Source organism: Cellulophaga sp., from assembly GCF_039943695.1.
Lineage (GTDB): Bacteria > Bacteroidota > Bacteroidia > Flavobacteriales > Flavobacteriaceae > Cellulophaga.
In genome coordinates this window covers 1-52157 of the sequence record NZ_JBDVAA010000049.1, presented here as the reverse complement: position 1 = coordinate 52157, position 52157 = coordinate 1, and the positions used below count along the sequence as shown (strand labels likewise).

The 52157-nt window shown below is 33.1% G+C and carries 46 protein-coding genes, 1 tRNA gene and 2 pseudogenes; 23 read left to right on the top strand and 26 right to left on the bottom strand.

The features are described 5' to 3' along the window. From ABJD66_RS03855 to ABJD66_RS03795, 13 genes and pseudogenes are all read left to right on the top strand, one after another. Positions 1-846 (top strand): phage baseplate assembly protein V (locus ABJD66_RS03855; RefSeq protein ID WP_348128425.1); only part of this gene is annotated, 846 nt, incomplete at its 5' end. Positions 847-848: 2 nt separating this feature from the next. Continuing rightward, positions 849-2216: a hypothetical protein gene (locus ABJD66_RS03850; RefSeq protein WP_348128423.1), complete on the top strand. Its 1368-nt coding sequence runs from the start codon at positions 849-851 to the stop codon at positions 2214-2216. Between the two features lie 15 nt (positions 2217-2231). After that, positions 2232-6659 carry an RHS repeat-associated core domain-containing protein gene (locus tag ABJD66_RS03845; RefSeq protein ID WP_348128420.1) on the top strand — a complete coding sequence of 1476 codons (4428 nt, stop codon included), beginning with the start codon at positions 2232-2234 and terminating at the stop codon, positions 6657-6659. Further along, the gene (locus ABJD66_RS03840; protein WP_348128418.1) at positions 6659-7573 is read left to right on the top strand and encodes a hypothetical protein; all 915 of its coding nucleotides are present in this window, start codon (positions 6659-6661) and stop codon (positions 7571-7573) included. The genes ABJD66_RS03845 and ABJD66_RS03840 overlap by 1 nt, the downstream gene beginning before the upstream one ends. Positions 7574-7746: 173 nt before the next feature. Continuing rightward, positions 7747-8037 (top strand): annotated as a pseudogene (locus ABJD66_RS03835) (RHS repeat-associated core domain-containing protein); the annotation flags it as partial. Between the two features lie 54 nt (positions 8038-8091). Next, positions 8092-8337 carry a hypothetical protein gene (locus ABJD66_RS03830; protein WP_348128415.1) on the top strand — a complete coding sequence of 82 codons (246 nt, stop codon included), beginning with the start codon at positions 8092-8094 and terminating at the stop codon, positions 8335-8337. A 19-nt stretch (positions 8338-8356) separates the two neighbouring features. Beyond that, positions 8357-8911 carry a hypothetical protein gene (locus tag ABJD66_RS03825; RefSeq protein WP_100893732.1) on the top strand — a complete coding sequence of 185 codons (555 nt, stop codon included), beginning with the start codon at positions 8357-8359 and terminating at the stop codon, positions 8909-8911. Positions 8912-9177: 266 nt separating this feature from the next. Then, on the top strand, positions 9178-9837 hold the full coding sequence (gene rpe / locus ABJD66_RS03820) for a ribulose-phosphate 3-epimerase (RefSeq protein ID WP_348128412.1): 660 nt from the start codon (positions 9178-9180) through the stop codon (positions 9835-9837). Next, positions 9837-10802 (top strand): YpdA family putative bacillithiol disulfide reductase, encoded by a 966-nt coding sequence (locus ABJD66_RS03815; protein ID WP_348128409.1) that lies wholly within the window; start codon positions 9837-9839, stop codon positions 10800-10802. Before rpe ends, ABJD66_RS03815 begins: the two co-directional genes overlap by 1 nt. 173 nt (positions 10803-10975) lie before the next feature. Beyond that, positions 10976-12967, top strand: coding sequence for an ATP-binding protein (locus ABJD66_RS03810; protein WP_348128406.1), 1992 nt, complete (start codon positions 10976-10978; stop codon positions 12965-12967). After that, on the top strand, positions 12954-13601 hold the full coding sequence (locus tag ABJD66_RS03805) for a response regulator transcription factor (RefSeq protein WP_100893736.1): 648 nt from the start codon (positions 12954-12956) through the stop codon (positions 13599-13601). The genes ABJD66_RS03810 and ABJD66_RS03805 overlap by 14 nt, the downstream gene beginning before the upstream one ends. 106 nt (positions 13602-13707) lie before the next feature. Continuing rightward, complete coding sequence (locus ABJD66_RS03800) at positions 13708-14100, top strand: hypothetical protein (RefSeq protein ID WP_100893737.1); 393 nt, start codon at positions 13708-13710, stop codon at positions 14098-14100. Between the two features lie 362 nt (positions 14101-14462). Further along, positions 14463-15422 carry a glycosyl hydrolase gene (locus ABJD66_RS03795; protein WP_348128401.1) on the top strand — a complete coding sequence of 320 codons (960 nt, stop codon included), beginning with the start codon at positions 14463-14465 and terminating at the stop codon, positions 15420-15422. A 285-nt stretch (positions 15423-15707) separates the two neighbouring features. Here the strand turns inward: ABJD66_RS03795 and ABJD66_RS03790 are convergent. The 15 genes from ABJD66_RS03790 to mraZ all read right to left on the bottom strand — a co-directional run bounded on the left by ABJD66_RS03790 (position 15708) and on the right by mraZ (position 31798). Further along, a tRNA-Arg gene (locus ABJD66_RS03790) sits at positions 15708-15781 on the bottom strand. 18 nt (positions 15782-15799) lie between these two features. Further along, a complete protein-coding gene (locus tag ABJD66_RS03785) occupies positions 15800-16249 on the bottom strand; it encodes a GatB/YqeY domain-containing protein (protein WP_303540822.1) in 450 nt (149 codons plus the stop codon). A 98-nt stretch (positions 16250-16347) separates the two neighbouring features. After that, positions 16348-18324 (bottom strand): cell division protein FtsZ, encoded by a 1977-nt coding sequence (gene ftsZ / locus ABJD66_RS03780; protein WP_348128397.1) that lies wholly within the window; start codon positions 18322-18324, stop codon positions 16348-16350. Positions 18325-18370: 46 nt separating this feature from the next. Continuing rightward, complete coding sequence (gene ftsA / locus ABJD66_RS03775) at positions 18371-19729, bottom strand: cell division protein FtsA (RefSeq protein WP_348128394.1); 1359 nt, start codon at positions 19727-19729, stop codon at positions 18371-18373. 3 nt (positions 19730-19732) lie between these two features. Beyond that, complete coding sequence (locus ABJD66_RS03770) at positions 19733-20452, bottom strand: hypothetical protein (RefSeq protein ID WP_348128392.1); 720 nt, start codon at positions 20450-20452, stop codon at positions 19733-19735. After that, positions 20449-21795 carry a UDP-N-acetylmuramate--L-alanine ligase gene (gene murC / locus ABJD66_RS03765; RefSeq protein WP_348128389.1) on the bottom strand — a complete coding sequence of 449 codons (1347 nt, stop codon included), beginning with the start codon at positions 21793-21795 and terminating at the stop codon, positions 20449-20451. The genes ABJD66_RS03770 and murC overlap by 4 nt, the downstream gene beginning before the upstream one ends. Further along, the gene (gene murG, locus ABJD66_RS03760) at positions 21792-22883 is read right to left on the bottom strand and encodes an undecaprenyldiphospho-muramoylpentapeptide beta-N-acetylglucosaminyltransferase (RefSeq protein ID WP_348128385.1); all 1092 of its coding nucleotides are present in this window, start codon (positions 22881-22883) and stop codon (positions 21792-21794) included. Before murG ends, murC begins: the two co-directional genes overlap by 4 nt. After that, a complete protein-coding gene (locus tag ABJD66_RS03755) occupies positions 22870-24063 on the bottom strand; it encodes an FtsW/RodA/SpoVE family cell cycle protein (RefSeq protein WP_303540813.1) in 1194 nt (397 codons plus the stop codon). Before ABJD66_RS03755 ends, murG begins: the two co-directional genes overlap by 14 nt. A 19-nt stretch (positions 24064-24082) precedes the next feature. Further along, complete coding sequence (gene murD, locus ABJD66_RS03750; RefSeq protein ID WP_100893745.1) at positions 24083-25417, bottom strand: UDP-N-acetylmuramoyl-L-alanine--D-glutamate ligase; 1335 nt, start codon at positions 25415-25417, stop codon at positions 24083-24085. After that, a complete protein-coding gene (mraY, locus tag ABJD66_RS03745) occupies positions 25418-26641 on the bottom strand; it encodes a phospho-N-acetylmuramoyl-pentapeptide-transferase (protein WP_348128381.1) in 1224 nt (407 codons plus the stop codon). Between the two features lie 26 nt (positions 26642-26667). After that, a complete protein-coding gene (locus ABJD66_RS03740; RefSeq protein ID WP_100893747.1) occupies positions 26668-28131 on the bottom strand; it encodes a UDP-N-acetylmuramoyl-L-alanyl-D-glutamate--2,6-diaminopimelate ligase in 1464 nt (487 codons plus the stop codon). Beyond that, entirely contained in the window at positions 28128-30134 is a 2007-nt protein-coding gene (locus ABJD66_RS03735) for a penicillin-binding protein (RefSeq protein ID WP_348128377.1), read from the bottom strand. The genes ABJD66_RS03740 and ABJD66_RS03735 overlap by 4 nt, the downstream gene beginning before the upstream one ends. Beyond that, the gene (locus ABJD66_RS03730; protein ID WP_348128428.1) at positions 30134-30451 is read right to left on the bottom strand and encodes an FtsL-like putative cell division protein; all 318 of its coding nucleotides are present in this window, start codon (positions 30449-30451) and stop codon (positions 30134-30136) included. The genes ABJD66_RS03735 and ABJD66_RS03730 overlap by 1 nt, the downstream gene beginning before the upstream one ends. Further along, positions 30451-31347 carry a 16S rRNA (cytosine(1402)-N(4))-methyltransferase RsmH gene (gene rsmH, locus ABJD66_RS03725; protein ID WP_348128374.1) on the bottom strand — a complete coding sequence of 299 codons (897 nt, stop codon included), beginning with the start codon at positions 31345-31347 and terminating at the stop codon, positions 30451-30453. The genes ABJD66_RS03730 and rsmH overlap by 1 nt, the downstream gene beginning before the upstream one ends. After that, complete coding sequence (mraZ, locus tag ABJD66_RS03720) at positions 31334-31798, bottom strand: division/cell wall cluster transcriptional repressor MraZ (RefSeq protein ID WP_348128372.1); 465 nt, start codon at positions 31796-31798, stop codon at positions 31334-31336. The genes rsmH and mraZ overlap by 14 nt, the downstream gene beginning before the upstream one ends. A gap of 239 nt (positions 31799-32037) precedes the next feature. Between mraZ and ABJD66_RS03715 the strand changes: the two genes are divergently transcribed. Both ABJD66_RS03715 and yihA read left to right on the top strand, forming a co-directional pair. Continuing rightward, complete coding sequence (locus ABJD66_RS03715) at positions 32038-32802, top strand: alpha/beta hydrolase (RefSeq protein WP_100893752.1); 765 nt, start codon at positions 32038-32040, stop codon at positions 32800-32802. Between the two features lie 24 nt (positions 32803-32826). Continuing rightward, positions 32827-33447, top strand: a complete 621-nt coding sequence (gene yihA / locus ABJD66_RS03710; RefSeq protein WP_100893753.1) for a ribosome biogenesis GTP-binding protein YihA/YsxC — start codon at positions 32827-32829, stop codon at positions 33445-33447. A 2-nt stretch (positions 33448-33449) separates the two neighbouring features. Here the strand turns inward: yihA and ABJD66_RS03705 are convergent, their stop codons facing one another. After that, entirely contained in the window at positions 33450-33812 is a 363-nt protein-coding gene (locus ABJD66_RS03705) for a GTPase (protein ID WP_348128368.1), read from the bottom strand. A 124-nt stretch (positions 33813-33936) separates the two neighbouring features. Here ABJD66_RS03705 and ABJD66_RS03700 point away from each other — a divergent pair, with 124 nt between their 5' ends. The 3 genes from ABJD66_RS03700 to ABJD66_RS03690 all read left to right on the top strand — a co-directional run bounded on the left by ABJD66_RS03700 (position 33937) and on the right by ABJD66_RS03690 (position 37315). Further along, the gene (locus tag ABJD66_RS03700; RefSeq protein WP_303540797.1) at positions 33937-34248 is read left to right on the top strand and encodes a hypothetical protein; all 312 of its coding nucleotides are present in this window, start codon (positions 33937-33939) and stop codon (positions 34246-34248) included. Between the two features lie 68 nt (positions 34249-34316). Continuing rightward, positions 34317-36719: a TonB-dependent receptor gene (locus ABJD66_RS03695; RefSeq protein WP_348128365.1), complete on the top strand. Its 2403-nt coding sequence runs from the start codon at positions 34317-34319 to the stop codon at positions 36717-36719. Positions 36720-36739: 20 nt separating this feature from the next. Beyond that, positions 36740-37315, top strand: a complete 576-nt coding sequence (locus ABJD66_RS03690) for a type 1 periplasmic binding fold superfamily protein (RefSeq protein WP_348128362.1) — start codon at positions 36740-36742, stop codon at positions 37313-37315. Between the two features lie 75 nt (positions 37316-37390). Here ABJD66_RS03690 and gldC read toward each other — a convergent pair whose 3' ends face one another. Both gldC and gldB read right to left on the bottom strand, forming a co-directional pair. Next, positions 37391-37729, bottom strand: a complete 339-nt coding sequence (gene gldC / locus ABJD66_RS03685) for a gliding motility protein GldC (protein WP_303540791.1) — start codon at positions 37727-37729, stop codon at positions 37391-37393. Beyond that, entirely contained in the window at positions 37730-38695 is a 966-nt protein-coding gene (gene gldB / locus ABJD66_RS03680; RefSeq protein WP_348128358.1) for a gliding motility lipoprotein GldB, read from the bottom strand. 96 nt (positions 38696-38791) lie between these two features. Here gldB and nadE point away from each other — a divergent pair, with 96 nt between their 5' ends. The 3 genes from nadE to ABJD66_RS03665 all read left to right on the top strand — a co-directional run bounded on the left by nadE (position 38792) and on the right by ABJD66_RS03665 (position 41654). After that, positions 38792-39580, top strand: coding sequence for an NAD(+) synthase (gene nadE / locus ABJD66_RS03675; RefSeq protein ID WP_100893760.1), 789 nt, complete (start codon positions 38792-38794; stop codon positions 39578-39580). Between the two features lie 170 nt (positions 39581-39750). Continuing rightward, positions 39751-40380, top strand: coding sequence for a response regulator transcription factor (locus ABJD66_RS03670; protein ID WP_013621571.1), 630 nt, complete (start codon positions 39751-39753; stop codon positions 40378-40380). Between the two features lie 167 nt (positions 40381-40547). Beyond that, a complete protein-coding gene (locus tag ABJD66_RS03665; protein WP_348128354.1) occupies positions 40548-41654 on the top strand; it encodes an MBL fold metallo-hydrolase in 1107 nt (368 codons plus the stop codon). Between the two features lie 21 nt (positions 41655-41675). Here the strand turns inward: ABJD66_RS03665 and dnaG are convergent, their stop codons facing one another. Continuing rightward, complete coding sequence (dnaG, locus tag ABJD66_RS03660) at positions 41676-43649, bottom strand: DNA primase (protein ID WP_100893761.1); 1974 nt, start codon at positions 43647-43649, stop codon at positions 41676-41678. Between the two features lie 208 nt (positions 43650-43857). Between dnaG and ABJD66_RS03655 the strand changes: the two genes are divergently transcribed. Beyond that, entirely contained in the window at positions 43858-44283 is a 426-nt protein-coding gene (locus ABJD66_RS03655; protein ID WP_100893762.1) for a hypothetical protein, read from the top strand. A 160-nt stretch (positions 44284-44443) separates the two neighbouring features. On the opposite strand, the gene ABJD66_RS03650 is transcribed toward ABJD66_RS03655, so the two are convergent. The 4 genes from ABJD66_RS03650 to ABJD66_RS03635 all read right to left on the bottom strand — a co-directional run bounded on the left by ABJD66_RS03650 (position 44444) and on the right by ABJD66_RS03635 (position 48035). Continuing rightward, positions 44444-45508: a hypothetical protein gene (locus tag ABJD66_RS03650; RefSeq protein WP_100893763.1), complete on the bottom strand. Its 1065-nt coding sequence runs from the start codon at positions 45506-45508 to the stop codon at positions 44444-44446. 100 nt (positions 45509-45608) lie between these two features. Further along, entirely contained in the window at positions 45609-46364 is a 756-nt protein-coding gene (locus tag ABJD66_RS03645) for a hypothetical protein (protein WP_348128350.1), read from the bottom strand. Between the two features lie 12 nt (positions 46365-46376). After that, on the bottom strand, positions 46377-46946 hold the full coding sequence (locus ABJD66_RS03640) for an RNA polymerase sigma factor (protein WP_348128347.1): 570 nt from the start codon (positions 46944-46946) through the stop codon (positions 46377-46379). A gap of 111 nt (positions 46947-47057) precedes the next feature. Beyond that, positions 47058-48035: a polyprenyl synthetase family protein gene (locus tag ABJD66_RS03635; protein WP_100893766.1), complete on the bottom strand. Its 978-nt coding sequence runs from the start codon at positions 48033-48035 to the stop codon at positions 47058-47060. A 203-nt stretch (positions 48036-48238) separates the two neighbouring features. Between ABJD66_RS03635 and ABJD66_RS03630 the strand changes: the two genes are divergently transcribed. Next, entirely contained in the window at positions 48239-48922 is a 684-nt protein-coding gene (locus ABJD66_RS03630) for a Lipl32 family lipoprotein (protein ID WP_100893767.1), read from the top strand. Positions 48923-48985: 63 nt separating this feature from the next. Here the strand turns inward: ABJD66_RS03630 and rlmN are convergent, their stop codons facing one another. The 3 genes and pseudogenes from rlmN to ABJD66_RS03615 all read right to left on the bottom strand — a co-directional run. After that, complete coding sequence (gene rlmN, locus ABJD66_RS03625; RefSeq protein WP_348128343.1) at positions 48986-50029, bottom strand: 23S rRNA (adenine(2503)-C(2))-methyltransferase RlmN; 1044 nt, start codon at positions 50027-50029, stop codon at positions 48986-48988. A 92-nt stretch (positions 50030-50121) separates the two neighbouring features. Then, entirely contained in the window at positions 50122-51171 is a 1050-nt protein-coding gene (gene queA, locus ABJD66_RS03620; RefSeq protein ID WP_100893769.1) for a tRNA preQ1(34) S-adenosylmethionine ribosyltransferase-isomerase QueA, read from the bottom strand. A 202-nt stretch (positions 51172-51373) separates the two neighbouring features. Beyond that, positions 51374-52157 (bottom strand): annotated as a pseudogene (locus ABJD66_RS03615) (3-phosphoshikimate 1-carboxyvinyltransferase); the annotation flags it as partial.

Below are 52157 nucleotides of genomic sequence, written 5' to 3'. Positions count from 1 at the left end.
GCTAGTTATGCCACTAAAAAGCACGGTAAATATATTATTACAGAAATTACACACTACGCTAAAGAAGCTAACTATTACACCAATAGTTTTGTGGCGTTACCTGTAGATATTAAAAGCCTACCTGAACCTAAAGTAACATTGCCAGTTGCGCAAACACAAATGGCAACGGTACTAAGCAACCAAGACCCTAAAAACAAAGGAAGAGTACAAGTAAAAATGAACTGGCAGACCGGAGAAATGAAAACGGCATGGATACGTGTTATGACGCCTGATGCAGGTAGCAGCAGTAACGTAGCTACCAACAGAGGTTTTGTGTTTATACCAGAAGAAGGTGACCAGGTTTTACTTGGTTTTAGATACAACGACCCTAACAGACCTTTTGTACTAGGTAGCCTGTTTAACGGGCAAACAGGAGCCGGAGGTTTAGAACAAAACAAAAGTAAAAGTATAACTACAAGAAGTGGAAATACCATAACTTTTAATGATGATGAAAACCAAGGAAAAATAACTATTTCTGATCCAAGTGGTAGTAGCATTACACTAAACGGAGATGAAACTATTACTATTTCTGCTCCTAAAACAATTACGTTAGATGCTACTAATATTTTCTTAAAAGGAACAGAAATAGAACTAGACGGGACAAATGTTAAAATTGGCGGAAAAGAAAATATCGTTGTAGATGCACCAACAGTAGGTATTACGGGTACAAAAAGCTTGTCATTACTAAGTTCCAAAAATGCAACTATAGATGGCGGTGAAGAAACCAATGTTTTTGGCGCTGCAATTAAAACCAACTCTACTGGGGACACCAACATTACTGGCTCTATGGTAAAAATAAATTCTTAAGCATGAGCGAGAACAAATCTATAGCACACCAATACTATAAGGTACAAGAGTACTGGAAAGAAGCTCTGACGCATAAAGAATGGAAACTAGCCGTTTGGGTAGCTGAATATTCAGATATTGAAATTATAAGTCATTTTTTAGACATAGAAGGTTCTGCGCTAGGAGAAACAGAAGAGGTTATACTTAAATTTAATTCAGTTTACACAGAAGATGAAGAATATGAAAAACATTTATGGTCAGAATTTACAGATTGGTTTAATCTAGATAATGACCCTAAATACGATATGCATAAGGCTTTAATTAAAGATAACTATCTTAAAACGCCTTTTGTTCCAAATACAAAACTTGCACCTACATTTTCTAACCTTCTTTTAGAGATAGAACGCTTTAAAAAAGCGCTAATTGGCATAGACCCATCTTTAATTATTCAGTTTGGTTTAGGAATGCACCAACAAGGCTTTGGAGATTGGATGCATGATATGCTAAAAAAAGATATCCCTAATGCTATTAGATTTGTGGCTATAGATATTGCTAAAGAAAGACATTTAAAATCTTTTAAAAGAAAAACACGATCAAAAGTTTATGAAATTCACCCGCAGTTAAATATGCTTGCGGCTATGAAGAATGAAATGAAAAAAGAGGTTAAAGGTAGCCAACCTCATAGTCCAGATGCTAAATACAAACTAACTGTATTAGAATTAATGGAAGCTTTACCTAAGGAGAAAAAAATGCTTCCGTTAATAGATCGTCTTTTTACAGAAGCTAAACAATTAGGAGAACCCTCAGTACTAGTATCTAGTTATTTAATTGTATCACACGCATACAACACAATTAAAGAACCTAAAAAAGGACTTAAACATATAGAAAAAGCTATTGTATTAACAGACACAATAAAAACATCTTCACAATACTATCCATTATGGAGGTCTAGTATGCTATTTAAGGCTGCTTTTCTGTTAAGCCTTAGTGAAGAAGAAGATGCTTTTGAGGTTTATGAAGAAATAGCGCAAAAGGCAAGTAAAAATTTAGACTATTTTTATATTATGGAAGCGTACAGAATATGTGCTACCATACAAATGAAAAAGAAAAAATATGAAGATGCTTTTGAGTATGCGCTATTAGCACTAAATGGCGGTTGCTATTTAGACTTACAAACGCGCCAAAACTCTACGTTTTTATATGTAGCTAATTTAGCATATAACATTTTAGAATACATATTGGGTGAAAATGAAAAAAGGCCTATTGTAGAAGAACACCTGGAGCTTTGGTTGGGTAAAAATTGGAAAAAACTAATTTCTGCTGAAGAAAACCTAAACCAACATTATGCTCCTCTACCAAAAGAGCAAGAATTAATTTCCATTACAAACTAATTAAAAAATAAAGCAATGGCAAAAACAGTAGGAGGTTTAGCACATGATGTAGTGGCTGATGTTGGAAAAAAAAGTCCAGGAAAAAGTTTTGGAGAATTATTTTCTGAAAAAAAAACACAGTTAGATAGTTTACAGAAAGACCTAGCAGCTGCAATAATGCCTAGTATACCAGGACAACCTGCTGGTAAATTCTCTGACATGGGCATAGGTGTAGATTTTCATTCTACGGTTGTACCACCATCTCCTATGTGCGCTGTTCCTAATGTTTTTATGGTGTATGATATGATAGCCGCAGTTTTTGCTGCCATTAATTCTGTTTTGCCAACACCCACTGAAAAAGAACAAGAAGAGGTTGCTGAAGGCGAAGAGCAACTACCCCAACCCATTACTGTAAGTTCTGTAGCTAGAGCTATTGTAACTATGATGAGGCCTAGTGTTAAAATAAATAACAGATGGGTTGCAAATGCTGGTGTATCTATACAACACTTACCAGGTGTTTTAGCACACGGGCCTGCTCCAATAGTTGCTCCTATGGCACAAGGCGAAATGTTTATGGGTAGTAGTACCGTTATGGCAGATTCTGCCCCTTTCTCCTATCAATATTTACCTGCACTATCTTGTAATGTTGTTGGTATACCTGCACCTTTTAGAGCTAAAAAAGCAAGCAAACCTAAGCTAACATTAATGGCTCCCACAGATAGTATGATAACTGTTATTCCTGCAGGTATGGCTGTTTTAGTTGGTGGACCTCCTACTATAGATTTATTTGCCCTTGCGATAAATTTAGGACTTAAAGGTTTTGGGAAATTATTAAAAAGAGGAAAAAAAGCAATTAAAAAAGTTGATGTAGAAAAAGCTATAAAAAAAGTTGATGTAGAAAAAGCTGCAAAAAAAGTCGATGTAGAAAAGGCTGTAAAAAAAGTTGAAGTAAAGAAATCTTCAAAAACAAAATGTGTAGGAGAACCTGTAGATGTTGTTGCCGGACGTGTAGTTTCAGAAAATGAAGAATTTAGTTTCCCTGGCGCGATCCCTTTTGTATTTACACGTCGTTACTATAGTGACATACAAGCAACATCCGCATTAGGTAAAATGTGGCACCATAATTATGATGTTTACCATAGTGATGTAAACCCAGAAGGAGATATTGTTGTAAGAATTGAAGATGGCCGTTTCATTACATTTCCTGCCTTAGCTGATCATGATACTATGTATCACCCAATAGAAAAATTTACATGGAGTAAAACTAAAAATGGGTATGTTTTAGAGGACGAATATAAACTACAATACCACTTTGGCAGCAACCGTAAACTAGCGTTTATTAAAAATACTATTGGAGATAAAATTAGTGTAAAATACAATGCTAATAACAATATAGATTCTGTGACTGATACCGCAGGACGTGTTTTAAAATTTAGTTACAACAACCCAGAATATATTAACCTTTTAACCACAATAGAACTAGAAACAAAGGAAGGCTTTGTATGGAACCACAATTACAAGTACAATTCAGAAGGCTTACTACATAAAGTTATAGATGTTAATAGTGCAGAAAAAACATTCCGTTATAAAGATGGCTTATTATCTCATTTAACCAACCAGTTAGGCGGTAATTTTTATTGGGAATACCAAGGTAAAGGAGAAAATGCAAAATGTATACACGCTTGGGGAGATGAAGGGCTTTTAGAATACCATTTAGATTATAAAGTAGGAAAAACTATTGTAACCAACTCTTTAGGCAACACTACAGTTTATGAGTATGATGACCGTTTACTCATAACCAAAATAACCGACCCAATGGGCGGGGTAACCATAAACCGCTATAACGAAAACGAAGAAAAAGTACTCACCATAGATCCTATGGGCAATAGCACCAAGTTTAATTATGACCAAAGAGGTAATTTAATAGCCATTACCAATGCTTTTGACAATACCGAACGTTTTGGTTACAATGAGCAAGACTTGCTCGTAAGCCATACCAGCTACCAAGGAAATAGCCTAAGAAGAACCTTTAACAATCTTGGGCTGGTAACACAAATAGATTACCCTAACGGCAGCACTGTAGAACTAGACTACAAAAAAGGTAAACTATACCAAATAACAGATCTAAACAAAAATACCACTACTTTAGAATGGGATAAAAGTCATAATTTAACTACCATACACTTGCCAAACGGCACTGCTACTCATATGACGTATGATAGTCTTGGGCGCGTGCAAAAAACAGTTGCTGCAAACGGGGCTACAACAACGTATGATTATGACAAGGTTGGTAATGTTTTAAAACTAATAGAACCTACCGGTAATGTGCACCAATTTACGTATAACACCGCTGGTAGTGTACTTACTGCCAAAGACCATAAACGCAACGTAAAATTTAGCTACTGGGGCCTAGGGCATTTAAAAAAGCGTACCGAAAATGGTAAAAGTGTTACTTTTTATTATGACACAGAAGAGCAACTTAAAAGCATACGTAATGAGGCTGGTGAGTTGTACCGTTTTAGCCGAGACGGCAATGGTAATATTATAGGCGAATGGGGTTTTGATGGGCTTAGCCGTAAATACCGTAGAGACGCAAATGGCCAAGTAACAACTACCATTAGCCCCTTACATACTACAAATTACAATTACAATGCTTTAGGCCAATTAACTACGGTACATTATAATAACGGCACGTATGAGTTGTTTAGCTATGATAAAGATGGCAACTTAATACTAGCAGAAAACCAAGATAACCAAGTACGCTTGCAATTAGATAAGGTTGGCAATGTATTACAAGAAAGCCAAAACGGACACCTAATTACCAATACCTATAATAACTTTGGGCAACGTACCCAAATGCAAAGTAGCTTAGGTGCGCAACTAAACAACCAATACAACCCACTAGGAGAGCTTACCAATAGCTATGCAGCACAAGACAAAGCAACACCATGGCAAGCTGCTTTTGAGTACAATAGTATGGGCTGGGAAGTAGAGCGTTTGCTTAGCGGTGGCGTAACACAAAAGACAAACTATGACCAGGCTGGCAGAATAAAAGAATTACACGTACACAGCCAAAATTACGAACCTAGCAAACGCCAATACAGTTGGAACCCAAGCAACCAATTAGAGCAGTTAATTGTAAACGGAAAAACCACTACATTTAATTATGATGCACTAGGTAATTTAGCACAAGCAAATTACCAACAAACAGAAACCATTTATAAAGTACCAGACCGCATAGGAAATCTATACAAAACAGCAGACCGCAGTGGGTATACTTATGATAAAGGAGGTAAATTACTAGCAGACCCAGAGTGGAACTATACGTATGATGCCGAAGGCAACCTCATAAAAAAAATAGCAAAAAATAAACAAGCTAAAGGCTTTAATTTAATAGATGATGGTAACAGTCACCTACTTACTTGGGAATATGTTTGGAACGCCAATGGCAGTTTACAAAAAGTAAGTAATAATGAGGGCCTACTTACTACTTTTGAGTACGATGCCTTGGGCAGGCGTACCGCTAAAATAAACCCTCTAGTAAAAAACAGAGATAATATAACACGTTTTTTATGGGATGGCAACGTACCCCTGCATGAGTGGACGTACAACCATAAAGACCGCCCACAACTAGTAGTAAACAGCACAGGTGTATTAACATACAATAACCCAGAACCGTTTAACAATGCTACCACATGGGTATTTAATGAGGGGAGTTTTGTACCCACAGCAAAATTGGTTAATGGCGAGCATTTTTCTATAGTTAGTGACCATTTAGGAACACCTATAGAAGCCTATAACAAAGAAGGTGAAAAAGTATGGGCGTGCGAGTTGGATATTTACGGAAAAGCAATTAAATTTACGGGAGATAAAACGTTCATACCCTTTAGATACCAAGGCCAATATTTTGATGATGACCTAGAGCTGTGTTACAACAGGTTTAGGTATTACTCACCAGAAAGTGGTACGTACATAAGCCAAGACCCAATTAGGTTGGCAAGTGGAGAACCAAACTTTTATGCGTATGTAAGTGATAGTAATAGTTGGGTTGACCCTTTAGGTTTAGTAACCCAAATGGTTGACGGGGTAAAAATGGGTGATTGGGGAGAAAAAGTTGCGTCAAAATATTTATCTAAAAATGGACATCAAGTTTTAGGTTCTGTCCAAAATGCTTCTGGTCACGGTTTCGATTTAATAACTAAAACTTCTGATGGCAACATTAATGTCATTGAAGTAAAAACGAGCAAAAGTAACTGGAGAAGTAAAAGCAATATGTCTGGATGGACAGATAATAATATTCGTAAAATCTCTGGAAATACAAATGGTAGGTGGGCAAATAAGCCCAAATATCAAGATAACTTGATGAGAACCATACGAGATGCGAAAAGTAAGGGGAAATTAAATAATAAACTCCTTCAAATTAATATAGATGAACGTTCCATTAAATTAAAGTGCAAATCATAATGCAAAAACTAATTGATAAAGCTATTAAGCATTATAGATATGACAGAATTCCAAATTCGGATGAATCTAATTCTTTTTTTATTGATGAATATAATTTCTTTGCTAGAAAGGAAAATCTAAAAAAATATATAAATACTGTCTGGTTAAGTTTGTCGGGAATTCCAAACAGCACTCACATCAAAGCAAAAAACCTTTTATTTCAAGGTGATGAGGATTGTTGGAAGTATTTTGAGCGGACTGCGGTATTTTGGACCTATGGACATATTAATGATAAATGGATAGATCATTTAAAAGGTACTTATGAATATGCTTTATATGTTGAACGAGAAGATTTGATTAAACTACTTTTTAAAAAATCATTATCGTATTTAACAGACCAAGAGAATTTATCCAACAAAGAGTTTAAAAAACAAAAAGTGTATCCTAGTACACAATTAGCACATTTCTTAATTGAAAAATGGACAGGAAACAATCCAGTAAAAGACTTGATTTTAAAGTATGGAAGTGGCTATGGTATTTATCAAAAAATTATTGACAATTGGGATGATTTTACTAAAATAGAATCCAATTATTGGGATGAGCTTTGCGAATATCATTTAAATGGAATAGGATTACAACGTGGTGAAAAATGGGAGAATGAAGAATTTTTGACTAGCGGCCTAATCCCAATGGAATTAATAAACCTAATTAAAGTTCGTGAAAAATTAGGATTAGACATACCTGCTATAAATAATGCTTTATTTGACACTAATATGTCTAAAACACCAGTTGTTCCTACAGGTTATGATGAAAATTTAGATATAAAATTTAAACTTATTGATTTAACCGTAAAAACAAATAAGAAATATACTTTTCAAGAAATTGAAAAATATATAAAAGATGAAAGAGGTCGTGACGTGAAAATATTTGAATAAGCTAGCTAGCACAAGTCCCCGCTAACACAAGCATCTTGCTTGTGCCCTACTCCATAAGTTATTATAAAACAAACAGCAAAGCTATCTAGTAAATTAGGTAGCTTTTTGTATTTTTAAACTGTGGTAATTAGTGTAGTTACCAAAAGTTCTTTTGCAGTTTACCCTTTAGATACCAAGGCCAATATTTTGATGATGACCTAGAGCTGTGTTACAACAGGTTTAGGTATTATTCACCAGATAGTGGTACGTACATAAGCCAAGACCCTATTGGGCTGGAAAGTGGTGAACCAAACTTTTATGCGTATGTAAGCGATAGTAATAGTTGGGTTGATGTTTTTGGGTTAGCTGGCGAATATCAATTAGGTGCTTATTCCGACATAACAGGCCCTATACACAAAGGTGATATGTTGTCTGGTCATGAACTCCTTCAAAGTGCTTGGTTAAAACAAAATCATAATATTTGACGTAGTTTTTCCATTGGTAAACAAAACCCATCTATAGCTTTAACAGAACCTAATATGCATAAAAATATTTCTAAGCTTCAACAGAAATATAAATTAGGGGGAACTAATCTAAAAGGACAAAGTGCTTTACAAAACATTAATAGAAATACCGCACTAACAAGAAAAGGTATCTATCAAGGTTTATTACATAGAGGATGGGAACCAACAAATGCAAAGCGATATGCAACTCAACTATCTATGCAACTTAGAGAAAATGCATTAGAATTCGCTAAGAAAAACGGATTCTTAAACACTCATTAAGAAATTAAATCAAATACAAATGAAAGAAAAATTTTCTAAATGCATACCATATGACAAAAATATTAGAGGTAGGATTGGGGGAAATCCACCTATATTAATAGAGGACATAATTCCTGAAAATTATCTTTTTTATGCAACAATAGTACATCCTCGAAAGGAAAATTATATGCTATCAATTTTAATACACAAAGATTTTGATACGCGTATAGAAAAAAATATATATCCAAACATAGAAGTGAAAGTAATTGAACATAATTACTCTGAAGAAGGTTTATTGGAGGAAAAAAGGAATAATGATATATCCATTAATTCAATAACCAACTATTTAGACAAGGCTAATGAAAATGATTTTTTTATAGTAAAAGCTGGCGGAACACCAAATTTTATCCAACATAAAGATTATTATTATAAAGAACTAAATAAAGACGGTTATTTTTACTTATTGCAAATAGATGAAGAAGGATATAGCGATGATTTGTTAATTGATAACTATCCTTTTAACTATGGAGCTTTGTACTTATATGAACAAAATGAAACAAAAAAAATAATAGCTGGGTTTTGGCAATATTCATAATTTAACCGCTAAATTAACCCCGCTAGCGCAAGCATCTTGCTCCTACCGCAAAGCATAAGTTATTATAAAACAAACAACAAAAGCTATCTAGTAAATTAGGTAGCTTTTTGTATTTTAAGTAATTCAACAGTACTATTTTAATAGTTTATAGTACCTTATAAAAACACAAATTTTAAATTACTCTTAAACAAAATATAAAGCCACATTTACACTATATCAATTTACACCAAATGCGTACTTTTGCATAAATATCAATCTAAAACAAAATGAGCAACAATAAAATTGCACCTTCTTTATTAGCAGCAGACTTTGGAAACCTACAGAGAGATGTAGAAATGGTAAACAATAGTGAGGCAGATTGGCACCATATAGACATTATGGACGGCGTTTTTGTTCCTAACATATCTTACGGTATGCCTGTGTTAAAAAGTATAGCACAGCACGCTACAAAAACATTAGATGTACATTTAATGATTGTAGACCCAGATAGGTACATAAAAACCTTTGCAGAATTAGGAGCAAATGTATTATCTGTACATTATGAAGCTTGTACACATTTACATAGAACTTTGCAAGCAATTAAGGCTGAAGGTATGATGGCTGGCGTTGCCTTAAACCCTCATACAAACGTACATTTATTAGAAGATATTATTAATGATATTGACGTTGTTTGCTTAATGAGTGTTAATCCTGGTTTTGGAGGACAATCTTTTATAGAAAACACTTACAATAAGGTAAAAGCATTAAAAGAATTAATTATTAAGAAAAATGCAAAAACCCTTATAGAGATAGATGGCGGTGTTACTTCTAAAAATGCAAAAGCTTTAGTAGACGCAGGTGCAGATGTACTTGTTGCTGGTAGTTTTGTTTTTAAAAGTGATAACCCAACAGCTACAATTAAAAACTTAAAAGAACTTATAGGCTAGTGAATTTATTTGATGTTATAATTATTGGCGGCGGACCTATTGGTATTGCCTGCGGATTAGAAGCTAAAAAAAACGGACTTTCTTATCTTATTTTAGAAAAAGGATGTATTGTAAACTCGTTATACAATTACCCTGCTAAAATGCAATTTTTTTCATCATCCGAAAAACTAGAAATAGACAACATTCCTTTTATCAGTAATGAAGCTAAACCCAAAAAAGAAGAAGCTTTAGAATACTACAGAAGAATTGTAAGTAGCAATGATTTGGACATTAATTTATTTGAAAAAGTAACTAATGTAACCAAAGACTCTACTTATTATATTGTAAAAACCAGTAAGACAACTTACACTGCAAATAACGTAATAATAGCTACTGGTTTTTACGATATACCTAATAAATTAAATATTCCGGGAGAAGACTTACCAAAAGTCACCCATTACTATAACAATCCGCATTATTTCTCTAAACAAAAAGTAGTAGTTGTTGGCGCAAGTAACTCATCCATAGATGCCGCTTTAGAATGCTGGCGTAAAGGTGCAGAAGTAACTTTAATTATTCGTGGCGCAGAAGTTGGTCAACGCGTAAAATATTGGGTACGCCCAGATATTATTAACCGCATAGAAGAAGGTAGTATAAAAGTAATTTATAATGCCAATATTACAGAAATTAAAGAGACCCAACTAACAGTTAAAACTGTTGATGGTGCTATTACCTTACAAAACGACTATGTTTTAGCATTAACTGGCTATAGACCAAATTTTAATTTTCTTACCAAAATGGGCATCACCTTGTCTAACGATGCAAAAAAGATACCAACACACAACAAAGACACAATGGAAACCAATTTAAGTAACGTTTATTTAGCTGGTGTAATTTGTGGTGGTATGGAAACGCACAAATGGTTTATAGAAAATTCTAGAATTCACGCTAAAAAAATAATTAGCACTATACTACAAAAGAAATAATAATTATATTACACCCTGTTTTCAGGGATATACATTTCACTAACTTGCGGGGTTGTAAAAAGCTATATAAAAGCCAACTTTGTAAACAGCGTTTAAATTAGCAAACCAAATCAGGTAACCTGTATACAAACACAACCCAAATTAGCATAATTAATTAAACAATTATTATTTTTTTGACTTTAACCAAACCAACATACAGTACATTTTTTCACAAATTAAAAACAACTCTAATTCTACTTTTAGTAAGTGTTTTTCAATTAGTTAGTGCACAAGAAATAGACAGTACAAAAACTGAAAAAGATGAAACTCCATTTTTTTCTTTTTCTTGGTCTCAAATTCAATTAGACGAAACCCTTAAACCATACTATGATGCTTTAAAAACTGCTGAGTTTGGAGCGCAACGTTTTTCAGTCTTTGATCAACTTATAGAAAAACACGCTTATAAAGCAAATACAGACTCTGTACTACATTACGGAAACCTATATGTACAAGAACTAGGCAATTGGGATAAACCCGAAAAAGAGAAGAAATACCTTTACGCAAAGGCTTATTATTTTATGTCTCTTGGTAGTTCTTTAAACGGATTAATAGACAAATCTATTGAGTGGAACATAAAAGGACTACAAGAAGCAGAAGCCATTAACGATACTGAGTTTTTATATTTACATAAAGTAAGTTTAGCAAAAAACTACATAACTCAAGACAAGACAGACAAAGCCATAGATTTACTAACAGAGTCTATAGACAAATACGGCAAACAACATTCTAAGGTTACCAATAAAGCGCTTATGCAATTAGGTAATGCATATGCAAAAAAACAAGATTACACTAAAGCAGAAGAGTACTACAATTCTTCATTAGAACTAGCAAAACAATTTAAAGATTTAGAAGTTGAGCTAGAAGTAAGACTTCAACTCACTAAATTCCTAGAGATAAAAAAAGATTATCCATACGCATTAAAATATTACGCAGAAATTAGTAATGAAGCAAAAGCTAATGATTACAACGCTATTTATTATGAAGGCGCACTATTAATTGCAAAAGTATACTATAAACAAGGATATTATGATATTGCAAACATAGGACTTACAACAGCCTATGTAAATGCAATTGATCACGAAAATTTAGAGTTTCAAAAACAAATTTTAACTGTACAGGCAAAAAGTTATTACAAACAAGAAGATTATAAAAATGCTTATGCTGTTATGACACAGCTTTTTAGTGTCTTAAACCAGATAAAAGCAAAGCAACAAAGAGAAATTATAAAAGAACTAGAGATACAGTACGAAACATTAAAAAAAGAACAAGCTATATCTGACTTAAAAGAAGATCAAATTAAGCAAGAAGCAGAACTAGACCGTCAAAAAACAATTAAATCTGCATTTTTAATTGGTTTTTTAGTTATTCTTATTCCCGTTATTGCTTTACTCTATACATACTACCAAAAAATACAAGCACAAAGTGAGCTTGCTAAAAAGAACGAAGAAATAAATAACCAAAAGGTTACCACACTTAAACAAGAGCAAGAATTAAAACTTATTAAAGCCTCCATTGAAGGTCAAGATGAAGAGCGTAAACGTATAGCTCAAGAATTGCACGACAGTATTGGCGGTAATTTAGCTGGCATAAAATTACAATTGGCAAGTGTTAAAGAAAAAACCGAAACTTTAAATACAATTACAGGACAATTAGATGAAACCTACCAATTGGTTAGAGACATATCTCACACGCTAATTCCTAAAAAGTTTAGACAAGACGATTTTACGCAGCTTATAAAAGAATACACAAAATCTATCACCAACACAGGCGAACTTAAGGTAGAGTTTCATCCGCACCCAGAAGAAAAAATAAACACCATTAATGAAATGGTAAAAATGGAGTTGTTTAAAATTATTCAAGAATTAATGACAAACACTCTTAAACACGCCAAAGCATCTAATACAGATATACATCTAAATTACTTTGAAGATAGCATTACCTTACTTTTTGAAGACAACGGTAAAGGTTTTAACAAAGAAAATAATGGAGACGGTATTGGGTTTACAAATATTAAAAGTAGAATAGAAAAACTAAACGGTACCTTACACATAGATTCTGCTGTAAACAGAGGAACAGTAATATCTATAGAAATACCAATAAAAAACACAACCAATGACAACTTATAACCTAATTATTGCAGACGATCATAAAATGTTTATAGACGGACTTACGAGTATTTTAGAAGATGCTCCTGAGTTTAATATTACTACAACCGCTAAAAATGGTGCGCAAGTAGTAAAGTACTTAGACATAAATGGTGCTGATGACATTCATTTATTAGTGACAGATTTAACTATGCCAGAAATGAATGGTATAGAATTAAACACTATAGTAAAAGAACGCTTCCCTGGTTTAAAAACACTAGTTGTTAGTATGCATATAGATGGCGGTATGATAGACACACTAATTAGAGGCAATGTAGATGGCTATGTACCCAAAAATGCTGAAAAAGATGAATTATTAGAAGCCATTAGAACAATAATTGGCGGAGAAAAATATTTTTCTACAGAAATAAAAAAAGCTTACACTGATGCAATGTTTGCCAGTAAAAAAGAAAAAGAGGTTTCTTTAACAAATAGAGAAAAAGAGGTTTTAAAACTTATTGCTGAGGAATACACTACACAAGAAATTGCAGACGAATTGTTTTTAAGCAAGCACACAATAGAAAGTTATCGTAAAAATTTAATTTCTAAGTTAAATGTGAAAAATTTAGCTGGCTTAACCAAACACGCAATAAAAATGGGGCTTCTAGACGATTAAACCTACTCTACCCCTGTTTTCAGGGTATTCATTTTCACTAATTCAGGCGTATTCTTAGTCCTGTAATAACTTCATCTTTGTAGTGTATTTAAAAAAGCACTCAATTATGAAAACTAAATTATTTGTATCAGTATTAGCAACAGCAGCATTATTTTTATCTTGTAGTAATGATAAAAAAACTACAGAACAAGGTCTAGCTAACACGCAAATTAAGTCGGACATTATTATTGAAAACACAAAAATAAGAACAGGCATTTCTGCTGCAGATGAAGAACGTTCTTTTATCATGGTAACAGGAAAATCTTTATTAAATGGTACAGCAACTGTAAAAACTACCAATTTAAAAGGCGAAGAAATACATTGTGAATCATTTCCTGCAAAACAATTAATAGATCAAGAATATAAAACAGCAAATTCTACCCTGAAAGAATCTCATATTATGGAAAATGTACAAAACTATTTTGAGGTTAATCACAGTAACGATTTAGCTAAGTCATAATATTACACTACACATCTACTAAAAAGCCATGCTATTTGCGTGGCTTTTGTTATTCTAAAATAAAAAATACTTGTAGATCCCTAAAAGCTCCGCTTTGAAAACAAAGAATCCAAAATTAAAAAAGCAAGTAAACTTAATTTTCTATTGTTTAATTAATAGTTAAGTAGCGACTACTTAATACATTACTATAAACCTCTATTTTTTAAAAAATCAACAGCGAACAACTAAATAAAAAGTTTTTTTGCGATAAATATCCATCGCTTTGTTAATATGTTCTACTAAAAAACTAATATTTAATTTTTTGTTTCAAAATAAAAACATAACTTCACTGTAATCTAAATCCTACTATAAAAACAGAAGTTATGTTAAAAAAACAAAAGAAGTATTTGTATTTATTTGTTCTAATAGCGATTATATCGTGCAGTGTCGATAAAAGTTCAGACATTGAAGAAATCAATAGCACTGCAATAACTAACCAAAAAGTTGAAAAAAAACCATACTTTATTGGAACAAATCCTACACCAAATGGAAAAAAATGGAAAACTGTTTACAAATTAACCGATGAGTTTAGTGATAACAAAATAAACTCAAAAAAATGGTATACAGACCCTAATGCTCATCCTCACTTAAAATGGCCTGGTCGTTTACCAGCTTTATTCCAATCCAAAAGAATAAAAGCAAATAAAGGTAAAATGACTATTGAAGTAGGAAAACTTGGAGAACCAAAAACAATAAGTCCTTATGGAAAACCTTTAACTTATACCTATTATGGAGGTATTTTACGTTCTAAAATAACCTCTACAGTAGGAAACTACTATGAATGTAGAATGAAAATGAGCAAGACAGAAATGGGTGGCGGCTTTTGGCTAATGGGTTATAACAATAATTGTAATAAAAAACATGAAATTGACATTACAGAGTCTGTAGGGGTCCTTACGCCCTTAACCGCAGAATGGGCAAGAAAAGCAAAATGGGATAAAATTTACCATTCTAACGCTATTCGTAGAGAAAATAAATGCCAGAAGGATTCAAAAAGAGCTCAAGGAGCGGTAACGACAACTACTAAAAATCATGAAAGATATTATGTTTATGGTTTTTGGTGGAAAAGTGCTACAGAACTTGTTTTTTTTCTAGATGGAAAAGAACAATACACTTTAACGCCTCCTGTTCCTTTTAATCAACAAATGTATTTACAATTCTCTATAGAGAGTTACGATTGGAATCCTATTCCTGCAGATGGAGGTAAAGTTGCAAGCGCTAATTTAAAAGATAGAACGTGCTACGTAGATTACATACGTACTTTTAAATTAATCAACAAATAACTTTAAGGCTATTAAAAAAAGTATAAGCCAATTGAAAACTAGCTTTTACTAACAAATTTCACGAATAAGGATGAACTGCGCTTTGCTTGTTGATCCCTAAAAGCTCCGCTTTGAAAACAAAGAATCCAAAATTAAAAAAGCAAGTAAACATTTATAAATTTCACGAATAAGGATAAACTGCGCTTTGCTTGTTGATCCCTAAAAGCTCCGCTTTGAAAACAAAGAATCCAAAATTAAAAAAGCAAGTAAACTTGATTTTTTAATTTTGGATTCTTTGCTTATTCGTGACCCCGGAGGGATTCAAACCCCCAACCCTCAGAGCCGAAATCTGATGCGCTATTCAGTTGCGCCACGGGGCCTTATCAGCTTATAAAAAATTAAGCTAATTTATTTTTTACTATAGTAGAAATTGTTTTACCATCTGCTTTACCTGCTAGTTGAGAAGATACCATACCCATTACCTTACCCATATCTTTCATACCATCTGCACCTGTTTTAGCTATTACATCTTCAACAACTTTAGCAATATCATCCTCAGACATTTGTTCAGGCAAAAACTGCCCTATAACCTCTGCCTGTGCTAATTCTGGAGCAGCCAAATCTTCCCTTCCTTGCTCTGTATAAATAGCAGCACTATCTTTACGTTGTTTTACAAGTTTTTGTATAATTTTTATTTCCTCTTCTTCACTCAACTCAGTTTTTGCACCTGACTCTGTTTGTGCCATTAGCAAAACAGATTTTATAGCTCTTAATGACTCTAAAGCAACGCTATCTTTAGCTTTCATAGCTGTTTTCATTGCCGTCATTACATCTTGTTGTAAGCTCATAATTTATAATTTTTAGGAACACGAAGATAAAAAAATAAACCCGAAAACAATTACTGCTTTCGGGTTTATACACTAAATTATATAGTTTAAAAACTACACTAATCTACATTATCATGTAAAAAAGAATTGTTAGAACGTAATTGGATATCTTCTCCGTCTTCACTTAAAGTGGTTCTTGAAATTCTATTTTCTGGGTTACTATCATTTAAATTAACACCTTGGCGTAAATAAGCTGGCTTATTTTCCATATCACTTGCTGTGTTAATGTTGTTTTTAAACTTATGATTAAAGTCTTTTAACTTTCTTCTACGCTCATCTGCTCTGTTTTTTAGCAAATCTTCAATTGGCGTATTCATAGGGTCTACCTCTACTTGTCTTTCTTCTGGCTCAGCAGCCGGTGCAGGTTTAGGCGTTGGAGCCTGAGTTGCTTTTGGAGCTACTGTTTTCTTCTCAAAAGCTAATTCTTGATCAACAATTTTAGGCTCAAATTTTTCAGCTTTAGACTTAGCACCTGTAAGTTCTTTTTCTAGCTCCATATAGTCATCTAAACTATATCTTTTTTCACCTTCTTTATTGTATTCTAATACAGGAACAACTTCTACATGGTCTTTAACGTCCATATCATTTACCTCTTCATCTAAACTAAAGGTAATTGTATGTTCTTGTTCATCTTCTTCTACTTTCTGCTCCTTTTTAGGAATATCAAAACTAAATGCAAACTGATCTTCTTCTTGTACAACCTTTACCTCTTCTGCATCTACAACATCAAAATCTCTAACATCTACTATAACAAAGTCTTCTTCTTTTGGTGCATCAGCAACTACTTCATCATAAAACACATTAAAGTTTTTTATAAAATTTGTTGTTGGTATCAAATCCATTTCTGGCTTTTCTTCCTCAAATAAAGTATGCTTTATTACTTCTGGCTCCGCAGGTGTAACTTCTGTTTTAACAGGACTAGTTTCTGGTTCTACAACATCGTATACAACATTAGCTGCAGCAGGCGTTAAATTATGCGTTGCTTTTTGCTCGTTTTCTAGAGTGTGAATTATTTTTTTAGATTCTGTGTTTACAATATCATCTTGCTGATCTACATTAAAACCCGTAGCAATAACAGTTACCGCAATAGCGTCTCCTAAGTTTTCATCTTCACCAACACCCATAATAATGTTAGCTCCATGACCAGCCTCTGTCTGTATGTGGTCGTTAATTTCCCCTATCTCATCAATAGTAATTTCCTGAGCACCGGAAACTATTAATAACAATACGTTTTTAGCACCAGCAATTTTATTATCATTTAATAATGGTGAATCTAATGCTTTCATAATAGCTTCTTGCGCTCTAGACGAACCAGATGCATTTGCAGAACCCATTATTGCAGTACCACTGTTAGATAGTACTGTTTTAGCGTCACGTAAATCTATGTTTTGTGTGTAGTGATGCGTTATAACTTCTGCAATACCACGTGCAGCTGTTGCTAATACTTCATCTGCCTTAGAGAAACCAGCTTTAAAGCCTAAATTACCGTATACTTCTCTAAGTTTATTATTATTTATAACAATTAATGAGTCTACATTAGCACGAAGCTTTTCTATACCAGTCTGAGCTTGCTGGCATCTCATTTTTCCTTCGAACTGAAAAGGCATTGTTACAATACCCACTGTAAGGATATCCATACCTTTTGCTTGTTTTGCTATTATTGGAGCAGCACCTGTACCGGTACCACCGCCCATACCAGCAGTAATAAACACCATTTTTGTATTGGAATCTAACATATTTTTTATGTCTTCCATACTTTCTATAGCAGCTTGTTCACCAACTTCTGGATTTGCACCTGCGCCCAAACCTTCTGTTAATGTAACCCCTAATCTTATTTTGTTAGGAACCGTACTGTTTTCTAATGCTTGTGAGTCTGTATTACAAACAATAAAATCTACACCATTTATTCCGGCCTGGAACATGTGATTTATTGCGTTACTACCACCGCCACCAACACCAATGACTTTTATTACGTTACTTTGATTTTTAGGCAAATCAAAAGAGATATTACTTTCTAATTCAGTGTTCTTGCTCATACTGTTATTTTACTGAGTTATTTTTTTTCAATTTTCAACTTATGCGTTACTCCGCATTATCTAAAAAGTCTTTCAACTTATCAGACCATTTTTCAAAAATGGATTTTCGTTCTGGTTTCACTTCTTTTTTGGTTGATGTGTCATTTGGTTCTTCAGTTTGGAAACCGTCTTCTTCCTGATTATTTTCTACTGCTATTTCTTTTTCTGCTTGAGCTTCCTCTAATGCTATTTCTTTGTTTTTAGCATTAGTTTCTATAGCATTCATTAATAAACCTACTCCTGTTGCGTATAGCGGACTTGCTATATCTTGAGTAGAATCTCCTGCTAAATGCTCATTAGGGTATCCTATTCTGGTATCCATACCCGTAATATACTCTACCAATTGCTTTAAGTGTTTTAACTGGCTACCACCACCCGTTAAAACAATACCACCAATTAGCTTCTTCTTTTGGTCTTCATGACCGTAATTTTTAATCTCCATATATACCTGCTCTATGATCTCTACAACACGAGCATGTATTATTTTAGAAAGGTTTTTAAGTGTAATTTCTTTAGGCTCTCTACCTCTTAATCCTGGTATAGAAACTATTTCATTATCCTTATTTTCTCCTGGCCAAGCAGATCCAAACTTAATTTTTAATAGTTCGGCTTGCTTTTCTATAATAGAGCAACCTTCTTTTATATCTTCTGTTATAACATTTCCTCCAAAAGGAATTACAGCAGTATGCCTAATAATACCATCTTTAAAAATGGCAACGTCTGTTGTACCGCCTCCTATATCTATTAATGCAATACCAGCTTCTTTTTCTTCTTGACTTAACACTGCGTTTGCAGATGCTAATGGCTCTAATGTAATACTGCCTAAATCTAAACCAGCACTTTTAATACACCTACCCACATTTTTTATAGATGATACTTGACCAACAACTACATGAAAGTTAGCCTCTAGCCTACCACCATACATACCAATTGGCTCCTTAATTTCTGCTTGTCCGTCTACTTTATATTCTTGTGGTAATACATGAATAATTTCTTCTCCAGGAAGCATAATTAATTTGTAAACTTGGTTTACAAGTATATCTACATCATCTTCATTAATAACTTGCTCAGAGTCTGGCCTTGTTATATAATCACTATGCTGCAAACTACGTATGTGCTGACCAGCAATACCAACAACAACAGAGCTAATTTTTAAACCAGAAGTTGCCTCTGCCTCTTCTACAGCTTGCTGTATAGATTTTATAGTTTGCGTAATATTGTTTACTACACCTCTGTGCACACCAAGGCTTTTAGATTTACCAATACCTAAAACTTCAATTTTACCGTATTCGTTTTCCTTACCAATTATGGCTACAATTTTTGTTGTCCCTATGTCTAACCCTACTGAATATTTACCTGGCTCCATAACTTAAATTTTGGTACACACTACTTGATTATTGTACTCTAAACTAACAGCTTTATAATTATTTAAAGCTTTATCTTTTGTTGCTTTACTATAAAAAGCCTTGTAATTATTAAACTTAGCTTTTAAATTTTCTACCTTCCCTAAACTAACCACATAATCCTCTAACCTAAGCTTAAGCTGAAAATCATTGTCCTTTGCAATATGAATACCAATAATGTTTTTCTTTAAAAAATCATCGGCATTAATAAAATTCAAAAAAGCAAAGCAATTTTGAAGACTATCATCTGTAATTTTACCAGTAATAATTGGCACCCTTGCAGAGTGGTTATTAGATAAAGGCATGCGCTTACCCTCGTCATCCAAATAAAAATTTGAATTTCCTTGAATACGCCCTATTGGTTTACGTTGTACAATTTTAGATGTAAGTTCCCCATTTACAGTAAGATAAACTTGAGCACTCTTCACCATTTTATTGGCTTCTAAAACCTTTTCTACTTTATTCAAAACTAGCGCATCTTTTGGCACGTTTGTAAGGCTTCCTAAATTTTGTATTAACAATTTATTAACCATCTGCTGAGTTATAAACAAATTGTCTTCGCCTAAAAACTCAACTGTTGTTTTTTCTATTTTTTTAGATTGATGCCTAACACCCGTAAAAGCGTATACTCCTAGCAATAAGAGCAATAAGAACACCAATTTTATGTAGCTCCAATTTACTTTCATATTACAAAAGCGTTTTTAATTTTATCAATCTCTTGTCCAATATCTCCAGCTCCCATAGCCACTAAAACTTCTGGATTCTGATTTTTTAGCTCATTTATCAATTCTTTTTTAGAACAGATTTTTTTATTCGGATTATTTATTTTACTCAACAACCATTCAGAAGTCACTCCTTCTATTGGCTCTTCTCTTGCTGGATAAATATCTAACAAAATAATACTTTGAAATTGCGATAAACTAGTTGCAAAATCATCTATAAAATCTTTTGTCCTAGAAAATAAGTGTGGCTGAAAAACAGCTACTGTTTTTTTATTAGGATGCATTTCTGACACCGCATTATACACTGCATTTATTTCTGTAGGATGATGCGCATAATCATCTATAAAAACAAAATCTTCATTTTTAATACGGTATGAAAACCTACGCTGCACACCTTTAAAAGTACCCAACGCAGCAGCAACCACATCTGGAGATTTACCAGCTTCTAAGGCCATAGCAAAAGCAACTAATCCGTTTAACAAATTATGTCTTCCTGGTTTGCTAAATTTAACTCCGTTTATAACAGAATCTGGTGTTCTTATATTAAATATATAAGAGCCATTTTTTATTTCTATATCTGTGATACAAAAATCAGAATCATCATCTATACCATACGTAATACCATCTAAAGGCAAACCGTTACACACAAACAATTTTCCGTCTGGTTCTAACCTGTTTACATAAGCAACAAAAGCGTCTTTTAAATCGTCTCCTGTACCATAAATATCTAGGTGATCTGCATCCATAGAGGTAATGCAAGCAACATTTGGAGATAGTTGCAAAAACGACCTATCAAACTCATCTGCTTCAACAACTGAATAATCTGTTCCCTCTAATAAAAAATTGCTATTAAAATCCTCCGATATGCCACCTAAAAAGGCAGTAATTGGAGTTCCTGAATCATATAACAAATGTGCTAAAATACTAGATGTTGTAGTTTTACCGTGTGTACCAGCAACCCCAAAACAGAAAGTATTTTTTGTGATAATACCTAAAACTTCAGACCTTTTTTTAACCGCATAACCATTAGTTACATAATAATTTAACTCTATGTGATTTTTAGGCAAAGCAGGTGTATACACTACCAGCGTATTATTTATATTTTTATAATATTCTGGTATAAGACTTACATTATCCTGATAATGAATTTCTATACCAGACGCAGCAAGTTCTTTGGTTAATGGAGTTTCTGTTTTATCATAACCAGCAACTTCTTTACCAATAAATTTAAAATAGCGAGCCAAGGCAGACATTCCTATACCACCAATACCCAAAAAGTAAACGCTATGTATATCTTTTAAATTCATTTTTTTAATAACTTACTAACTTCTAAAGCAATATTTTTTGTCGCATTTGGCAACGCTTGCTTTTTTATATTTTCTCCTAATTCTATTTGCTTTTCTTTATTGCTAAACAAATCCGTAAAAACAGTTTTAAAACTAGCATCTAACTCTTTTTCTCTTAATAAAATAGCTGCATTTTTATCTGCGTATGCCAATGCATTTTTTGTCTGATGATCCTCTGCAACATTTGGTGACGGAATAAAAATAACCGGCTTACCAACAATACTTAACTCGGACACAGAACCTGCACCAGCTCTAGATATAATAACATCTGCAGCAGCATAAGCAAAATCCATTTTATTTAAAAAATCAAACACTAAAACATTTTCATTCTGACACTCTTTATACTCCTCATAATACAACTTTCCACATTGCCAAATTACTTGAACATCTAAAGACGCAAACAAAGGCAATTGTTCTTTAATAAGTGTATTTACCCTTCTTGCCCCTAAGCTTCCACCCAAAACCAACAATACTGGCTTATCTTTTTTCAATTTAAAAAACTCTAAAGCTTTTTGCTTAGAGACCTTCATCTCTACCAAATCTTTACGAACAGGATTTCCTGTTTTTATAATTTTATCTGCAGAAAAAAAACGATCCATACCATCATAAGCAACGCAAATTTTTTGCACTTTACCAGCCAATAATTTATTGGTAACACCTGCATAAGAGTTTTGCTCTTGCAACACACACGGAATATTTTTACCCGCAGCAACGTGCAATAATGGTCCGCTTGCAAAACCTCCTGTACCAACTACTGCATTAGGTTTAAACTTTTTTATAATTTGCCTAGCCTTAAACAAACTACTAATAACCTTAAACGGAAACAACATATTTTTAAATGTTAGCTTACGCTGAAAACCAGAAATCCAAAGGCCTTCTATTTTGTACCCAGCCTGTGGCACCTTTTCCATCTCCATACGGTCTTTGGCACCAACAAACAAAAACTCAGCATCAGGATACATTTCCTTTAGCTCATTTGCTATTGCAATAGCCGGATAAATATGTCCGCCTGTGCCACCTCCAGATAATATAAATTTATAATTGTCCACTTAACACATCTAAAGGGTTAGACTCATCTACAACTTCTTTTTCTTTTACTGGGTTTTTATTACTTGCACTAAGCACAATGCCTATTGCTAAACACGTCATCCAGATAGACGTACCACCGCTACTAATAAGCGGTAATGTTTGTCCTGTTACAGGAAATAACTCTACCGCAACAGCCATATTTATAAATGCCTGAAAAACTATGGGTAAGCCTACGCCTACCACTAATAACTTACCAAACACACTTGGGTTAGCATTTGCTACCACAACTATTCTAAATAACAGTAACAGATAAAAAAACATCACCACCAAGCCACCAACTAAACCATATTCTTCTACTATAATAGCATAAATAAAATCTGAAGAACTTTGTGGTAAAAAGTTTTTCTGAACACTTTTACCAGAGCCTTTACCAAGAACACCGCCAGATGCAATTGCAATTTTAGCACGCTCTATTTGGTAATCCTCACTAGTATCTTCGCCATTAAAAAAGTTAGATATTCTATTCTCCCAGGTATCTATTCTATTTTCAAACAAATCCGGGACTGCCTTTGCAACCAAAATAAATAATGCCAAACAAGCAATACCCGTACCAACGATACCCAATAAATATTTAATAGGATAACCACCTAAAAAAGTTAGAGTAAGTACCATAAAAAAAATAATTGCTGCTGTAGAAAAGTTAGCTGGCAAAATTAAAACTATCACCAAAAAAACAGGAATCCACAACGGAAGTACACTCTCTTTAAAAGTAACTACCTTATCTTTAATTTTTGCTAAATAACGTGCCACATATATCATTAACACAACTGCTGCTAATGTAGATGTCTGAAACGAAAAGCCCACAAACGGAATGTTTATCCACCTACTAGCATTTGCCCCACCAATTGTTTTTCCTTGAGCTAACGTATACCCCAAAAGCAACAACACTATTGGCATAGCAATTATAGATAAGCCTTTAAAAAAGTGCATTGGTATTTTATGCACGCCGTAAATTATACCAAAGCCAAGCATTAATAAAAAAGCGTGCTTAACAAGGTGACTTACAGCCGTACCATTACCAACCACATACACCAAATTACTACTTGCGCTGTAAACTGGCAAAAACGAAAATAATGCCAATAGCGCAACTATGCCCCAAATAGCCTTATCTCCTTTTATATTTTTAAAATAACTTAACACTATACTTATTACTTATTTTTTACAAACTTTTTACTGCTGCTTTAAATTGATTTCCTCTGTCTTCGTAATTCTCAAACAAATCAAAACTAGCACAAGCAGGGGATAACAATACCGTATCTCCACGTTGACCAATTTTATAAGCCATTTTAACAGCTTCATCCATTCTTTGTGTCTCAACAACTAAATCTACAACATTCCCAAACTCTTCTATAATCTTAGAATTATCTACACCCAAACAGATAATAGCTTTTACCTTTTCTCTTACCAATGGCATTAACGACTTGTAATCATTTCCTTTATCTACACCACCAACAATCCAAACTGTAGCAGATTTCATACTTTCTAATGCATAATATGTTGCATTAACATTAGTTGCTTTAGAATCGTTTACGTAATGTACGTGAGCAATTTTTAAAACACTTTCTAAACGATGCGATGCACCCTGAAAGTTTTCAATACTAGCCCTAATAGTAGCTTTTCTAATATTTACTAATTTAGAAGCTGCTGAAGCTGCCATTGTATTTTTTAAATTGTGTTTACCTTCTAAAGCCAAGTTGTTTGTTGCCATCTCTATTGTATTATTTTGGGTCGTTATATGTATTTTATCATTCTTTAAACAAACACCTTCTTCAATTTGTTTTTCTATTGAAAATGGTATTAATTTTGATTTAACTGGGTGATTCTCTAGCCAACTTACAAGCACTTCATCGTCTGCATCATAAATTAAATAGTCTTCTTTTGTTTGGTTCTCTGCAATTCTAAATTTTGATGCGATATAGTTATCAAACTCATAATTATACCTATCTAAATGATCTGGCGTAATGTTAGTTATAATGGCTATATGTGGTTTAAAATCTACAATACCGTCTAATTGAAAACTACTAATCTCTAACACATAGTAGTCAAAGTTATTTTCAGACACCATTTTAGCATAGCTATCACCAATATTACCAGCCATACCAACGTGCAAACCTTCTTCTTTTAAAATATGGTTTACCATCATTGTAGTGGTAGTTTTACCATTACTACCCGTTATACCAATAATTACAGCATCTGTATATTTACTTGCAAATTCTATCTCAGAAATTACAGGAATACGTAGCGACAATAATTTTTGCACAAGAGCTACCTTGTCTGGTATACCAGGACTTTTCATTACCAAATCTGCATTTAAAATTTTAGATTCTGTATGCTGTTCTTCTTCCCAGTCTATCTCAAAATGTTTAAGAACTTTTTTATATTCTTCTTTAATTTTTCCTTTATCAGACACAAATACATTGTATCCTTTTTTTATTCCTAAAAGCGCTGTACCAACACCACTTTCTCCACCACCAAGAATTACTAACCTCTTCACCTATCTTACTTTTAAGGTTACAAAAGTTATAATTGCAAGAATTATACTTACTACCCAAAAACGGGTAACTATTTTACTCTCATGATATCCTTTTTTCTGGTAATGATGATGTAACGGAGCCATTAGAAATATACGCTTGCCCACACCAGAAACTTTTTTAGTGTATTTAAAATAACCTACTTGCAACATTACAGAAAGTGACTCCGCAAAGAAGATTCCGCATAATACAGGAATAATTAACTCTTTACGTATTATAATTGCTATTACAGCAATAACACCACCAATAGTTAAACTACCAGTATCTCCCATAAATACACTTGCAGGATACGCGTTATACCATAAAAACCCAATAAGAGCCCCTACAAAAGCAGCAATAAAAACCACTACTTCTCCGGACTTTGGAATAAACATTATATCTAAATAATCTGAAAATATAATGTTACCAGAAACCCAGGCAAAAATACCTAGTGTAAATACTATTATTGCAGATGTACCAGCCGCTAAACCATCTATACCGTCTGTTAAGTTTGCACCGTTAGACACTGCAGTTACAATAAAAATTACAATTGGAATAAAAATTAACCAAGCATAATCTTCTGCTCCTTCTCCCATCCAAGAAATTAGACTTGTATAGTCTAACTCATTATTTTTTACCAAAGGAACTGTTGTTGCCATTGACTTAATTTCTGGCACAGAAATAGGAGCCACTACAGACCCTTTTGTTGCTATACCGGCTATTGCATTTTCTTTAATAGTTACGCCAGGATGAAAATAAAGCGTACAACCTACAATTAAACCAAGCACAACCTGACCAAGAATTTTAAATTTCCCTTTTAATCCTTCTTTATCTTTTTTAAATATTTTAATATAATCATCTACAAAACCAATAACACCCATCCAAAGCATTGTTACTATTAACAATAAAATGTAGACATTATCTAACTTAGCAAACAACAAAACAGGAATTAAGGTAGCTAGTATAATAATTAAACCACCCATTGTTGGCGTACCAGCTTTTTGCTTTTGTCCGTCTAAACCTAAATCTCTAACCGTTTCTCCTATTTGCTTTTTTTGAAGAAAAAGAATAATTTTTTTACCATAAACAGTAGCAATCAACAACGACACAATTATTGCCATTGCAGCCCTAAATGTGATAAACTGAAACAGACTTGCTCCAGGCAATTGATACTCTTTCTCTAAAAACTCGAATAAATAGTATAACATATATTGTTTGTTGTGTAACTAGCTTTTTATTTTTCTAAACCGGTTAGTATTTCTTTTACAATTTTATAATCATCAAAATCTATGCGCACACCATTTGTTTCTTGGTATGTTTCATGACCTTTACCTGCTATTAAAATAATGTCTTTTGGTTGCGCCAACTGACAAGCAGTTTTAATAGCCTGCTCTCTATTTTCAATAGTTAAAACTTTACGTGTATTTTGCGCCTCTACACCAGCTTCTATTTCTTTTAGTATTTCTGATGAAGATTCTGTTCTAGGGTTATCTGATGTAAAAACAACCTTAGTGCTCATCTCTGAAGCAATATGACCCATAACCGGACGTTTTGACTTGTCTCTGTCGCCACCACACCCCACAACGGTGATGACGTCTTCATTTCCTGTCCTCAATGCATTGATAGTGTTCAGTACATTTTTTAAAGCATCCGGTGTATGAGCATAATCTACTATGGCAGTAATATTTTTACTAGATATGTAATATTGAAACCTTCCGTCTACATTCTCTAACTCACTCAAAAGACGTAGAATTTCCATTTTTTCTAATCCTAACAATTGTGCAGTTGCATATATTGCAAGCATATTGTAAGCATTAAAATCTCCTATTAACTTAGACCAAAGCTCATTATCATCAATCTTTAGTAATTGTCCGCTAAACTGATTTTCTAATATTTGAGCCCTAAAATCTGCGTATGTTTTTAACGCGTATGTCTGTTTTTTTGCCTTTGTATTTTGCAACATAACAGCACCATTTTTATCATCTATATTTGTTAGTGCCCAAGCGGTTTTTGGCAAACCATCAAACAATAATTTTTTAGTATCTCTGTATTCTGCAAAAGTTTTATGATAATCTAAATGATCATGTGATAAGTTGGTAAATATTGCACCCTCAAAGACCAAACCTTCTATTCTTTTTTGATGAATTCCGTGAGAACTGACTTCCATAAAACAAAACTCAACTCCGGCTTCACTCATTTCTGCTAAAGACTTATTTATTGTTAACGCATCTGGTGTAGTATGCGTAGTCTTAACCTCTTTATCATCTATCATTATTTTAATAGTTGACAACAAGCCTACCTTATAACCAGCTTTTTTAAATAACTGATACAACAAGCTACTAATAGTGGTTTTACCATTTGTACCAGTTACACCAACAAGTCTTAAATTTTTAGATGGAGTACCATAAAAATTAGAAGCCATTACAGCCAAAGCAGAATTACCATTTTTAACCTGTACATACGCAATACCATTAACCAAATCTTTTGGCATAGTTTCACATACAATAGTATTTGCGCCAGCGTTTAGAGCTGTAGTAATATAGTCATGACCATCTACAAGTGTACCTTTTACAGCAACAAACACATCGTCTAACCCAACTTTTCTAGAGTCAAAGCATATGGCATTCACCATAGTATCTGTTGTACCGTTTACTGCAACAATACCTACACCGTATAATATGTCTTTTAATAATTTCACAATAATTCTAACGTTATTTTAGACACTCCGCTTACAGCTGTTCCCTGAGACACAGATTGCGCTTTTACTTTTCCGTTTCCTTTTATATCTACTTTTATACCCATATTCTCTAAAAGAGATACTGCATCCATACCGCTCATCCCCTTAACATTAGGCACGGTACTATATTTTTTTTGCACACTTTTATAATATGCTTCATAATTACCATCTAAAGATTTACTAGTTACAGCTAAACCTTTTACTATATCTGTTTTTGGCGATGTTGCATATATTTTATGTGCAACCGATTTAAAAACTGGTCCGGCAACATCTGCACCATAAAAGCCTGCTTTTTTATCTGGGTCATGCACAACTACAATGCAAGAATACTTTGGCTCGTCTGCCGGAAAATAACCTGCAAAAGATGATATATACTGCAACTTATTTGGATCTTTAGCCACGTAGTTTTTTTGCGCAGTACCTGTTTTACCCGCCATAGAAAAATTAGGAGAATACAGTTTATGACCTGTACCTTTTTTACTTTCTACCACATTTTTTAACAAGGCCTGTACTTTTTTAACTGTTTCCTTAGAACATATAGACGGATTTATAACCTCTTTATCAAACTTATAAATAGTCTTATTCCACTCTTTAACCTCTTTTATTAATCTTGGTCTAACCATTTCACCACCATTAGCAATGGCATTGTAAAAAGTTAGTGTTTGTAAGGGCGTTAAAGACACCTCATACCCGTGAGACATCCACGCTAAAGAAATACCAGACCAACCTTTATCACCAGGATACCTAATAACCGGTTTTCCCTCTCCCTTAATAGGTAAGCCTAAATCTCTATTTAAGTTCATCTCCATTAAACGATCTACAAATTTTTCTGGATTGTTTTTATACCCATTATGTATAACCTTTGCAAAAGCTGTGTTAGAAGAATACTCAAACGCTTTTCCAAAAGAAATTTTACCATAACCACCCCATTTAGAATCACGTACAGTTCTATCGTAAATTTTCCAACGACCATTTTCTGTATCAACAACAGTACTTGTATCTATAATTTTATCTTCTAACGCTGCCACCATAGACACTAACTTAAATGTAGATCCAGGCTCAGAAGATTCTCCTACCGCATAATTAAGGCGTTCATAATACGTATTGTTTTTAGTACGCCCCAAGTTAGATATTGCTTTTACCTCACCAGTAGCAACTTCCATTACAATTACACAACCATGATCTGCATTGTATTTTTCTAATTGCCCTAATAAAGCGTGGTGGGCTATATCTTGTATATTAATATCTATTGTAGAAACAACATCATACCCGTCTTTTGGCTCCACATCATTATCCGGACCAATAGGTTTCCATTGCCCTTTTGCAATTTTTTGCTTTAACCTTCTTCCTTCTTCTCCACGTAAATACTCTCCAAAAGCACCTTCTAAACCAACTCTAGTATAGTGCCCCTCTTCATCCACACGCTCATAACCTACACTACGCTCTGCTATTTTACCTAAAGGATGTTCACGTACTGTTTTTTGCTCCACTATAAGACCTCCTCTATTTGGACCTTTTTCAAAAAGAGGAAACTTTTTAATTTTTATATAATCCGAATAATCTAGGTTACGAGCAATAAGCTTATACCTATTTTTATTAGACCTTGCTTTTCTTAATAATTGCTGATAATAAGATGACGGTTTCTGAAACATTTTACCCAAAGCATCAGACAACGGTTTTATATTATCATTAAAATCTGAATTACGAACCGTTACCGCATCAAACCTAATTGTATATTTAGAAACAGATGTAGCCAACAAACTACCATCATCAGAAATTAAATTACCCCTATTTGGCTCTATAACAAAAACACGCTCTGTACGCTCCATAGCCAACTTACGGTACTTATCACCGTTTACTACTTGTATGCTAATTAGCTTTACAGCCACTGCAATAGCAAACAGAAACAGAAAGCCTGCAACTATATACAAACGAGTTAATATGTTTTTTTCTGATGTAGCCACTACTTAACAGGTATTACTCTTATTTTTTTAGGAGGAGTCTCTGACGGATATAAATCTCTTTTTTTCACCTCTTCAATAATTGAAGACTCTAGCTTTAATTCTTGTAAATTAGAACGTCCATCTAAAAACTGACTACGTAACTCTTTTACCTCTTCACTTAAAGCCGCAATTCTATGCACTTTTGCATCTGCACTATGCGCACTAGCAATCATTAAAGCAGCTAAAAAAGCCGCAAAAAGGATAAACATCCAATTTTTAGGAGCGTCTCCGCTCACTAAAAACTTACCTTTTAATATGTCTAACAATCCTTTTCTCATCACTTACGCTCTGCAATTCTTAATTTTGCACTTCTTGCTCTGTTATTCAAAGCAATTTCTTCTTTAGACGGTACAATTAATCCACCAACCTTTTTAAACGGAACATCTATATTACCGTAAAAATCTTTTTCTGGCTCACCTTCAAACTGACCAGCTCTTATATATCTTTTAACCAACCTATCCTCTAAAGAGTGATAACTAATTAAACTTAACCTACCGCCAACTTCTAACAAATCATTAGTTTGCTCTAAAAACTCCTTAATAACCTGAATTTCCTGATTAACCTCTATACGTATAGCTTGGTAAATTTGAGCTAAAATTTTATGCTCTTTAAATGCCGGTAAGTACTTTTTTAAAACCTGCTTTAGTTCATCTGTAGTTTTTATTCCACCATCTTCTCTATGATCTATAATTGTATTTGCCATAGCATTTGCGTTTCTTAAATCGCCATACTGAAACAATACTTTTCTTAAATCATCATAAGCATAGGTATTTACCACATCATAAGCAGAAACGGTATTCTTCTGACTCATTCTCATATCTAAATCAGCATCAAAACGAGTAGAAAACCCTCTTTCTGCCTTATCAAATTGATGAGAAGAAACTCCAAAATCACCCAATATTCCATCAACCTTACGTATGCCGTGGAATTTTAAAAACTGTCTTATATATCTAAAATTTTCGTTTATCAACAAAAACCTATCATCATCTAAAACATTAGCAAGCGCATCTTCATCTTGGTCAAAACCAATTAACCTACCTTTTTGCCCTAGCCTACTTAATATTTCTTTAGAATGCCCGCCACCACCAAAGGTTACATCTACGTACACTCCGTCTTCCTTAATATTAAGTCCGTCTACAGACTCCTTTAATAAAACTGGATTATGATAACTCATCTTCTTCACCTCCCATTACTTCTTCTGCCAAATCCGCAAAATTCTCTGCGTCTTCCTCAATTACTTTTTCATAACTATCCTTATCCCAAATTTCAATAATATTAATAGCAGAACTCAACACCACTTCTTTGGTAATATTTGCTATTTCGACTAAATTTTTTGGAATTAATAGACGCCCTGTAGCATCTAACTCTACAATCTTAACCCCTGCAGAAAAACGACGTATAAAGTCGTTATTCTTCTTTTTAAAGCGGTTTTTCTTGTTCATCTTCTCCATAAGAAGATTCCATTCTTCCATAGGATACAACTCTAAACAAGGTTGAAAAACAGAACGTTTTATAACAAAACCTTTGTTTAGAACACTGGCCATCTGACCCTTAAGAGCAGAAGGTACCATGACCCTACCCTTAACGTCTGCTTTGCACCCGTATGTTCCTATAAAGTTTACCATTTAAAATCAGCTGAATTTTAAAACTGATATCAAAGATAAAAAATAATACCACAATTTACCACTAAATACCACATTGTTAATAAGTTTCCCCACCTAAGACATCACTTTTAGACTAACATCCTAATAAACAGGATGTAATGTGGTGGTAGAAATCTATATTTATCTACAAAAAAGAATGACGATTCTTTTTACGGAAATGCCTATATTTGCTACTTAATAGCATAAGAGCTATCCTATTAATGGAAGAAAAGATTATTACAGAAGGCAAATACAGATATATAGAGATTGGGGAGGGAACACCACTAATTATTTTACACGGATTAATGGGTGGATTGAGTAATTTTCAAGGTGTTATGGAACATTTTCCTGCAAAAGGGTACAAAGTTTTAGTACCAGAACTACCCATTTATGACAAGCCTTTACTAAAAACTACTGTAAAAAGTTTTGCCAAATTTGTTCAAGAATTTATTACTCACAAGGGACTAACAGACGTTATTTTGTTAGGAAATTCTTTAGGCGGACACATTGGTTTATTACATACAAAGTTATACCCAGACACTGTTAAAGCACTAGTTATAACAGGAAGTTCTGGACTTTATGAGAGTGCTATGGGTGACGGTTACCCAAGAAGAGGTGATTACGACTTTATAAAGAAAAAAGCACAAGATGTTTTTTATGACCCAGAGGTAGCAACTAAAGAAATAGTAGATGAAGTTTTTGCAACAGTTAACGACCGTATTAAACTTGTAAAAACATTAGCCATTGCTAAAAGTGCCATTAGACACAATATGGCTAAGGACTTACCAAATATGCACACTCCTACTTGTATTATTTGGGGTAAAGATGACACTGTAACACCACCAGATGTTGCAGATGACTTTAAAAAATTATTACCAGACTCTGATTTGTATTGGATTGAAAAATGTGGTCACGCACCAATGATGGAGCATCCTGATGAATTTAATACCATATTAGACAACTGGCTACAAAAGCGAAATTTGTAAGCTTAACTCTTTAAAAATACTATCTTGAAAATAAAATCTGCCAGCTTTGTAATGAGTAACTCCAACGTAAGGTCTTGCCCAACAGACCCTATACCTGAGTACGCCTTTATTGGTAGATCTAATGTTGGAAAATCTTCTTTAATAAATATGCTAATGCAAAAGAAAAGCTTAGCAAAAACATCTGGAAGACCTGGAAAAACACAACTTATCAATCACTTTAAAATTAATGAAAATTGGTTTTTAGTAGATTTACCAGGCTATGGGTACGCACGTGTTTCTAAAAAAGAAAAGAAAACTTTTCAAAAATACATTACAGATTACTTTAAAGAAAGAGTACAACTTGTTTGTGCCTTTGTTTTAGTTGATATACGACACGAACCACAAAAAGTAGACTTAGAATTTTTAGAGTGGATGGGCGTAAATCAAATACCGTTTGCATTAATTTTTACAAAGGCCGATAAACTAAAACCCCAAGTAATACAAAAGCAAGCAGACAACTATATTAATGCCTTACTAGAAGGTATTTGGGAAGATGCCCCACAGTATTTTATTACATCATCATCTAACAACCTTGGAAGAGAAGACGTACTAGAATATATAGGTGGTATAAACGAAAACTTTTACGCAGCTACTGCAAAAAAATAAAATTACACTTTAGACTTTATTGCCTTTATTAAATCTTCTGCCTCACCAAAAGCGTTTAACTCTTTTGTTGAAATAAAACTATTTAACTTACCACCTTCCTCTTTTAAAATAATAGGTAAACTTGTATTTAAGATATTAGCACCTTTATACATTGCTTCAAATTCATCTTTGTGCAAAAACACAAATTCTAAATCAGTTTCTTTTCTAAACTTTTTCCAAACAGTATTTTCTGTAAACACACCAAAAGTAATATCACACAAATTACAATTATAAGTAGATGGACTAAATATTTTATGTGCACTGTCTAACATAGAGTTACCCAGACCCGAATTTGCATTATAGATAAATATAATTTTAGTATTCATAATTTACTTTTTTAATTAGTCTTAACTTAAATCTATGCTTACAGTGCAAAACAACTAATGTTTTGTTAATTTTAATGACAACAATTTTCTTCACAAAATAAAAAAAGGTACATTCGCACAAGCTATGATTTTCAATAAAATTACATTATCGGTTTTTAGCCTTGTAATGATTGGGTTCCTATTACTAGGATCTCAAAACATACATACACTAGCTTACCACTCTGATGATCATAGTGATTCTATAATACATTGTGAGCAATGTGATTTTATTTACACAAACAACCAGACCTCTTTTCTTGATTATGGTTACACCACAATACAGACGCCTTATATTTTTACCGAAATAAATGCTAGTTTTTATACAGATTACAAGCAGCCACAGGTTAAAAATATAGCTACGTCTTCCTATTTAAACAAACCACCTCCCACAGTTTAATTACTCTCATTTTTATCTTCTTAAATATTTTTAGAAGATTATTATCATTTACACAACAATACATTATTATGCGCTACACGCTAACAATACTATGTATTTTAGTGTCTCAGTCCTTTTTATTTGCTCAAGACTGCTCTAACATTCTTTTAGGAGAAGTAATAGATTTTCATGACAAAACACCTTTGACAGACGCTATTATACAAGTAAGAGGAAACAAAAAACAGGTTTACACAGATGAATTTGGAAAATTCACCTTAACAAACCTCTGTAACGGTACTTTAGAGTTAGAAATTTCTCATTCAGAATGCACAACTCGTTTTATTACAGTAGAAATCAATGGAAACACCCACAAAAAAATAACTTTAGAACATCATTTAGAACAGTTAAATGAAGTTAAGGTTACAGGATCTACTATTACTGAAACAAATTCTGCTCAAGAAAAAATTTTAAAAACAGAACAATTAGAACGTTTTGGAAGTAGTAACCTAGGTGATGCACTTAAACAAATAAACGGAGTATCTAGCTTAAATACAGGTTCTAACATTGTAAAGCCAATAATACAAGGTCTAAGTGGTAGCCGCATACTTATAATTAATAATGGCACACGTATGCAAGATATGGAATGGGGTGAAGAACACGCCCCAAACATAGATATTAATGCTGCCAACAAAGTCACCATTGTTAAAGGAGCCGCTGCACTACAGTATGGTGGTGATGCCATAGGAGGAGTCATTTTACTTGGACAGAATAGAATTCCTAAAAAAGACACTATTTACGGTAAAACATTATTAAATGGAGTATCTAACGGCAGAGGCGGAAACATTTCTACCGAACTTACAAAAGCATATGAAAATGGTTTTTACATTAAAGGACAAGCATCTTATAAAAAATTAGGTGATGCAGAAGCTCCAGATTATATTTTATCTAACACAGGAGTTTCTCAATTTGGCACTAGCATAGATTTTGGAAAACTTGGTTTTGAGAGTGGCTGGAATGCCTTTTACTCGTACTTTGATACAAACATTGGTATTTTAAGTGCATCTCACATAGGCAATGTAGACGATCTAATAACCGCTATTAATAGTGATGAGCCAAGCAAAATAAAAGACTTTACCTATAATATTAAAGAACCTAGACAAAGTGTAAAACACCATTTAGGAAAACTTAAATACTATAAGCGTTTTGAAGGCCTAGGAAAACTAAATGTACAATATGACATACAACAAAACCATAGGTTTGAGTATGATATACGTACCGGAGAAGACAAAGGGGAAGCGTCTTTAGACCTTAAGCTTACAACGCAAACACTAGCAGCAGATATTACTATTGACGCTTTTGAAAAGCAAAAGTTTTCATTCGGTATTCTAGGGAGATATCAAGAAAATTTTGCCAATCCAAAAACTGGCGTACGTCGTTTAATTCCTGACTACGAAAAAGTCGATTTTGGAGTTTTTGCAACTACAGAATATAAACTTTCTGATGCCACCACTCTAGATGCTGGTATTAGATTTGATTATAGTAAAATTGATGCCCAAAAGTTTTACATAACATCTAGATGGCAAAGACTTGAATATGATAAGGATTTTAGCGATATAGTTACAAATGATAAAGACCACGGAACTCAGCTTTTAACAAACCCAGTATTTAGCTACCATAATTTTTCTGCATCTGCTGGCTTAAAACATAAGTTCAGTAATGAAAATCAGTTTAGATTTAATTACACTTTAGCGCAACGCGCTCCAAATCCGTCTGAATTATTTAGTGATGGTCTTCATCATTCCGCTGCCCGTATAGAATTAGGCGATTTACGCATAAAGAGTGAAACGTCACACAGAATATCATTAAGCCTAAGCAAAAACGCTTACACCTGGGGTTACGAAGTTGAACCTTACCTAAATCTTATATCAGACTTTATAATTTTAGAGCCAATTGATGTGGAGCGCTCTGTACGTGGTTCTTTTCCTGTGTGGGAATACCATCAAAAAAATGCACGTTTAATGGGGATAGATGCATCTATCTATAACAACTGGACAAGCAACTGGAGAACAGATCATAAATTTTCTATAGTTAAAGGAAAAGACAAATCTAATGATGCTGCTTTAATTAACATCCCGTCTGCACGTTTACAAAACGGAATTGCGTTTACAAAACAAGAGTGGCATAACTTTACTATTGGACTACAGAGCGAGTATGTTTTTCGTCAAAACGAATACCCTGACAATATTATGGTTTACTCACCAGAACAAGATAAAGAAGTAGAATTAGAAATAAATACTGCACCAGATGCTTACCACCTATTAAAATTAGACACAGAAATGAAGTTTAACTTAAAAAACAGCAAAGCACTAACTATTGGTCTTGGCATAACCAATTTATTAGATACAGAATATAGAGACTACCTTAATAGACAACGTTATTTTACAGACGATTTAGGAAGGTCTTTTACACTTAGATTAAAATTAAATTATTAACATTTAAACAATTGACAAAAATGATTACAACAAACACAATTTTTAAAAACATTAGAAAAGCAAGTTTAATTGCATTCTCTAGTATTGCTTTAATCTCATGCTCTGATGATGACGATACACCAGAAGCAGTAAATGAAGAAGAAGTAATAACAACAGTAATAGTAAAACTTACACCGGAAGCAGGAGGAACTGCAGTAACTCTAATGTCTAAAGATAATGATGGCGCTGATGGTCCAGACGCCCCCGTAGTTACAGTTGAAAACTTAGCAGCTAACACAACCTACAACGGTACCATTACATTACTTAATGAAACCGATAGCCCTGCTGAAGATATTACTTTAGAAGTTAAAGAAGAAGGTGATGAGCACCAATTCTTTTATACTGTTTCTGGAGCTATTAGTGGTACAGAGTACACAGATATGGATGAAAATGGTAACCCTGTAGGTTTAGAGTTTAAAGTAACAACTGGTGATGCTGGCGCAGCAACATTAAGAGTTACTTTAAGACACGAGCCTAAAAAGCCAAACGATGGCACTACCGCAGATGCCGGTGGAGCAACAGATGTAGAGCAAACCTTTTCTCTTACTGTAGAGTAATTTACTCTTAAAATTTAAAACTAAAAACTCCCTGATTTCTCTGGGAGTTTTTTAATTATAATAACTTAAATAATGTTAACCTTTTTTAAGCTCTAGCTTATCTGCAAAATATTCGCAAAAGTCTTTCATTGTAGCAGTCATTTTTTCGTCTTGTGTAGCCTTTAAAAAAGTATCAGACATAGATACTAAGGTTTGATGAAAAAATACTTTCATTTCATCTACAGGCATATCTTTAGTCCATAAGTCTATTTTTAAAGATTCTTGGTTTTTACTATCCCATACAGATAAAAGCATTGCTTTTGCCTCTTCATTCTCTATTCCTCCGTCCTGTGCAGACCAGTTTAAGGTCTCTGGCACTCTGTTTTCATCTAGACCAACAGTTAACTTAATTTCTGATGTATGTATTTTTGACATTTATCTTTGTGGTTTATAATTAGATTTTTTAAAAATTTCTTCAGCAGGCAAGCTCAACATTTGCTGTAAAGTCACCTCATTATTATTCATAAAAGAACGTACAATTTGCCAACCCAAAAAGCGCCCTAATCTTCCAGGCGACTCAATATCTAACTCCAACTGAAACTTAGAGAAAGGAGCCGGATCCAAAAAACGCTTATTTAAATCCTTATCTGTACTATACAAGTATTGATTTTCTATAAAATTACGCCAAATTGGTTCTTCATTTGCAAAGGCCCAATCTAAATCTTCCTCACTATACTTTATTTTTTCTGCATCTGTCACAAAAGGTATTAACTTATCTTTTACATATAACTCTTTACCATAATAGACCAATTGCGCCAAAAAAGTTCTATCTCTTGTAGGATAAGGCACAACTTTTTTAGCAAAAGCATTAGCCACATCTGTAATTAAATATTTTTTATTTAAACCTTCAGCAATATAATTTTGTAGTCCTTGGTAAAATTTATGATCAGCACCTAAGTAATTATCCAAACCCAACAGCAAAAGTTTATTTGTTAGTATAACAGGACTGGCATAATTAACATCAGAAATAACCGTAATTACCTTAGGTTCTACTTCTTCAGGAAAGTAATATTTTACGTGTTGGTAAAATAACTTTAAGTCTTGTTCCTCTTTTTTAAAATCGCCAAAAGCAATATTAACTTCTTTTAACAAAGAAATTTGTAATGTATCTCTTAATTTCTCGACCCATAAACTATCTGGATATTGTGCAGGAAATAAGTAGGGGTACTTTTCCTTTAATACAGGAATATCAGCTGGTTTTGCATCAGCTATTTCCCTATCAAACCTAGCAACATCTAGTGTTACATTAACTTTAGCTATCTGTTTTTCTTCTTTAGATTCTTGTTTACAGCCTACAAAAAAGGCAAAAACAAAAAAAAGTATATAAAATGGTTGTTTCATTTAAAAGTAATTACAGTAACATTTTAATATTTAACTGTTACAGTTTATTTTTACAGGATACAAAGTTAACAGTTTTCAACGTAATAAAGGAATTCTATGCAAACAGAAAAAGTAACAGACCATATTGTTAATTGGCTTAAGGATTATGCAACAAAAGCAAACATTAAAGGATTTGTAATAGGTATATCTGGCGGAATAGATTCTGCCGTTACATCTACGTTGTGTGCCAAAACAGGATTAGAGTTACTTTGCTTAGAAATGCCTATACACCAAGCAGAAAGTCAAGTTACCAGAGCTAGCAAACACATAGACTGGTTACAAAACAATTTTGCCAATGTAAAAAGAGAACAAGTTAATTTAACACCTGTATTTGACAGCTTTATAGACACGTTACCAAATGTAGCTAATGAGGAAGATAGATTTTTATCTTTAGCAAACGCAAGAGCAAGGTTAAGAATGACAACTTTATATTACTTTGCAGGATTAAACGGCTACTTAGTTGCAGGCACAGGTAATAAAGTTGAAGACTTTGGCGTAGGGTTTTACACTAAATACGGAGATGGCGGAGTTGACTTAAGTCCTATTGCAGATTTAATGAAAAGTGAAGTATATGATATAGCAAAAGTAGCTGGCATTAATTCTGACATTATTAATGCTGCACCTACAGACGGTCTATGGGGAGATGACAGAACTGATGAAGATCAGATTGGAGCATCATACCCGGAGCTAGAGTGGGCAATGATAGAAGACGCTAAAGGAAACACAAAAGATAATTTTACAGGAAGACAACAAGAAGTCTTTATTTTATACAAAAAACTAAACAGTGCTAACCAGCACAAGATGAATCCAATACCAGTTTGTGAGATTCCAAATGACTTAAAATAGTCAGTCATCGCAGATTATGTATTGTAAAACGAAAAAAAGTTAAATAATAGTAAATTCTAACAAAAAAGTTCCATTTTTGTTGAACAAACATACAATTTAACCTTACATCACTTGTCAGAATAAATTTAACATTGACAGGTTATGCTTAAATTTAATTAAAACCAAAAAAAATGAAAACAGTATTTATTGCAGATAGTCACCCTGTTGTGCAAGTGGGCATTACGCAGATGTTGAGTATAGAGACGGGCTTTAAAGTTATTGGCACTGCTAGAACTTCATCAGAACTTTTTGAGAAGCTGGAAAATGAAACTCCAGATATCTTAATGTTAGAGATGGATTTCCCTGAAATTAACGGGATTGCTTGTTTAAGAAAAATGAAGAAGAATCATCCAGACGTAAAAGTACTTATGTACAGTGGACAGTCTGAGGATGTTTATGCTATTAGCTCTATTAGAGCTGGTGCGCAAGGATACTTATCTAAAAACGCAGATTTAGATTATATAGTAGCTGCATTAGAAAAAATTAGTGATGGAAAAATGTTTATCACTAACGAACTAGCGCAAAGACTAGCTTTTGATGAAGGCACACAAAAACCTAGAAGATTATTTAGAAAACTATCTACAAGAGAGATAGAAGTTTTAAAAATGCTTGCTAGCGGAAAAAGAAATAAAGATGTTGCATTAGGTCTTGGCTTAAATGAAAAAACCATTAGTACTTACAAAGCTCGTTTAATGAAAAAATTAAACGTAGATAATATGGTAGACTTATTACAACAAGCAAAAGCATTAGATATTTTTTAGTAAACTAAATTACTAGATCTAATAAAAAAAGCCAGCTATAAGCTGGCTTTTTTTATTTACTTATTTGTCATAATACAATTAGTATTTAACTTAAGGTAATTTGCATAAATTTGTACCTAGAAAACAATTTAGGTTCTAAAATGCTAAAAAAAATATTTAGAAAAATAATGATTACAATTCTAATAATACTAAGCCTTTTAGTGGCTAGCTACTTTATATTCACTAATTTTTATCCAAGTTTTGGCGGTGATGTTAGTAAAGAACGAAAAACTACATACCAAAGATCTAAGCAATACAAAAACAATAAATTTAACAACACCTTACCCGTACCTAAAGAGCTGAGCTTCTCTGAAACTCTATCATTAGCCTATAAATTTTTCACGACTAAAGTTAAAAACGGAAGACCCCAAAAAGACTTAACTGTACACAAAATAGACTCAACCAATGTTGCTAATTATAAAAAAGGTACTCGTTTAATATGGTATGGTCATTCATCATTTTTATTACAAATTGATGGCAAAAACATACTATTAGATCCAATGTTAGGTAAAGTTGCAGCACCACACTCACTCTTGGGGGCCAATAGATTTAACAGTGAATTTCCTTTAGCTCTAGAAAAATTAAATAAAATTGATGCTGTTCTTTTTTCTCACGATCATTATGACCATCTAGATTATGAGACAGTAATAAAAATTAAAGATAGAGCACAACATTTTTATGTGCCATTAGGAGTTGGCGTACATCTAGAAGCTTGGGGCGTGCCAACAACAAAAATAACAGAGCTAGATTGGTGGCAAGGTACTGAGTTAGACAACTTAACTTTTGTTTGCACACCAGCGCAACATTTCTCTGGCCGTAAGCTTAACAACGGGCAAAGCACACTTTGGAGTTCTTGGGTTATACAATCTAAAGAAGATAACATTTACTTTAGTGGAGATAGTGGTTACGCACCACACTTTAAAGAAATAGGCAACAAATATGGCCCGTTTGATATTGCTTTAATGGAATGCGGACAATACAACCAAATGTGGGCAGACATACATATGATGCCCGAAGAAACAGCTCAAGCAGGCGTAGATGTGCAAGCTAAAAAAATTGTTCCTATACACTGGGCTGGCTTTAAATTAGCTTTACATAGTTGGACAGATCCTATTGTACGCGTTAAAGCAAAAGCTCTAGAATTAAACTTAGAGATGCTAACTCCAGAAATTGGTGATGAAATTATAGTAAAAGACTCTATAAACAAAAGCTCTAATTGGTGGGAGAAATATTAAAATAATTATAAACTCATTTAATTAAGAAAGTACTCTGGCTAATTTTTTACCTAGTAAAGAATTTAAGTTTAGGTAATTCATTATTTCTTGTAAAACTTCAGAATTATCTGTGCTTGGATTCTGGGTTTGTTGTTGTAGCTCCCCTATTCTCTTTTTTATCAAATAGCAACGTAGTGTTAAAATAGTTTCACTTACTAATTGACCAATACCTACATCTTTTGCCTTAGGGTAAATTTCTTTACGTCCCCAATCATGCAAAATGTATTTTTCTTCATCCATTAGTATGGATGAAATCTCTGAAACCAAATCTTGATTTAAACCTCCAATAAACTTGTTAGCCTCAAAATGTTCTTTTTCATTTAAGTTTTCAATCAATTTATAATAAATATCTTTAAACCTAGCATTAGTAAGTTCTATTTCATCTTCTTGTAAGTCTAAATAAATCTTTTCAAAAACACGAGCCTCAACAGTTTCTTTCTCTAAAATAAGATCTCCTTTTTCATCTTCTTTTAGTAGCAAATCATCAAACTGCTGTGTAGTATCACCATACAATAAAAGCAATTCAATTATTTTCTTTTCTAAAACATACTGTACATCTAATTTTTCTTGTACAGGTTCATTTTTAACTACCTGAAAAGGTTTCTGCTCTTGCTTTTTTTGTTTAGCAACATCTGCATCTTCTTTTTTACCAATCTGTGCTAACGTATTAAAAAGTACAGACTCTGAGATGTTCATTAACTGAGCACACTCTTGTATATAAATTTCTTTTTTAATTCGGTCAGGAATTTTAGAAATACTATTTACAATATCGCGTACAGTTTCTGCTTTTTTAATAGGGTCGTTAGCAGTTTCTTTAATTAATAAAGAAGCTTTAAACTGTATAAAATCTTTAGAGTTACTCTCTAAATACTTAAGTACTTCTTCTAAAGAGTTGTTTTTAGAGAAACTATCTGGATCTTCTCCTTCAGGAAAAGTACAAACTCTAACATTCATACCCTGCTCAAGAATCAAATCTATACCACGCAATGATGCACGTAAACCTGCCGCATCACCATCAAACAAAACAGTTATGTTTTTTGTAAGTCTATTTACTAATCTAATTTGGTCTGGTGTAAGCGCAGTACCACTAGATGCTACAACGTTTTGTATACCTCTTTGATGAAACTGTATAACATCTGTATAGCCTTCTACTAAATAACAATTATCTTCTTTTGCAATTTCTTGCTTGGCGTGGTAAATACCGTAAAGTACTTTACTCTTATGGTAAATATCACTCTCTGGAGAGTTTAAATACTTAGCGGCTTTTTTATCATTAGTTAAAATACGCCCCCCAAAACCAAGAACTCTACCGCTCATAGACTGTATAGGGAACATAACACGCCCTTTAAATCTATCAAACTTACGAGCCTCTTTACCCTCTTGCTGCTTAACAATTGTTAAACCTGTCTTCTCTAAATACTCTAACTTATATTTTTTTTCTAAAGCTGTATTGGTAAAAGAATCCCACTGATCTAAACAATAACCAAGACCAAACTTTTTTATTGTTTCATCTGTAAAGCCACGTTCTTTAAAGTAACTTAAACCAATAGCCTTACCCAACTCACGTTCCCATAATACTTCTTCAAAGTATTTTTGAGCATACTCAGACACCAAGTACATACTCTCCTTTTCGTTGGCCTGTTCTTTTTGCTCATCTGTGCGTTCTGTTTCTTCAATCTCTATATTGTACTTTTTAGCCAAGTACTTTATAGCTTCTGGGTAGGTAAAATGCTCGTGCTCCATTAAAAATGCAACTACATTACCCCCTTTACCACTACTAAAATCTTTCCAAATTTGTTTTACAGGAGAAACCATAAAACTTGGTGAGCGCTCATCTGTAAACGGACTTAACCCTTTAAAGTTAGTTCCAGATTTTTTTAACTGTACAAAATCGCCAATAACCTCCTCTAAACGAGAAGTTTCATAAACTTGGTCTATAGTAGATTTAGAAATCAATTTTTAGTAAATTTTAAATAAGAGGGTAAATATAATGAACAAAACTGGCAAAAAACAAACTAATCTAAAATAAGTGTTTTTTGCATACACCCCTGTTTTCAGGGTGTGTATTTTGGCTAGCCAAGGGGTAATTTAAACTCTATAATGGCCGCACCTTTGTAACATCAAAATTAAGTAATCAAAAATTAATCTAAAAAAAATTAAAATTATGAGTTGGGGAATTTCTTTAATATTATTAAGCATTTTAGCTGTACCGTCTTTACTACTTTCTAAAAAACCAAATGCGAAAGAATTACTTGCAAAAATAGAGCCTTACCAAGGATGGATTGGAATGGTATTTTGTTTCTGGGGAATTTGGGGAATTGTTAGTGCTATTTTAACTATTGGCTGGTTAAGTACTTGGCCAATACTATGGATAACTTATTTAGTAGGAAACATTGTTACTGCTGCCTTAGGATTTATGTTAGGTTTTGGGTTGATAAACAAATATGTACTATCTAAAAACGAAGCTGCAAAAGAAAAAGCAGAAGAATTAAGAGCTAAAATTGCACCTAAGCAAGGGAAATTAGGTTTAGTAGGTCTTATACTTGGAGCTTGGATGATTGTTTCATCATTCTTATTTGTAGTAGCCTAATAACAAACAATACTTATTTGGTTGATAAGGAAAAGAATCTTGACTAGTTTAAATTGTCTCCGTAGTTTTTACTTGCTCAAGGTTCTTTATTTTTACAAATCGAAACAATAAAAAAAATCCTAAGTAACTTACTTAGGATTTTTCTGTTTTCTACAAATAATTAAAGATCAAAACGCAATCCTAAAGAAATATTATGTTGGTCTACTAAAGCATCTTTAAAAATAGGATTAAGATCGTACTTAACATATAATGTTGTATCACCAAAGCCTGCATACGCACTTAAACCATAAATAAGGTCTGATGTGTTGTAATCTCTTTTAAACTTATCTTTTACTTTTTTGCCGTTCTCTTTGTATTTTAATTTTTGACGTGTTCCTATATTAAATCCGCCATAGGCACCAATACCAATTCTAAATTTATTGTCTAAATAATAACGCATTTTTTCTTCTGTTTCTTCTTTTCTAGATGGTCCAAACTCAAAATGCACAGGAAATACCAAGTTATCCATTCTAAGTTTTGATTTGTCTAAATCATACTCAAACTCCTGCAGTTCTGTTTGGTTACCATTCTCTACAAAGTATAAGTTATCATCTAACTTAAGTCCGTTAAACTGAAAAGAGAAACCATAATTTAAACGGACTGCATTAGAGTTTTTAAACAGTCTAGTTCTCCAATTAATTCCCATTTCAAAAAAACGACTACCACCTATTTTATAAGGAGAATCATCTAAAGATTGTCCGTCTATAATTGCATTGTTTAATCCAACAGCCAATACAAGTTCAGACACGGTTCTAACATCATACTTAACTTCTTGTTTTTTAGTTTCACTGTAAAAAATAGATTTGTCGTTAAATTTGATATCAAAAACATCTACCTCTACCTTGGTTGATAATGAATCTAATGAAGCAAGCTTATCTGTACCATTACGCTCTAATAATGATATTTTATTATCAATAATAGCAACCCTATTCTCTATATTTAAAGCTCTATTTTTTGCTGCCTCAGTTTTTAAATTTTGCGCCTGTTGTGCTGTTATTTCATTTTTTTCTAAACGCTTAGTTATAGCCTCTATTTCTGTTTTTAGTGCCTCTTTTTCATACAATCTAATTTGCTCTTTTTCTTTTAACAATAGATCTATTTTAGATTTAATTTGTTCTTGGGCAAATGATAGTTGCACACAAAAAACTGCTATAATTAATAAAATGTAATGTGTTGTTTTTTTCATAATAATTAAATTTTAGATGTGTTTTACTATTCCCCTAGCATATTGCAAACACAATAAGCTAGAAGAAAATATAAAACTCTGATTGATGAATGTTTATTTGTTAGTTAGTACGTGCGGCTACCGCAGTTTTTAATTTAAGGTAACGCCTTTTTAGGTTGTCAAAAATTTTATCTCTAAAGCTTACATCTAATTCACTTTCTGCTTCTATTAGTAAGGCCATAGCGTCTACAGACATACCTGCTTTAATTGCTTTTTCTGCTAAAATTTCTTGTTGCGCATTACGTAGTAAAGAGTCTACTTCTGCATCTGTAACTGCAATATTATTTTCCTCTAGCAAGGCTAGTTTCTCCATTACAACATTTAGCTTTGCATCTATAATTGTTTTCTGTGGCTGGTTAACTTTTAATTGTTTATTCGTTTTTTCATTTGCAACTATCTCTGCCTGTTCAGTTCTTTTAAATTGATTCTCTGGAGTTTCAATTTTTGCATTCTGCTTAATTATAGTGTTTTTCTCTTCTTTTATAATTATCTCTTTAGATGCTACAACAGTTGTATTTTCTTCTTTAAAAGGTGCATTAGTTTTTAAAATTGATTTTTTGCTATCATCTACTTTATCTGTACCTACCACTTGCGGCTTACTGTTACTAGATGTAGGCGTATTAAAAAACCAAACAGATGCTATTAATAAGCCTATTAAACATGCTGCTATTGCAAAATATGCAGATTTGTTATTTTTACGTTTTACAGGCTTATTTTCTAGACCTGCAGCTATTTTAGACCACGCATTTTTAGATGGTTGAATCTCCCGATCTTGTAGCTTATCTTTTAAATGTTCTTCAAATTTTAAAGGTGCCATTGTTTTATTTTTTTAAGATTCTATTGTTAATGAATCTGATTCTTTAATTTTTTCTAATTTCTCTTGCAGCATTTTCCTTGCTTTAAACAATTGAGATCTTGATGTGTTTTCTGAAATATGTAACTGCTCTGCAATTTCTGAATGTTTATACCCTTCTATTGCATACATTACAAAAACTACTTTATAGCCTTCTGGCAAAGCATCTATTAGCAACTGTACTTGTTCTACATCTAAATCTGGTGTGCTAGTAATGTGCTTTGGTGCAGAGCGCTCATAAACTTCATCATCAAAAACTATATGCTGTTTTTTACGTAAAAAAGTAATACTCTCCCTAACCATAATTTTACGAACCCACCCTTCAAAACTACCTTCAAACTTAAAAGTATCTAAGTACTTAAATACTTTTAAAAATGCACTTACCATAACATCTTCTGCAAATTGCAGATCTTTTATGTATTGCCTACATACGCCTAGCATTTTAGGAGCGTATTTATTATACAAACGCTCTTGCGCCTCCCTGTCTGCAGCAGCTGCTTTTTTAATAAGCGTATTCTCGTTATTGTAAAGTTTAATAATTTTCACAGTGATGGTGTTCTATAAGTATAGACAACAAACATTACTGTAACGTTGCCCAGAAAATAAATTTATTTTAAAATAAACTACAACGCATTGATTACCAGATGAATAAAATTATTATTTTTTTCTGTCTACTACGTAATTTACCATTAGTTCTAGCGAACTTTTATAATCGGACTCTGGATATTTACTTAATAAAGCAAGAGCTTCGGTTTTAAAAGACATCATTTTCTCTTCAGCATAAGCTAAACCACCACTATCTTTCACAAAATTAATTACCTCTTTAACTCGTTTTTTGTCTTTATTATGTTTTTTAACTGAGTTTATTAACCAGTTTTTCTCTTTTTTTGTGCAGTTATTTAGTGTATAAATTAAAGGAAGCGTCATTTTCTGCTCCTTAATATCTATACCCGTAGGCTTACCAATTGCCTCTTCTCCATAATCAAACAAATCATCTTTTATTTGAAAAGCCATACCTATTAGTTCTCCAAATTTCCTAAATGTTTCTACATCATCAGAATCTGGATTTACAGAACAAGCTCCTAAACTACAGCAAGCCGCAATAAGTGTAGCTGTTTTTTGTCTAATTATTTCGTAGTAAATATCTTCGGTAATATCTAGTTTACGTGCTTTTTCAATTTGCAACAACTCACCTTCACTCATTTCGCGTACAGCTACTGAAATAATTTTAAGAAGGTCAAAATCACCATTATCAATAGAAAGCAACAATCCTTTAGACAGTAAAAAATCGCCAACAAGTACTGCAATTTTATTTTTCCAAAGTGCATTTACAGAGAAAAAACCACGACGCTTGTTACTATCATCTACAACATCATCATGTACCAAAGTAGCTGTATGTATTAACTCTATAACAGATGCTCCACGGTAAGTACGTTCGTTTACTTTGCCACCAGAAACCAATTTTGCTGTTAAAAACACAAACATTGGCCGCATTTGCTTTCCTTTTCTGTTTACAATATAGTATGTAATTCTGTTAAGTAAGGCCACTTTAGAAGACATAGATTCGTGAAACTTTTTTTCAAAAAGCTCCATTTCTTTGTTTACTGGGTCCTTTATTTGTGCTACTATTTTCAAAAAGGCAATTAGTTAAATTTGGAAAGGTAAAAGTAATTAAAATATTATATTCATAAGCTATGTTTTACATTTTAGTAATATAATAGACTACCCCTGAAAACAGGGGTAAAACTTTCCCTACAAAAAGGTCTATTTAATCATAAAAATAGCTTCATCTTTGCCATATAATTATTAACAATAACAATTTTAAAAATCACACTAAGATGAAAAAAAATCTATTTGTAGCAGCAATGTTACTTTTTAGCTGTAGCGCAATTGTAAATGCTCAAAAACTTAAAAAATTTGGAAGTTCTGTTGAGAAGAAAATAGGACCAAAAACAATTAAAGTACCTTACACAGATAATATTAGCTACTTAGGTTATGCATCTCCAGGTAATGAAGATGAAGTTAAAGACAATAAAAAGTTTTACTACATATACGTTTGGGTACCTTTAGCTGCTCCAGAATTAGGAGTAAGAATGGTTTCGCCTGCAAATGGTGATAAAATTAAAAATGCTGTTAAATCTGCAGATTTTGATGAGCACGCTTCTACAAAAGACTTTTTTGACACATACATTACTTTAGAAAGATCTGATATTGTTTCTGCTGATAAAGTTACTACAGAAGGAGCTAAAAGCGCTAACTGGGTTACTTTAGCATCTAATGATGATACATCTGAATTACCTAAGCAACCAAGTGGTAGCAGCTACAACTCTTTGTTACGTTACAAAAGTGAAATGAGCAACCCTACAAAAGCATTAACTGCTGGTTTATACAGAGTTGGTTTTACAACTTACAAAAGAGGTGAAGTTAAAGGAACATTTTTAGCCGAAGTTGCTGCTCCAATAAAAATACCAGGAGTTGTTATGGCAAAAACTATAGATGAGTTAAAAGCTCAAATGAAATAAAAAGAACATTGTGGTTAATGTGTTTTTTTAGAAAAAGGCAGGTGATTTATTTCATCTGCCTTTTTAGCTTTTATTAGCTAACTGTCCGCAAGCAGCATCTATATCTTTACCTCTAGAACGCCTAACAGTAACTGTTATACCATTGCGTTCTAATGTTGCAACATACATATCTATGGCCTTACTAGCAGCTTGCTGAAACTCCCCATCGTCTATAGGATTGTATTCTATTAAATTGACTTTTGATGGTGCAAATTTGCAAAAATCTACCAATGCATTAGCGTCATTCTGCGTATCATTAATACCATCCCAAACTACATACTCGTATGTAATTCTACTTTTAGTTTTTGAGTACCAATATTGCAACGCCTCTCTTAGATCTTTTAATGGAAACGATGCATTAAAAGGCATTATAGATGTTCTAATTTCATCTATAGCAGAATGTAATGATACTGCAAGCTTAAACTTAACCTCATCATCTGCCATTTTCTTAATCATTTTAGGAACACCTGAGGTAGACACTATAATTCTTTTAGGTGACATTCCTAAACCTTCTGGAGACGTAATTTTATCTATAGCTTTTAGAACGTTATTATAGTTCATTAAAGGTTCTCCCATACCCATAAACACAATGTTACTTAGTTTACGGTCAAAATACAATCTACTTTCATTATCTATAGCAACTACTTGGTCATAAATCTCATCTGGATTTAAGTTTCGCATACGCTTTAACCTAGATGTTGCACAAAACCTACAGTCTAAACTACAACCAACCTGACTAGATACACAGGCTGTGGTTCTTGTTTTTGTTGGTATTAATACAGATTCTACTATTAAATTGTCATGTAATTTTACTGCGTTTTTTATAGTACCGTCACTACTACGCTGCATCTGATCTACCTTAATATGGTTTATAACAAAGTTAGCATCTAACTGTTGCCTAGTTTCTTTAGACAAGTTTGTCATAGCCTCAAAAGAGTGTGCTCCTTTTTGCCACAACCACTCGTACACCTGGTTTCCTCTAAAGGCTTTGTCTCCTTGAGCTACAAAAAATGCTCTAATTTGTTCCTTAGTTAAGGTTCGTATGTCTTTCTTCTTAATTGTTTCCACAGTACTAAAGGTAGTAGATAAAAGTTAATCCCGCCAATTTCTATACAAATAGAAAGCTGACGGGATTTTAATTGTATGTATTAAAATGTTAATTAGATAATTAACATTGCATCTCCGTAAGAGTAAAATTTGTAGCTTTCTAAAATAGCCTCTTTGTATGCTTTTTTCATAAGGTCATGACCTACAAAAGCAGAAACCATCATTAACAAAGTAGACTTTGGTAAGTGAAAGTTTGTTACCATAGAATTAGCAATACTAAAATCATAAGGAGGAAAAATAAATTTATTTGTCCATCCTTCATACGTATTTAAGTGTCCGTTAGAAGAAACAGCACTTTCTAAACCACGCATTGCTGTTGTACCAATAGCACAAATTCTACGCTTACCATCTATAGCAGAGTTTACTACTTCTGTTGCTTTTTCATCTATAACCAACTCTTCACTATCCATTTTGTGTTTAGATAAATCTTCTACCTCTACCGGGTTAAAAGTACCTAAACCAACATGTAAAGTTAACTCTGCAAAATCTACACCTTTAATTTCTAATCTCTTTAATAAGTGTTTAGAAAAGTGTAAGCCTGCTGTTGGCGCAGCTACAGCACCTTCGTGCTTAGCATATATTGTTTGGTAACGATCCTCATCTGTCTCCTCTACATCTCTTTTAATGTATTTAGGAAGTGGAGTTTCGCCTAAATCTTTTAATTTTTGTCTAAAGTCTGTATAAGAACCATCATATAAAAAGCGTAATGTTCTACCTCTAGATGTTGTGTTATCTATAACCTCAGCTACTAGAGTTTCATCATCACCAAAATATAATTTATTACCAATTCTTATTTTACGAGCAGGATCTACTAAAACATCCCATAAACGTTGTTCTGCATTTAACTCACGTAATAAAAACACTTCAATTCTTGCTCCAGTTTTTTCTTTATTACCGTATAAACGAGCAGGAAAAACTTTAGTATTGTTTAAAACCATTACATCACCTTCATCAAAATAGTTGATTAGGTCCTTAAACATTTTGTGTTCAATTTTACCGGTTTCTCTATGTATTACCATCAATTTAGCTTCATCCCTGTGTTCTGATGGATACTCGGCTAACAAATTGTCTGGAAGTTCAAAATTAAAGCTAGATAATTTCATTTAATATTTTTTATGATGTTAACGGTTATACATAACCAATGAAAACTAAAAAGATATTTATTTTTATGTTAATAAAAAAGCACCCAATGTTTTACCATTTAGTGCATATTTTCTTAATTTTTGTTTTATGCGATTGCAAATATACTATCCTAGCATAGGCGTTGTCAAGTAAAACACCAATTAAATAACAATATACCAGTATTTAGGCCTCTTTTATGCCAAATTTAAGCTGTTTTAAATCTGTCCAGAAATCTGGGTACGATTTTGACACTACTCCTGCATCATTAATAAAAATTGTTGTTTTTAAAGCCAAAGGAGCAAAAGCCATTCCCATTCTGTGGTCATTGTACGTATCTATAGCAATGTCTTTATTAATTTTAGATGTTGATTTTATAGTTAAAGTTTTGTCTGTAACCTCTATAGACGCTCCTAATTTTGTCAGTTCTATTTTTAGAGCTTCCAACCTATCTGTTTCTTTAATTTTTAAAGTATGCAAACCTGTTAAATGGCACCCTAAACCTAAACCAAATGTAGTTACCGCTATTGTTTGCGCAATATCTGGGGCATTGCTAAGGTCTTTTGTAATTTCTTGTGTTTCTTTATCTGTTATCTTTTTTAAAATCACTTTATTATCTAAAAAAGTAGTTTCTACCCCAAAGTCTGTGTAAATATCAGCCAAAACACTATCTCCTTGCAAACTATCTTTTTTATATGCTGATAAGCTAATCTCGGTACCAACAGCAGACATTGCAACAATACTGTAATAGTAAGATGCCGAGCTCCAATCTGACTCTACAACCAATGTAGTATCACTAACAGATTTTTTTGACTCAACCTTAATAGTATTACCCTCAAAAGAGTTTTTTACTCCTATTTGAGTAAGTAGAGCAAGTGTCATTTTTATATAAGGCACAGAGGTAATTTTACCTACCAACTCTAACTCTAATCCATTATCTAAACTTGGAGCTGTTAATAATAATGAAGAA

What these genes read in the sequence shown, in the direction of transcription:
- ABJD66_RS03850 (WP_348128423.1), top strand. Translation starts at nt 849, where the DNA reads ATGAGCGAGAACAAATCTATAGCACACCAATACTATAAGGTACAAGAG.
- ABJD66_RS03845 (WP_348128420.1), top strand. Translation starts at nt 2,232, where the DNA reads ATGGCAAAAACAGTAGGAGGTTTAGCACATGATGTAGTGGCTGATGTT.
- ABJD66_RS03840 (WP_348128418.1), top strand. Translation starts at nt 6,659, where the DNA reads ATGCAAAAACTAATTGATAAAGCTATTAAGCATTATAGATATGACAGA.
- ABJD66_RS03830 (WP_348128415.1), top strand. Translation starts at nt 8,092, where the DNA reads ATGCATAAAAATATTTCTAAGCTTCAACAGAAATATAAATTAGGGGGA.
- ABJD66_RS03825 (WP_100893732.1), top strand. Translation starts at nt 8,357, where the DNA reads ATGAAAGAAAAATTTTCTAAATGCATACCATATGACAAAAATATTAGA.
- rpe (WP_348128412.1), top strand. Translation starts at nt 9,178, where the DNA reads ATGAGCAACAATAAAATTGCACCTTCTTTATTAGCAGCAGACTTTGGA.
- ABJD66_RS03805 (WP_100893736.1), top strand. Translation starts at nt 12,954, where the DNA reads ATGACAACTTATAACCTAATTATTGCAGACGATCATAAAATGTTTATA.
- ABJD66_RS03800 (WP_100893737.1), top strand. Translation starts at nt 13,708, where the DNA reads ATGAAAACTAAATTATTTGTATCAGTATTAGCAACAGCAGCATTATTT.
- ABJD66_RS03795 (WP_348128401.1), top strand. Translation starts at nt 14,463, where the DNA reads ATGTTAAAAAAACAAAAGAAGTATTTGTATTTATTTGTTCTAATAGCG.
- ABJD66_RS03785 (WP_303540822.1), bottom strand. Translation starts at nt 16,249, where the DNA reads ATGAGCTTACAACAAGATGTAATGACGGCAATGAAAACAGCTATGAAA.
- ftsZ (WP_348128397.1), bottom strand. Translation starts at nt 18,324, where the DNA reads ATGAGCAAGAACACTGAATTAGAAAGTAATATCTCTTTTGATTTGCCT.
- ftsA (WP_348128394.1), bottom strand. Translation starts at nt 19,729, where the DNA reads ATGGAGCCAGGTAAATATTCAGTAGGGTTAGACATAGGGACAACAAAA.
- ABJD66_RS03770 (WP_348128392.1), bottom strand. Translation starts at nt 20,452, where the DNA reads ATGAAAGTAAATTGGAGCTACATAAAATTGGTGTTCTTATTGCTCTTA.
- murC (WP_348128389.1), bottom strand. Translation starts at nt 21,795, where the DNA reads ATGAATTTAAAAGATATACATAGCGTTTACTTTTTGGGTATTGGTGGT.
- mraY (WP_348128381.1), bottom strand. Translation starts at nt 26,641, where the DNA reads ATGTTATACTATTTATTCGAGTTTTTAGAGAAAGAGTATCAATTGCCT.
- ABJD66_RS03730 (WP_348128428.1), bottom strand. Translation starts at nt 30,451, where the DNA reads ATGAGAAAAGGATTGTTAGACATATTAAAAGGTAAGTTTTTAGTGAGC.
- rsmH (WP_348128374.1), bottom strand. Translation starts at nt 31,347, where the DNA reads ATGAGTTATCATAATCCAGTTTTATTAAAGGAGTCTGTAGACGGACTT.
- mraZ (WP_348128372.1), bottom strand. Translation starts at nt 31,798, where the DNA reads ATGGTAAACTTTATAGGAACATACGGGTGCAAAGCAGACGTTAAGGGT.
- ABJD66_RS03715 (WP_100893752.1), top strand. Translation starts at nt 32,038, where the DNA reads ATGGAAGAAAAGATTATTACAGAAGGCAAATACAGATATATAGAGATT.
- ABJD66_RS03705 (WP_348128368.1), bottom strand. Translation starts at nt 33,812, where the DNA reads ATGAATACTAAAATTATATTTATCTATAATGCAAATTCGGGTCTGGGT.
- ABJD66_RS03700 (WP_303540797.1), top strand. Translation starts at nt 33,937, where the DNA reads ATGATTTTCAATAAAATTACATTATCGGTTTTTAGCCTTGTAATGATT.
- ABJD66_RS03695 (WP_348128365.1), top strand. Translation starts at nt 34,317, where the DNA reads ATGCGCTACACGCTAACAATACTATGTATTTTAGTGTCTCAGTCCTTT.
- ABJD66_RS03690 (WP_348128362.1), top strand. Translation starts at nt 36,740, where the DNA reads ATGATTACAACAAACACAATTTTTAAAAACATTAGAAAAGCAAGTTTA.
- gldC (WP_303540791.1), bottom strand. Translation starts at nt 37,729, where the DNA reads ATGTCAAAAATACATACATCAGAAATTAAGTTAACTGTTGGTCTAGAT.
- gldB (WP_348128358.1), bottom strand. Translation starts at nt 38,695, where the DNA reads ATGAAACAACCATTTTATATACTTTTTTTTGTTTTTGCCTTTTTTGTA.
- nadE (WP_100893760.1), top strand. Translation starts at nt 38,792, where the DNA reads ATGCAAACAGAAAAAGTAACAGACCATATTGTTAATTGGCTTAAGGAT.
- ABJD66_RS03670 (WP_013621571.1), top strand. Translation starts at nt 39,751, where the DNA reads ATGAAAACAGTATTTATTGCAGATAGTCACCCTGTTGTGCAAGTGGGC.
- ABJD66_RS03665 (WP_348128354.1), top strand. Translation starts at nt 40,548, where the DNA reads ATGATTACAATTCTAATAATACTAAGCCTTTTAGTGGCTAGCTACTTT.
- ABJD66_RS03655 (WP_100893762.1), top strand. Translation starts at nt 43,858, where the DNA reads ATGAGTTGGGGAATTTCTTTAATATTATTAAGCATTTTAGCTGTACCG.
- ABJD66_RS03650 (WP_100893763.1), bottom strand. Translation starts at nt 45,508, where the DNA reads ATGAAAAAAACAACACATTACATTTTATTAATTATAGCAGTTTTTTGT.
- ABJD66_RS03645 (WP_348128350.1), bottom strand. Translation starts at nt 46,364, where the DNA reads ATGGCACCTTTAAAATTTGAAGAACATTTAAAAGATAAGCTACAAGAT.
- ABJD66_RS03630 (WP_100893767.1), top strand. Translation starts at nt 48,239, where the DNA reads ATGAAAAAAAATCTATTTGTAGCAGCAATGTTACTTTTTAGCTGTAGC.
- queA (WP_100893769.1), bottom strand. Translation starts at nt 51,171, where the DNA reads ATGAAATTATCTAGCTTTAATTTTGAACTTCCAGACAATTTGTTAGCC.